At 47.1% G+C, this 56,606-nt stretch carries 61 protein-coding genes (1 of these 61 running past the window's edge); 37 read left to right on the top strand and 24 right to left on the bottom strand.

Translation table 11 applies throughout. The features are described from left to right. The 5 genes from CBI30_RS08775 to smpB all read right to left on the bottom strand — a co-directional run. Positions 1-153: the start of a proteasome-type protease gene (locus tag CBI30_RS08775; protein WP_088527929.1), read on the bottom strand. The gene continues 729 nt to the left of window position 1, outside the view; only the first 153 of its 882 coding nucleotides appear in the window; its start codon is at positions 151-153; the stop codon falls past the left edge of the window. A gap of 61 nt (positions 154-214) precedes the next feature. After that, the gene (locus CBI30_RS08770) at positions 215-1,012 is read right to left on the bottom strand and encodes a transglutaminase family protein (protein WP_088527928.1); all 798 of its coding nucleotides are present in this window, start codon (positions 1,010-1,012) and stop codon (positions 215-217) included. An 8-nt stretch (positions 1,013-1,020) separates the two neighbouring features. Beyond that, entirely contained in the window at positions 1,021-2,001 is a 981-nt protein-coding gene (locus CBI30_RS08765) for an alpha-E domain-containing protein (protein ID WP_088527927.1), read from the bottom strand. Between the two features lie 14 nt (positions 2,002-2,015). Then, positions 2,016-3,428, bottom strand: coding sequence for a circularly permuted type 2 ATP-grasp protein (locus tag CBI30_RS08760; RefSeq protein WP_088527926.1), 1,413 nt, complete (start codon positions 3,426-3,428; stop codon positions 2,016-2,018). Positions 3,429-3,579: 151 nt separating this feature from the next. Continuing rightward, on the bottom strand, positions 3,580-4,032 hold the full coding sequence (gene smpB, locus CBI30_RS08755; protein ID WP_046330447.1) for an SsrA-binding protein SmpB: 453 nt from the start codon (positions 4,030-4,032) through the stop codon (positions 3,580-3,582). A gap of 26 nt (positions 4,033-4,058) precedes the next feature. Between smpB and CBI30_RS08750 the strand changes: the two genes are divergently transcribed. The 13 genes from CBI30_RS08750 to CBI30_RS08690 are packed head-to-tail and all read left to right on the top strand — an operon-like array spanning position 4,059 to position 15,457. Further along, on the top strand, positions 4,059-4,493 hold the full coding sequence (locus CBI30_RS08750) for a type II toxin-antitoxin system RatA family toxin (RefSeq protein ID WP_088527925.1): 435 nt from the start codon (positions 4,059-4,061) through the stop codon (positions 4,491-4,493). 4 nt (positions 4,494-4,497) lie between these two features. Next, the gene (locus tag CBI30_RS08745; protein WP_088527973.1) at positions 4,498-4,842 is read left to right on the top strand and encodes an RnfH family protein; all 345 of its coding nucleotides are present in this window, start codon (positions 4,498-4,500) and stop codon (positions 4,840-4,842) included. 26 nt (positions 4,843-4,868) lie between these two features. Further along, complete coding sequence (gene guaB, locus CBI30_RS08740) at positions 4,869-6,335, top strand: IMP dehydrogenase (RefSeq protein ID WP_088527924.1); 1,467 nt, start codon at positions 4,869-4,871, stop codon at positions 6,333-6,335. Between the two features lie 49 nt (positions 6,336-6,384). Beyond that, on the top strand, positions 6,385-7,992 hold the full coding sequence (gene guaA, locus CBI30_RS08735; protein ID WP_088527923.1) for a glutamine-hydrolyzing GMP synthase: 1,608 nt from the start codon (positions 6,385-6,387) through the stop codon (positions 7,990-7,992). Between the two features lie 43 nt (positions 7,993-8,035). Further along, entirely contained in the window at positions 8,036-8,860 is an 825-nt protein-coding gene (locus tag CBI30_RS08730) for a ferritin-like domain-containing protein (RefSeq protein ID WP_088527922.1), read from the top strand. Beyond that, entirely contained in the window at positions 8,857-10,752 is a 1,896-nt protein-coding gene (locus tag CBI30_RS08725) for a B12-binding domain-containing radical SAM protein (protein WP_088527921.1), read from the top strand. The genes CBI30_RS08730 and CBI30_RS08725 overlap by 4 nt, the downstream gene beginning before the upstream one ends. Before the next feature lie 46 nt (positions 10,753-10,798). Continuing rightward, positions 10,799-11,497 (top strand): hypothetical protein, encoded by a 699-nt coding sequence (locus CBI30_RS08720; RefSeq protein WP_088527920.1) that lies wholly within the window; start codon positions 10,799-10,801, stop codon positions 11,495-11,497. After that, positions 11,473-12,201, top strand: coding sequence for a hypothetical protein (locus CBI30_RS08715; RefSeq protein WP_088527919.1), 729 nt, complete (start codon positions 11,473-11,475; stop codon positions 12,199-12,201). The genes CBI30_RS08720 and CBI30_RS08715 overlap by 25 nt, the downstream gene beginning before the upstream one ends. Positions 12,202-12,229: 28 nt before the next feature. After that, the gene (gene queE, locus CBI30_RS08710) at positions 12,230-12,883 is read left to right on the top strand and encodes a 7-carboxy-7-deazaguanine synthase (protein ID WP_088527918.1); all 654 of its coding nucleotides are present in this window, start codon (positions 12,230-12,232) and stop codon (positions 12,881-12,883) included. Positions 12,884-12,923: 40 nt separating this feature from the next. Beyond that, positions 12,924-13,388, top strand: coding sequence for a 6-carboxytetrahydropterin synthase QueD (gene queD, locus CBI30_RS08705; RefSeq protein ID WP_088527917.1), 465 nt, complete (start codon positions 12,924-12,926; stop codon positions 13,386-13,388). Between the two features lie 8 nt (positions 13,389-13,396). Next, entirely contained in the window at positions 13,397-13,852 is a 456-nt protein-coding gene (gene tadA, locus CBI30_RS08700; RefSeq protein ID WP_088527916.1) for a tRNA adenosine(34) deaminase TadA, read from the top strand. Continuing rightward, positions 13,849-14,793: an LD-carboxypeptidase gene (locus CBI30_RS08695; RefSeq protein ID WP_088527915.1), complete on the top strand. Its 945-nt coding sequence runs from the start codon at positions 13,849-13,851 to the stop codon at positions 14,791-14,793. The genes tadA and CBI30_RS08695 overlap by 4 nt, the downstream gene beginning before the upstream one ends. Further along, positions 14,756-15,457 (top strand): SOUL family heme-binding protein, encoded by a 702-nt coding sequence (locus CBI30_RS08690; RefSeq protein WP_240553550.1) that lies wholly within the window; start codon positions 14,756-14,758, stop codon positions 15,455-15,457. The genes CBI30_RS08695 and CBI30_RS08690 overlap by 38 nt, the downstream gene beginning before the upstream one ends. Before the next feature lie 19 nt (positions 15,458-15,476). Here the strand turns inward: CBI30_RS08690 and CBI30_RS08685 are convergent, their stop codons facing one another. The 5 genes from CBI30_RS08685 to CBI30_RS08665 are packed head-to-tail and all read right to left on the bottom strand — an operon-like array spanning position 15,477 to position 21,027. After that, a complete protein-coding gene (locus CBI30_RS08685; RefSeq protein ID WP_088527914.1) occupies positions 15,477-16,343 on the bottom strand; it encodes a 23S rRNA (adenine(2030)-N(6))-methyltransferase RlmJ in 867 nt (288 codons plus the stop codon). Positions 16,344-16,345: 2 nt separating this feature from the next. Then, a complete protein-coding gene (locus tag CBI30_RS08680; RefSeq protein ID WP_088527913.1) occupies positions 16,346-17,143 on the bottom strand; it encodes a phosphatase PAP2 family protein in 798 nt (265 codons plus the stop codon). 5 nt (positions 17,144-17,148) lie between these two features. After that, positions 17,149-18,408 carry a glycosyltransferase family 9 protein gene (locus CBI30_RS08675; RefSeq protein WP_088527912.1) on the bottom strand — a complete coding sequence of 420 codons (1,260 nt, stop codon included), beginning with the start codon at positions 18,406-18,408 and terminating at the stop codon, positions 17,149-17,151. 18 nt (positions 18,409-18,426) lie between these two features. After that, positions 18,427-19,470, bottom strand: a complete 1,044-nt coding sequence (locus CBI30_RS08670) for a lysylphosphatidylglycerol synthase transmembrane domain-containing protein (RefSeq protein ID WP_088527911.1) — start codon at positions 19,468-19,470, stop codon at positions 18,427-18,429. A gap of 60 nt (positions 19,471-19,530) precedes the next feature. Then, entirely contained in the window at positions 19,531-21,027 is a 1,497-nt protein-coding gene (locus CBI30_RS08665) for a glycosyltransferase family 39 protein (protein WP_088527910.1), read from the bottom strand. 47 nt (positions 21,028-21,074) lie between these two features. Here CBI30_RS08665 and CBI30_RS08660 point away from each other — a divergent pair, with 47 nt between their 5' ends. Next, entirely contained in the window at positions 21,075-21,881 is an 807-nt protein-coding gene (locus CBI30_RS08660; RefSeq protein ID WP_088527909.1) for a DUF3047 domain-containing protein, read from the top strand. A gap of 25 nt (positions 21,882-21,906) precedes the next feature. Here the strand turns inward: CBI30_RS08660 and CBI30_RS08655 are convergent, their stop codons facing one another. Next, positions 21,907-24,195: a heavy metal translocating P-type ATPase gene (locus tag CBI30_RS08655; RefSeq protein WP_088527908.1), complete on the bottom strand. Its 2,289-nt coding sequence runs from the start codon at positions 24,193-24,195 to the stop codon at positions 21,907-21,909. 73 nt (positions 24,196-24,268) lie between these two features. On the opposite strand from CBI30_RS08655, the gene CBI30_RS08650 reads away from it, so the two are divergent. The 12 genes from CBI30_RS08650 to CBI30_RS08595 all read left to right on the top strand — a co-directional run bounded on the left by CBI30_RS08650 (position 24,269) and on the right by CBI30_RS08595 (position 35,251). Next, positions 24,269-24,463: a heavy-metal-associated domain-containing protein gene (locus tag CBI30_RS08650; protein ID WP_088527907.1), complete on the top strand. Its 195-nt coding sequence runs from the start codon at positions 24,269-24,271 to the stop codon at positions 24,461-24,463. A gap of 128 nt (positions 24,464-24,591) precedes the next feature. Beyond that, positions 24,592-25,680, top strand: coding sequence for an iron-sulfur cluster carrier protein ApbC (gene apbC, locus CBI30_RS08645; RefSeq protein ID WP_088527906.1), 1,089 nt, complete (start codon positions 24,592-24,594; stop codon positions 25,678-25,680). A 24-nt stretch (positions 25,681-25,704) separates the two neighbouring features. Next, positions 25,705-26,226: a DUF3305 domain-containing protein gene (locus CBI30_RS08640; protein ID WP_240553549.1), complete on the top strand. Its 522-nt coding sequence runs from the start codon at positions 25,705-25,707 to the stop codon at positions 26,224-26,226. Beyond that, on the top strand, positions 26,226-26,786 hold the full coding sequence (locus CBI30_RS08635) for a DUF3306 domain-containing protein (RefSeq protein ID WP_088527904.1): 561 nt from the start codon (positions 26,226-26,228) through the stop codon (positions 26,784-26,786). Before CBI30_RS08640 ends, CBI30_RS08635 begins: the two co-directional genes overlap by 1 nt. 11 nt (positions 26,787-26,797) lie before the next feature. After that, positions 26,798-28,888, top strand: coding sequence for a 4Fe-4S binding protein (locus CBI30_RS08630; protein WP_088527903.1), 2,091 nt, complete (start codon positions 26,798-26,800; stop codon positions 28,886-28,888). Then, complete coding sequence (locus CBI30_RS08625) at positions 28,885-29,529, top strand: TorD/DmsD family molecular chaperone (protein ID WP_088527902.1); 645 nt, start codon at positions 28,885-28,887, stop codon at positions 29,527-29,529. The genes CBI30_RS08630 and CBI30_RS08625 overlap by 4 nt, the downstream gene beginning before the upstream one ends. 123 nt (positions 29,530-29,652) lie before the next feature. Next, a complete protein-coding gene (locus tag CBI30_RS08620; RefSeq protein ID WP_088527901.1) occupies positions 29,653-29,874 on the top strand; it encodes a formate dehydrogenase in 222 nt (73 codons plus the stop codon). Between the two features lie 62 nt (positions 29,875-29,936). Further along, on the top strand, positions 29,937-32,921 hold the full coding sequence (locus tag CBI30_RS08615) for a formate dehydrogenase subunit alpha (protein WP_088527900.1): 2,985 nt from the start codon (positions 29,937-29,939) through the stop codon (positions 32,919-32,921). 27 nt (positions 32,922-32,948) lie between these two features. Next, the gene (fdh3B, locus tag CBI30_RS08610) at positions 32,949-33,608 is read left to right on the top strand and encodes a formate dehydrogenase FDH3 subunit beta (RefSeq protein ID WP_088527899.1); all 660 of its coding nucleotides are present in this window, start codon (positions 32,949-32,951) and stop codon (positions 33,606-33,608) included. After that, a complete protein-coding gene (locus CBI30_RS08605) occupies positions 33,605-33,841 on the top strand; it encodes a hypothetical protein (protein ID WP_088527898.1) in 237 nt (78 codons plus the stop codon). Before fdh3B ends, CBI30_RS08605 begins: the two co-directional genes overlap by 4 nt. A gap of 47 nt (positions 33,842-33,888) precedes the next feature. Next, positions 33,889-34,944 carry a formate dehydrogenase subunit gamma gene (locus CBI30_RS08600; protein ID WP_088527897.1) on the top strand — a complete coding sequence of 352 codons (1,056 nt, stop codon included), beginning with the start codon at positions 33,889-33,891 and terminating at the stop codon, positions 34,942-34,944. Between the two features lie 10 nt (positions 34,945-34,954). After that, a complete protein-coding gene (locus CBI30_RS08595) occupies positions 34,955-35,251 on the top strand; it encodes a hypothetical protein (RefSeq protein ID WP_088527896.1) in 297 nt (98 codons plus the stop codon). Here CBI30_RS08595 and CBI30_RS08590 read toward each other — a convergent pair whose 3' ends face one another. Together CBI30_RS08590 and CBI30_RS08585 are read right to left on the bottom strand one after the other, a co-directional pair. Then, the gene (locus CBI30_RS08590) at positions 35,252-35,962 is read right to left on the bottom strand and encodes an ATP-binding cassette domain-containing protein (protein WP_088527895.1); all 711 of its coding nucleotides are present in this window, start codon (positions 35,960-35,962) and stop codon (positions 35,252-35,254) included. Continuing rightward, entirely contained in the window at positions 35,955-36,650 is a 696-nt protein-coding gene (locus tag CBI30_RS08585) for an ABC transporter permease (protein ID WP_088527894.1), read from the bottom strand. The genes CBI30_RS08590 and CBI30_RS08585 overlap by 8 nt, the downstream gene beginning before the upstream one ends. 65 nt (positions 36,651-36,715) lie before the next feature. Here CBI30_RS08585 and CBI30_RS08580 point away from each other — a divergent pair, with 65 nt between their 5' ends. From CBI30_RS08580 to cls, 3 genes are read left to right on the top strand one after another with little or no spacing between them, the layout of a single operon-like run. After that, entirely contained in the window at positions 36,716-36,916 is a 201-nt protein-coding gene (locus tag CBI30_RS08580; protein ID WP_088527893.1) for a hypothetical protein, read from the top strand. After that, positions 36,916-37,668: an endonuclease/exonuclease/phosphatase family protein gene (locus tag CBI30_RS08575; protein WP_088527892.1), complete on the top strand. Its 753-nt coding sequence runs from the start codon at positions 36,916-36,918 to the stop codon at positions 37,666-37,668. Before CBI30_RS08580 ends, CBI30_RS08575 begins: the two co-directional genes overlap by 1 nt. Continuing rightward, positions 37,665-39,140: a cardiolipin synthase gene (gene cls, locus CBI30_RS08570; RefSeq protein WP_088527891.1), complete on the top strand. Its 1,476-nt coding sequence runs from the start codon at positions 37,665-37,667 to the stop codon at positions 39,138-39,140. Before CBI30_RS08575 ends, cls begins: the two co-directional genes overlap by 4 nt. Here the strand turns inward: cls and CBI30_RS08565 are convergent. After that, a complete protein-coding gene (locus CBI30_RS08565; protein ID WP_088527890.1) occupies positions 39,137-40,321 on the bottom strand; it encodes a CaiB/BaiF CoA transferase family protein in 1,185 nt (394 codons plus the stop codon). The two genes, cls and CBI30_RS08565, sit on opposite strands and share 4 nt — an antisense overlap. Positions 40,322-40,332: 11 nt before the next feature. After that, positions 40,333-41,502, bottom strand: a complete 1,170-nt coding sequence (locus CBI30_RS08560) for an acyl-CoA dehydrogenase family protein (protein WP_088527889.1) — start codon at positions 41,500-41,502, stop codon at positions 40,333-40,335. Between the two features lie 189 nt (positions 41,503-41,691). Between CBI30_RS08560 and CBI30_RS08555 the strand changes: the two genes are divergently transcribed. Next, a complete protein-coding gene (locus tag CBI30_RS08555; protein WP_088527888.1) occupies positions 41,692-42,195 on the top strand; it encodes a YqaA family protein in 504 nt (167 codons plus the stop codon). An 18-nt stretch (positions 42,196-42,213) separates the two neighbouring features. Here the strand turns inward: CBI30_RS08555 and CBI30_RS08550 are convergent, their stop codons facing one another. From CBI30_RS08550 to CBI30_RS08515, 8 genes are all read right to left on the bottom strand, one after another. After that, entirely contained in the window at positions 42,214-42,918 is a 705-nt protein-coding gene (locus CBI30_RS08550; protein ID WP_088527887.1) for an ABC transporter ATP-binding protein, read from the bottom strand. A 13-nt stretch (positions 42,919-42,931) separates the two neighbouring features. Then, positions 42,932-43,687: an ABC transporter ATP-binding protein gene (locus CBI30_RS08545; RefSeq protein WP_088527886.1), complete on the bottom strand. Its 756-nt coding sequence runs from the start codon at positions 43,685-43,687 to the stop codon at positions 42,932-42,934. Next, positions 43,687-44,646 carry a branched-chain amino acid ABC transporter permease gene (locus CBI30_RS08540; protein ID WP_088527885.1) on the bottom strand — a complete coding sequence of 320 codons (960 nt, stop codon included), beginning with the start codon at positions 44,644-44,646 and terminating at the stop codon, positions 43,687-43,689. The genes CBI30_RS08545 and CBI30_RS08540 overlap by 1 nt, the downstream gene beginning before the upstream one ends. Positions 44,647-44,659: 13 nt before the next feature. Next, positions 44,660-45,544 (bottom strand): branched-chain amino acid ABC transporter permease, encoded by an 885-nt coding sequence (locus CBI30_RS08535; protein ID WP_088527884.1) that lies wholly within the window; start codon positions 45,542-45,544, stop codon positions 44,660-44,662. 88 nt (positions 45,545-45,632) lie between these two features. Next, complete coding sequence (locus CBI30_RS08530) at positions 45,633-46,868, bottom strand: ABC transporter substrate-binding protein (protein ID WP_088527883.1); 1,236 nt, start codon at positions 46,866-46,868, stop codon at positions 45,633-45,635. Between the two features lie 105 nt (positions 46,869-46,973). Then, positions 46,974-48,212 carry an FAD binding domain-containing protein gene (locus CBI30_RS08525; RefSeq protein ID WP_088527882.1) on the bottom strand — a complete coding sequence of 413 codons (1,239 nt, stop codon included), beginning with the start codon at positions 48,210-48,212 and terminating at the stop codon, positions 46,974-46,976. 6 nt (positions 48,213-48,218) lie between these two features. Then, positions 48,219-48,677: a VOC family protein gene (locus CBI30_RS08520; protein WP_088527881.1), complete on the bottom strand. Its 459-nt coding sequence runs from the start codon at positions 48,675-48,677 to the stop codon at positions 48,219-48,221. Between the two features lies 1 nt (position 48,678). Further along, positions 48,679-49,383: a TetR/AcrR family transcriptional regulator gene (locus CBI30_RS08515; RefSeq protein WP_088527880.1), complete on the bottom strand. Its 705-nt coding sequence runs from the start codon at positions 49,381-49,383 to the stop codon at positions 48,679-48,681. 111 nt (positions 49,384-49,494) lie between these two features. Between CBI30_RS08515 and CBI30_RS08510 the strand changes: the two genes are divergently transcribed. From CBI30_RS08510 to CBI30_RS08480, 7 genes are all read left to right on the top strand, one after another. Then, the gene (locus tag CBI30_RS08510) at positions 49,495-49,971 is read left to right on the top strand and encodes an SRPBCC family protein (protein WP_088527879.1); all 477 of its coding nucleotides are present in this window, start codon (positions 49,495-49,497) and stop codon (positions 49,969-49,971) included. Positions 49,972-50,011: 40 nt separating this feature from the next. Further along, the gene (locus CBI30_RS08505; RefSeq protein ID WP_088527878.1) at positions 50,012-50,866 is read left to right on the top strand and encodes an FAD binding domain-containing protein; all 855 of its coding nucleotides are present in this window, start codon (positions 50,012-50,014) and stop codon (positions 50,864-50,866) included. A 42-nt stretch (positions 50,867-50,908) separates the two neighbouring features. Further along, complete coding sequence (locus tag CBI30_RS08500) at positions 50,909-51,418, top strand: (2Fe-2S)-binding protein (protein WP_088527877.1); 510 nt, start codon at positions 50,909-50,911, stop codon at positions 51,416-51,418. A gap of 20 nt (positions 51,419-51,438) precedes the next feature. After that, a complete protein-coding gene (locus tag CBI30_RS08495) occupies positions 51,439-53,835 on the top strand; it encodes a xanthine dehydrogenase family protein molybdopterin-binding subunit (protein WP_088527876.1) in 2,397 nt (798 codons plus the stop codon). A 129-nt stretch (positions 53,836-53,964) separates the two neighbouring features. Then, on the top strand, positions 53,965-54,741 hold the full coding sequence (locus CBI30_RS08490; protein WP_088527875.1) for a 3-hydroxybutyrate dehydrogenase: 777 nt from the start codon (positions 53,965-53,967) through the stop codon (positions 54,739-54,741). A 127-nt stretch (positions 54,742-54,868) separates the two neighbouring features. Beyond that, on the top strand, positions 54,869-55,447 hold the full coding sequence (gene sodB / locus CBI30_RS08485) for a superoxide dismutase [Fe] (RefSeq protein WP_088527874.1): 579 nt from the start codon (positions 54,869-54,871) through the stop codon (positions 55,445-55,447). A 26-nt stretch (positions 55,448-55,473) separates the two neighbouring features. Further along, on the top strand, positions 55,474-56,067 hold the full coding sequence (locus CBI30_RS08480; RefSeq protein ID WP_088527873.1) for a urate hydroxylase PuuD: 594 nt from the start codon (positions 55,474-55,476) through the stop codon (positions 56,065-56,067). Between the two features lie 66 nt (positions 56,068-56,133). On the opposite strand, the gene CBI30_RS08475 is transcribed toward CBI30_RS08480, so the two are convergent. Beyond that, positions 56,134-56,606, bottom strand: a 473-nt coding sequence (locus tag CBI30_RS08475; protein WP_143744377.1) for an IS3 family transposase, incomplete at its 5' end; no start/stop codon positions are given.

The raw sequence follows: 56,606 nt of genomic DNA, 5'->3' as shown, positions 1-56,606 counted from the left end.
GCCGGCACTCATCAAGGTAAAGAGACGATCTTTATCTTTTTGAAATAAAGACATCTTTCTAAAGGTGCCAATTTGATCAACACCCGCATTAGTGCGAGTATCCGATAAAAATACTAAACCATCTTTTAGGCAAAGCCCAACGCAATACGTCATCCTGCAACCCCTTTAATTATTTCTTGGAATTATCTCTTAATTGACTTGTATTAGGATAGGTTTAGTTCAGCAGGGTAATGGAGATACTGGCACTTAATTCCTCGCCACCGCCACCTGAGCGGACGCCTTTAACGGGGGCGGCTGAGTAATAGTCTCTGCCAATGGCCAGGCGAACATGGCGCGCATCAGTAAAGCAGGCGTTAGTAATATCGATGCTAGTCCAGAGTCCTTTATCAATATCTGCGCAGAAATCAATCCAGGCATGACTTGCTAGGTTTGGTGAGTTTTCAGCAAAGAAATATCCGCTGACATATCGCGCTGGGATGCCAGATGCGCGACACAGGCCCAGCATGATGTGCGCGTGATCTTGGCAAACACCAGATTTCATGGCAAAAGATTGGGCTGCTGTTGTGGCGAAATTGGTTTGCCCAGGGAAGTACAAAATTGAGTTTTGCACTGCTGCAGCCAGCCCCATCACCTCATCAATTGAATTTTTCTTTGGCAGGGTGGCAGAGAAGAACTCGAGCATTTCTGCCGTGGGCTCTGTCAAATTAGTTTGTTGAAGGAGGTAGTAAGGCGATACTGCCTTGGGCGCATCAATAAACTCAAATGCATCTTGTGTATGCACTTCACCTTCAGCTTCAATCATCATGGAGGTATAGGAGGCCTCTTGGACAAAAACGCTACACAGATTTCCAAAAGTGTCTTGGGAGCTGCTTGCTTTGATCGGTGTACTCACCTTCCATTTGTCAATTTTTTGACCTGCAACATCAGATGGCGTGAGGCGTAACTCCTGAATGGAGTAGCGTACCGGTGTTTCATAGCGGTATTCTGTGCGGTGACGAATCTTCAGGTGCATGGTGACTTTTAGGCTACTGCTAATGGAATAAGGTAGGCATTACTGAATTCATCAGCAATGTGATTAATACGTTCTAAGAATTCTTCGATAAATTCTTCTAGGCCTTGTGAAAAGACTTCATCAATATCGGAATAATCTAGGCTCGCTTTGAGCTTGCCAAGGAGCCGCTCAATTTCTTTTGATTGCTGATTCTTGACCTCTGAAATTAATGGAATCAGCTCATTAACGCAACATACTAGAGAGCGCGGCATTTGTTTATTAAAAATCAAGAGTTGTGCCACCTGCTTTGGTGTCACTTGATCGGAATAGATCTGACGATAGATTTCAAAGGCGGAGACTGAACGCAGTAGGGCGGCCCAGTGGTAAAAGTCAAAAAAGTCGCCATCAGATCCATCGACTTCATTTTTTTTATCTGTACGCAATACTTTAAGTGCGGCCGGGTCCTCATACTTGGCTTCTAAAATACGGGCAGTGTTATCTGCGCGCTCTAAAAGTGTTCCCACATTCATAAAGTAGAAGGCTTCATTCTTGAGCATGGTGCCATACATCACGCCTCTGAATAGGTGGCAGCGGTGCTTGACCCATTCGAGTAGTCTGCTGGGGTCTGATTGTGTGCGGGCTTCAAGAATGTGCTGCAACTCCAACCAGGTGGTATTTTGGGTTTCCCATGCCTCGGAGGTAATTCTTCCGCGAATGACCCGAGCATTTTCACGGGCAGCAAACAGGCAAGAGACGATGCTGGAGGGATTGCTGGTCTCGTAGATCATGAAATCGAGAACATTCTCGCGTGTCACCACATCATACTTTTCCAAGAATGACTCTTCCAGCTTTGAGATAGTAAGTAGCTTCTTCCAGCTTTGCTCTAAAAAGCCTGCGGGCTGTGGAAGGAGAGATGTCTGGTGATTGACATCCAACATACGTGCGGTGTTTTCTGCTCGCTCTGTATAGCGAGCCATCCAGTAAAGGCAATCAGCGGTACGGCTCAGCATATTTACTTATCCCTTTATTCTTCTAGCACCCAGGTGTCTTTAGTGCCACCACCTTGAGAGGAGTTCACAACCAAAGAGCCTTCTTTGAGGGCAACGCGGGTGAGACCGCCTGGAACCATCTTGATCGTCTTACCTGATAAGACAAAGGGACGTAAATCAATATGACGTGGGGCTACACCGGATTCAACAAATGTTGGGCAGGTAGAAAGCGCGAGTGTTGGCTGGGCAATATATTTTTCTGGATTGGCAATGAGATGCCCTCTAAATTCTTCAATCTCTGCTTTAGTTGATGCAGGGCCAACTAACATACCGTAACCGCCGGCACCATGCGTTAATTTCACAACTAACTTATCTAAATTTACTAAGGTGTAAGCAAGATCATCTGGCTTGCGACATTGGAAGGTGGGTACATTGTTGAGAATTGGTTTTTCTCCTAGATAAAATTCAATCATGTCTGGAACATAAGGGTAGATTGACTTGTCATCAGCAATGCCGGTACCAATAGCATTGGCCAAGGTGACATTACCGGCGCGATGCGCGGAGAGTAGTCCAGCAACACCTAAGGTGGAGTCGGAGCGGAATGCGAGAGGGTCTAGGAAGTCATCATCTACGCGGCGATAAATAACATCAACGCGTTCAGGCCCTTGAGTGGTGCGCATAAACACTTGCTCGTTTTTCACGAATAAATCTTTACCCTCCACCAATTCCACGCCCATTTGTTGGGCTAGGTAGCTATGTTCAAAATACGCAGAGTTATACATGCCCGGAGTCAACACGACCACATTGGGCTTTTTGACATCATCTGGTTTTACTGACTTCAGACACTCTAGTAGAAAATCGGGGTAGTGCTCAACAGGAGCAACGCGATACTTTTGAAACAGGTCCGGGAAGAGGCGCATCATCATCTTGCGGTCTTCCACCATATAAGAGACGCCTGATGGAACGCGCAAGTTATCTTCTAAGACGTAGAACTCGCCCTCTCCAGCGCGCACAATATCAATGCCAGCGATCTGCGCATAAATATCGCGCGGTACATTGACATTGCGCATCTCGGGTCGATACTGCGCATTGTTATAGATTTGTTCAGCAGGGATGATTCCTGCTTTGATGATTTCTTCATCGTGATACACGTCGTAAATAAAGCGGTTGAGTGCTTTCACCCGTTGACGTAAGCCAGCCTCGAGTTGCTCCCATTCTTTTGCAGTAAAAATACGGGGTACTTGATCGAAGGGGATCGTTCTCTCGGATCCTAGATCATCTCCATTGACGGCAAAGGTAATTCCGACTCGTCGGAAGATAAGGTCAGCTTCTGCGCGCTTGAGGCCCATGAGGGTGTCACTCTGTTGCTTAAGCCAGTTATGAAAAACTTGGTAATGGGGGCGCGCTTTTCCGCTGGCGTCGAGCATTTCGTCAAAAGGCAATTTCATAGTTACAAACTAATGCCTTTGATTGGCTGAGAAATCTAGAGATGAGGCAGCTTGGTGCCTTAATGCACTTAATTGGTGCAAAAATCCTCGGCTTTTACTGCTATAGGGCTATTCGCCCTTGATCCCAGCGTACACCGATTGTTTTTCCCAATTAGGCGTTTAGGTCGCCCCGGGCAATTCGACCTTTTTGGACTTCCCACTCACGCTCTTTGGTTGCTGCGCGCTTGTCGTGCTGTTTCTTACCCCGAGCCAGACCAATCTCACATTTCACATTCCCCTTAGAAAAATGCAAATTTAGTGGAACCAGGGTGTAGCCCTTTTGCTCAACTTTGCCAATGAGTTTTTTAATCTCAATCGCGTTGAGTAGGAGTTTGCGAGTACGGGTGCTGTCAGGAACGATATGGGTAGAGGCTGAAAGTAGGGGGGTGATATGGCAGCCGATCAGGAATAGCTCCGCCTGACGGATGACGACATACGCTTCTTTGACGTGCACTCGACCGGCGCGGATGGCTTTTACTTCCCAGCCTTCCAGCACCAGCCCTGCCTCGAACCGTTCCTCGATAAAATAATCGAAGAAGGCTTTTTTGTTATCGACGATACTCATATTTATTTAGCTTCTCAAGATCGATTATGGCAGACGTCTACAAGACCGTTTTAATTGGCCAATCAGCCGACCGCATGTATGGCTTAGTAACTGATGTTGCCCGCTACCCAGAGTTCCTACCCTGGTGTGGCGGAGTGGAAATTTTTGAGCAAACTGAGACTGTTTTGGATGCCAAAATCAATATTCACTTTAAGGGTATTAATCAGCACTTTCATACCCGAAACATCAATCATCGCCCTGAAACCATTGATATGGTCTTTGTGGATGGGCCCTTTAAGCATTTTTCAGGGCAGTGGAACTTTGTCCCCCTCAAGGAAGATGCGTGTAAGGTCGAATTTAAGCTTCATTGGGAGTTCAAAAGCGTCATTCTAGATAAGCTCATTGGTCCAGTTTTTGGCCACATTGCCGGTACTTTTGTAGATTGCTTTGTGAGGCGAGCTGAAGATCTCTATGGGCGGTAAGTCCATGACCACATTGAATCTCCTGATATGTGATGCTAGGCAAGGCGATCCAAAACTAAGCCCCTTCACATTAGAATTAGCTCCACATGAGCGCCCTACGGTGGGTTTAGTTCTTCAAAAGACTGGAATCGCAACAGCTTCTGATGATCCAGTCCTAGATAGAAAAGGCTGTTTTGGCGTCTTTGGCAAGCGCAAAGACTGGGATAGCCCAATCTACGAGGGCGACCGTCTAGAGCTGTACTCGCCACTCCTGGTGGACCCCAAGGCTGTGCGTCGAAAGAAGGCCAATCAGAACCAGGATGCCAAATTCCAGGCGGCCGCAGCTAAAAGAAAGGCTAGGAGGCTATAATCGTCTTTTGTGACTAGGGGTTTTGCATGCGACTCATTCAAAAAGCACTCACTTTTGACGATGTGCTCCTCGTACCGGCTTATTCTTCGGTACTCCCTCGAGATGCCAGCTTGGCAAGTAAATTAACTCGAGATATTTCACTCAATACGCCATTGGTGTCTGCAGCTATGGACACCGTTACCGAGGGTCGCCTGGCAATTGCCATGGCCAGCGAAGGCGGCATTGGCATTATTCATAAAAATCTCAAACCTGCAGAGCAGGCTAGAGAAGTTGCCAAGGTTAAGCGTTACGAGTCTGGTGTCCTGCGTGATCCCATCACGATTGGACCGGATGTCACGCTACGCCAAGTTATTCAACTTTCTCGTGAGCACGGTTTCTCTGGATTTCCGGTGCTCATTGGCAAAGAAGTCGTGGGCATCATCACAAACCGTGACTTGCGTTTCGAAGAAGACTTGGATGCGCCAGCAAAAACCAAAATGACCCCACGTGAGCGTTTAATTACGGTTAAAGAGGGCTGCTCTTTAGAAGAAGCGAAGCGCTTAATGAGTCAACATCGCTTGGAACGTGTTCTGGTGGTAAATGATAAGTTTGAGTTGCGCGGCCTCATTACCGTTAAAGATATTTTGAAAGCCACTGAGCATCCGAATGCTTGCAAAGATATCGAAGGCAAGTTGCGTGTTGGTGCTGCGGTTGGCGTAGGCCCTGACAACGATGAGCGTATTGAGCTCTTGGTTCGCGCAGGCGTTGATGTCATCGTGGTTGATACCGCTCACGGCCATAGCCAGGGCGTATTGGATCGCGTGAAGTGGATTAAGAAAAACTATCCTCAAATCCAAGTAATTGGCGGAAATATTGCTACTGGTGATGCTGCTAGAGCATTGGCTGATCATGGAGCGGATGGCGTTAAGGTGGGTATTGGCCCAGGCTCTATTTGTACAACCCGAATTGTTGCTGGTGTTGGCGTTCCACAGATTAGTGCAATTGTGAATGTAGCTGCTGCACTTAAAGGGACTGGTATTCCTTTAATTGCTGATGGTGGTGTGCGTTACTCTGGCGATGTTGCCAAAGCCTTAGCTGCTGGTGCAAGCTCTGTCATGATGGGCGGTCTATTTGCTGGTACTGAAGAAGCTCCGGGCGAAGTATTTTTATATCAAGGTCGCTCTTACAAGAGCTATCGTGGCATGGGATCTTTGGGCGCGATGGCCGATGGTTCCGCAGATCGTTATTTCCAGAGTGATATCAGCGCAGCGAATGCTGACAAGCTGGTTCCTGAAGGTATTGAGGGTCAGGTTCCTTACAAAGGTAGCGTGCTCGCCATCTTGCATCAACTGACTGGTGGTATTCGTTCATCAATGGGTTATCTAGGCTGTAAGACGATTGATGAGCTTCATGAGAAAGCGAATTTTGTGGAAATCACTTCAGCGGGTGTGCGCGAGTCGCATGTTCATGATGTGAAGATCACTAAGGAAGCGCCGAATTACCATATTGATTAATAAGTAAACAAAAGCTGAAATTAAGGCTGAATTTAAGACTGGTTCTTTCGTGCACGACAAAATACTGATTCTCGACTTTGGTTCACAGGTTACCCAACTGATTGCCCGGCGCGTGCGTGATGCACGTGTCTATTCTGAAATCCATCCTTACGATTGCGATCCAGAATTCATCCGCAAATTTATACAAGAGCAGGGTGGCAAGGGAATTATTCTTTCCGGTGGACCAAGCTCGGTTACGGAAGAGGGAAGTCCTCGTGCGCCGCAAATCGTTTTTGAACTCGGTGTTCCCGTACTCGGTATTTGCTACGGCATGCAAACCATGGCTACCCAACTCGGTGGTGCGGTTGCTTCTGCTGAGTCTTTAGGTAAAGCCCGTGAGTTTGGTTATTCCGAAGTACGTGCTCATGGCCACACCAGCCTACTCAAAGGTATTCAAGACTTCTCCACTAGTGAAGGCCATGGCATTCTAAAGGTCTGGATGAGTCATGGCGATTCAGTAACTACTCTACCGCCAGCTTTCAAACTCATGGCTTCAACAGAGTCTTGCCCAATTGCTGGCATGGCTGATGAAGAGCGCCATTTTTATGCATTCCAGTTCCACCCTGAAGTAACACATACCTTGCAAGGCGAAGCAGTATTAAGCCGCTTTGTGCACGAGATCTGCGGCTGCAAACCAGACTGGGTGATGGGCGACTACATTAGCGAAGCCGTTGAAAGCATTCGCAAGCAAGTAGGTGATGAAGAGGTCATCCTCGGTTTATCAGGCGGTGTGGACTCTAGTGTCGCTGCGGCATTAATTCATCGCGCGATTGGTGATCAGCTCACCTGTGTATTTGTAGACCACGGCTTACTTCGTTTAAACGAAGGCGATATGGTCATGGAAATGTTTGCACGCAATCTCGGCGTTAAAGTGATTCGTGTGGATGCAAAAGAGAAGTTTATGTCTGAGCTTGCAGGCGTCGCCGATCCCGAAGCCAAGCGCAAAATTATTGGTAAAGAATTCGTTGAGATTTTCCAAAGCGAGTCCGGCAAGATTGAAAATGCGAAGTGGCTTGCTCAAGGCACTATTTATCCAGACGTGATTGAATCTGCTGGTAAGGGTAAAAAAGGTGCGCATATGATTAAGAGTCACCATAACGTTGGTGGCTTGCCTGAAGATATGCATCTCAAACTACTTGAGCCATTGCGTGAATTATTTAAAGATGAAGTGCGTGAGCTTGGTGTTGCCTTAGGGTTACCGCGTGAGATGGTATATCGCCACCCATTCCCAGGACCCGGCCTTGGTGTTCGTATCTTAGGTGAGGTCAAGGAGGAGTTTGCAAGCTTATTGCAGCGTGCTGATGCGATCTTTATAGAAGAGTTACGCAATACGATTGATGAAGTCAGTCAGAAATCTTGGTATGACCTGACTAGTCAAGCCTTTGCTGTGTTCTTGCCAGTGAAGGCTGTTGGTGTGATGGGTGACGGTAGAACCTATGAATACGTTGTGGCCTTGAGGGCGGTTCAAACGCAAGACTTTATGACGGCGCATTGGGCCCATTTGCCACATGAATTGCTTGGTAAAGTGTCTAATCGAATCATTAATGAAGTGCGTGGTATCAATCGCGTTGTATACGATATCAGCGGAAAACCTCCGGCAACCATTGAGTGGGAATAGGTAGCTTTAGTCTGCCGCTTCCCATTTCCTATCCCCCATCTCCATGCTTGAGTTACGAGAAACTGCCCTCGCAATACTGGCAAATACCGATGTGCAATCTAAAGTTAGCGAGCTGCTCAGTCTGTTTGATGAGTATCAAGATCAACACGTTGCTTTAAATATTTCGACTAGCTTTGATAGTCAATGTTTCAGTCTTCCTGGGCGACCTTCTAAGCCAGATTTAGTGGCGCCGAAGTGGGTCCCCAAAAGAAGAATGGATACCGTTGAAGGTAGATCCATTCTCTGGCACTCACTTGCGCATATTGAATTTAATGCCATGAATCTAGCCTTGGATGCAATCTGGCGTTTTCCGGATATGCCTAAGGAATACTATGAGGATTGGTTAAAGGTTGCCAAAGAAGAGGCATACCATTTCAGCTTGGTCAATCAGCATATGCAGTCCTTTGGATTTAGCTATGGTGACTTTCCAGCGCACAATAGTTTGTGGGAAATGGTTGAGAGAACTACAGATTCAGTCATTGCCAGGATGGCCTTGGTCCCCAGAACAATGGAGGCAAGGGGTCTTGATGCAGTTCCGGGGATTCGGGATCGCTTTAAGCAAATCAAAGATGCCAAAGCTGTGGAAATTCTAGAGATTATTCTTAATGATGAAATTGGCCATGTGCTGATTGGTAATCGTTGGTTTAATTTCTTGTGTGCTGGTGAAAATTTATCTCCGATCACTGCGTATAGAGAGTTGGCCAGAAAATATCATGCGCCTACATTGAGGGGCCCCTTTAATTTCGAAGCTCGCAAGCAAGCGGGATTTACTTCTGAAGAATTGAGCTTGCTCGAATCGCTCAGCGAGAAACGGCCACAGATAGCATGAAGATTCTGAGTTTAATTCCGCCGATGACGCAACTCAATACGCCGTATCCATCAACGGCTTATCTCACGGGGTTTTTACGTTCACAAGGCGTTGATGCAGTTCAAGAAGACTTAGCTTTGGCCTTAGTACTTGGATTCTTTACTCCGGAAGGCTTAGCAGAGATTAAAGAGGCAGCTCTAATGCTGCCCGAAGAAAAGCGCAGTGCTAGCGTCAACTTCTTCCTTGATTATTTTTCTGATTACCAAAATACCATCGCATTGGCGATAGCATTTTTGCAGGGGCGCGATAGCACTCTGGCCCATCGCATCAACAGCCGTACCTTGTTGCCAGAAGGTCCTCGTTTTGCATCTTTAGATGTTTACGATGAAGAAGAGGGTGGGGATTCATTGGCGTGGGCATTCGGTGCACTCGGTTCTCAGGATAGGGCACGTCATTTAGCAACTCTCTATCTCAATGATCTATCCGATGTGCTCCGTGATGCAGTAGACGAGCGTTTCGAGTTTGTCCGCTATGCGGAATCGCTGGCAGGCAGTCAGCCTACCTTTACGCCTTTGGCAGATGCCTTAGCAGCAAGCCCCACATTGATGGATTTGCATTTACAGGCTCTAACAAAGTCTTCAATTGAGAAACATCAACCAACATTGGTGTTGTTATCTGTACCATTCCCTGGTGCTATGTATGCCGCCCTGAGAATTGCGCAAACTATTAAATCATCTTACCCACAAATCAAGATTGGTTTGGGCGGTGGATATGTCAATACCGAATTGCGTGAGCTCACAGATCTACGTATCTTTGATTTTGTGGACTACATCACACTAGACTCTGGGGAGCGACCCTTGCTTGCGCTCATCGAGCATTTGAATGGAAAGCGCTCAGCTGAAAGATTAGTGCGTGTATTTATCCGCAATACTAACAATGAAGTCCGCTATATTAATTGGCAAGAACCTGATGTTCCATTTGAGGACGTAGGTACTGCCACCTGGGATGGCCTTCCACTTAATTCATACTTGTCTTTGCTGGATATGTTGAACCCCATGCATCGCCTCTGGAGTGATGGTCGCTGGAACAAGCTCACTGTTGCCCACGGTTGTTATTGGAAAAAATGTAGTTTCTGTGACGTTAGTCTGGATTACATCTCACGGTATGAAACCGCTTCAGCTAGCCTATTGGTTGATCGTATCGAAACGATTGTTGCAGAGACCGGCCAGACTGGATTTCATTTTGTGGATGAGGCTGCACCACCCAAGGTCTTGAAAGCCCTTGCCCAGGAGTTGATACGTCGCAAGGTAATTATTTCTTGGTGGGGCAATATTCGTTTTGAAAAGACTTTCACCCCAGAGTTATCCGAGTTGTTAGCGCAAAGCGGCTGCATAGCCATGTCGGGTGGCTTAGAGGTGGCCTCGGACAGGCTACTAGATCTCATGAAAAAAGGGGTGTCTGTAGAGCAGGTAGCTCAAGTGACCAAAGGCTTCTCTGATGCGGGAATCTTGGTGCATGCTTATCTGATGTACGGTTTCCCAACACAAACCGTCCAAGAGACGGTTGATGCCTTGGAATATGTCCGCCAGTTTTTCGAAGCCGGCTGCATTCAGAGTGGCTTCTTTCATCGTTTTACTTGTACTGTACATTCACCGGTCGGCCAAGATCCGCAGGCCTATGGTATTTCATTAGTGCCATTGCCGGAGATTAGTTTTGCCAAGAACGATGTGGCGTTTATAGACCCGAGTGGGGTGGATCATGATCTTCTTGGGGTAGGTTTGAAGAAGGCTATTTATAACTTTATGCACGGAGTTGGCTTTGAGCAAGATGTCGATACTTGGTTTGAGATATCTGACATTCCAAAGACGACGGTTGCCCGAAATAAAATAGCCAAATTCTTAAGGCTTCTATAAACTTGGCGTTACCTATTTACTGAATTTAATTACCCTGGGTGGCAATATGAATTTATCTCGTCGCACCTTCATCGCATCGGCTGCTTTAGCCCCTGTTGCCTGTGGGAGTCTTTCTTATGAGCACGGTATTCCGGTTGCTCAACCAAAACCGCTGCCTGTAGTACGCCCCCCTCAAGTGGGGCAAGAGTGGACCTATATAAAGAAAGATGTCTTTGACGGCAAAACTCTGGGTGTGATTAATGAGCGTGTTGCAAGTATTGGCTCAACTATTGTGATTGACCGAATGACAACTGATGGCGCTAGATTGCCCAGCGAGATTCAGACTGCGTGGGGTATGGTTGCTACGGATACCCAGTGGTCACGTTTACTCAATTTCAACCCATCTTTACCGCTCTGGCCAGAGCAACTTTCCACCACTTGGGCAAAGCAGTTCAATACCAAGTACAGCATTGCGGGTTACTCTGAGTCACGAATGAATTGGCAGGAATATATGAGCGTACAAGGCTGGGAAAAAATTACCGTTCCCGCCGGAGAATTTGTGGCATTACGTTTTCAGACGCTCATTAATTATGAAAGTGATGATCCTAACAAAGTGGATTGCATTCGAAAAGAAACGGTTTGGTTCGCGCCGCAGATTGGTCGCTGGGTTGCGCGTGAGGCATCTGGTTCATATCAAATTCAAGGTCAACTGGGGCCCGTAATTCTAGAAGGCAGTTATCAATGGCAACTCAGCTCTTACAAGTAAACGCAGTTCGCAGACTTCTTGTATTGTTGTCGCCGGCATTGCTGGCAGCCTGTATTTCTGCGCAGCCTTACCCAAACTCAATTCCATTGCCGCAGCCAGTAAATCCTCCTAAGGTGAGGGTGCCACAAGTCGGTCAGCAGTGGGTCTACAACGTTCGCAATGTCTTTAACCAAGAGTTGGTGGATATTGTCACCGAGAAAGTGGTTTTTGTTGGGCCCCAGATTCGGATTCAGCGTAGTGGACTCAAAGCAGGGCCACTCCCTGACGAAATTCAAGAACCTTGGGGTTACATCCTTCAGGATCCTCATTGGATGCCCGCTCAAAAATTTCAGCAGGCTTTACCATTGTGGCCCGAGCAACTGGTTCCAGGATGGTCTAGCTTTTACCGGACACGCTACCAAGTTCTTGGCTACCCCGATAGTAGTTATTACTGGGGTTTAAATGTGACGGCACTCCAATGGGAGGGGGTTTCTGTTCCGGCTGGTGAGTTTGCGACTCTCAAGTATCAGAATGAAGCACCGTATTTTGAGAGCAATGACGTCTTCAGGGTTGCCAGCTATCGTCAGGAGGATGTGTGGCTTTCCCCGGAAATTGGCCGCTGGACTATCCGCAGGGGGTATGGGCGCTACATCTTGGGTGGTATGTATTGGCGAGAGGCCTTATGGGAGGATTACCTAGAGTGGGAGCTTGTGTCTTGGAAGTAAGTAAAGAGCTTAAAATCAATACTTAGCTATGTATACCGTAAAAGAACTCTTTCCGACCCTTCAGGGTGAGGGCGCCCACACAGGTCGCGCAGCTGTCTTTTGTCGTTTTGCTGGCTGTAATTTGTGGAGCGGTCGCGAAGAAGACCGGTCTACCGCAGTTTGTCAATTTTGTGATACTGACTTTGTTGGAAGTAATGGTGCTGGTGGCGGCAAATTTGAAACTGCTGTTTTGCTTGCTGACACTATTGAAGAGGTCTGGAATAGCACTTCAGCTGGGCCACAGCAGCGATATGTTGTTTTTACTGGTGGTGAACCACTGCTTCAACTCGACACCGCCTTAATTGATGCATTGCATGCCAAAGGCTTTACCGTTGCGATTGAGACTAATGGCACGATCAAAGTTCCTAAGGGAGTGGATTGGGTATGCATTAGCCCTAAAGCAGGTTCGGATCTGCTGGTGCTGCAAGCTGATGAAATTAAAGTAGTGATTCCGCAAATAGGCCACAGCCCTATAGAAACCCTGTTGGCCCGATTTGAGAAGATGGATTACCGTAATCGATTTTTGCAGGCCATGGATGGCCCCAATCTTCAGGAAAATATGGCATTGGCAGTGCGCCTATGTCAAAAAAGACCGTTGTGGCGTTTGAGTGTTCAGACCCATAAAATGATCGGTATTCGATAGCAGCTGCATCAAGTAATTTTTAAGTACTCAGAAAAGTAAAATGACCACCAAGCAAGAAGCCATTTCCATTACCCGTCGACTCGAGTTTGACTCAGGACACCGCATTCCGAATCATGATGGACAGTGTCGGCATTTGCATGGTCATCGTTATGCGATTGAGGTTACCTTGACCGGCGTGATTGCTGACCATCCTGGCAAAGCCGATGATGGCATGGTCTTGGACTTTGGAGATATCAAGCGCCTCACTAATCAATATGTGGTGGAGCCTTGGGATCATGCATTCTTAGTGGCTAAGGAAGATGCGGGATTAGTTGAGTATCTAAATACTATTCCCGATCACAAGACGGTGGTGATGGAGCATGTTCCTACAGTTGAGAACTTAGCCAGCGCCGCATTTAACTTGCTACAACCCGTATTTGAAAAAGCGTTTGAGGGTCGACTCAAGCTTTCATCTATTCGACTTTATGAAACCCCCAATTGCTGGGCTGACGTTTCTCATTCATAAGAAACACTATGCAAGCTGAGCTTGATCGTCAATTTATGCAGCAAGCTTTAGTTCAAGCAAAGCTCGCTGCAATTGCTGGTGAAGTGCCTGTGGGTGCCGTGCTAGTTAGAGAGGGTAAGGTCATCTCCACTGGCTTCAATAAACCCATTATGAATAGCGATCCTAGTGCTCATGCCGAGATGATGGCAATCAGGGCGGCTGCGCAAGATGAATCCAATTACCGCCTACCGGGCACCACCCTTTATGTCACTCTAGAGCCTTGTACCATGTGTGCTGGAGCAATGTTGCATGCTCGGGTAGAGCGCGTTGTATTTGGCGCTACTGACCCTAAAACCGGTGCAGCAGGAAGCGTGCTCAATGTATTCTCTGAAAAGCAGATTAACCACCAGACTCAGGTTGAGGGTGGCATCATGGGCGATGAATGCAGCCAGGTACTGCGTGATTTTTTTAAGGAGCGGCGTTGAAGCAAATTCATTTGATTGCTCCTTCTGGGGCTAGCTTAGATCCTCTTAGTCCATTAGCTGGTATTGAGTGGCTTAAGCAGCAGGGTCTTGAAGTTTTAAATACCGATTGTGTCAAGCGGGTCGAGCAGCGATTCGCAGGCTCGGATGCAGATCGTTTAACAGAAATCAATCAACTCGCCAATTTACTTCCTGAGATTGCTGTTGTAGCAATGCGAGGTGGTTACGGCTTGCATCGCCTGCTTCCAAATATTGAGTGGGATGCTATTGCCAAGGCGATTCAGAATGGACTGCAAATTTGTGGTCACAGTGATTTCACAGCCTTTCAGTTGGGAATATTGGCAAAGACTGGTGCGATTACCCTGGCTGGACCCATGCTCAATTTTGACTTTGCATGTCAGGGCGAGCAGGGTAAAGGCGTTACTCCGAATGCATTTATGTGGGATCACTTTCAAGAAGCAATCAAGGAGCGAAAATTAGATTGCACCATCAGTGCGCCACAGCCGTATTTAAGAAAATTATCTACTGGTCAATGTTCAGGAATACTTTGGGGCGGAAATCTGACAGTGCTGTCAGGTCTAGTTGGCACCCCGTATTTTCCTAATAGTCAGCAAACCCAAGGCGGCATTCTGTTTATCGAGGATGTGAATGAACATCCCTACCGCATCGAACGCATGTTGATGCAATTGTTGGATGCGGGCATCTTGAGTAATCAAGGCGCCATTCTTTTGGGTGGATTCTCGGCATATCGTCTTTACGAGAATGATCGTGGATATGCCTTGGAAAGTGCTATCGAGGCTATTAGCAAGCGTCTCCCCGAGAATATTCCAGTATTAACAGGCCTACCGTTTGGACATCAAGTTGAAAAACTCACTCTACCGGTAGGTGCGCAAGCGCACATTCAATATGATGCGGAAGGTTTTACTATCCACTCTCAGTGGTAATAACTTAATTATTAAGGACTCCCCCTTGCGAGTATTTGTATTTTTAATCAGCATATTGATTGCGAGCGCTGCAATGGCAACAGAAGAGCCCAAGTACGTTCTCTTAGAAAAATCTGAACCCTTTGAATTGCGTGCTTATGCACCGCGTATCGTTGCTGAAGTAAAGGTAGATGGTGATCTAGATGCAGCCTCTAACCAGGGCTTTCGCCTCATTGCCGCTTACATCTTTGGAAAAAATCAGGTGAGCGAAAAAATTGCCATGACTGCTCCGGTCGGAATTGAGTCAGGCGATCAAAGCAAGAGCGCAAAGATTGCAATGACTGCTCCAGTAACCATTGAGGGCCCGAAGTCACAGGACAAGAGCAATCAAAATCAATGGACGGTATCGTTTGTAATGCCAGCAGAGTACACGCTAAATACCTTGCCTAAGCCATTGGATTCTCAGGTGAAGATCAGGGAGGTGCCATCAGAAAGGCGTGCGGTAATTACTTTTTCTGGTTTTTACAATGAGGATAAAGTGCAAGAAAAAACTCAGGCGCTCCAAGACTGGATCAAAGCCAGGAATATGAAGTCGATTGGTGAGCCTCAGTTTGCACGCTACAACCCGCCCTGGACCCTACCCTTCATGCGGCGTAATGAGGTCATGATTCAGGTGCTGGAATAGACGTCTTAATTCTTAAGTATTAAGCCTCAAAACTCTTTAATACAAATCCAGTGCCACTATCTTGTCCTAGGGCTTTAATAAGGATAGGCAGACTTTCAGCCAGCTGCTTTTCTAATGTCCATGGTGGGTTGATGATGAACATCCCGCTGGCTTGAAGGCGACGCTCCTTAGGAGCGTTTTCCACTCGTAGTTCAGTATGAAGCCAAGAGCGTTTATGGGCTGTAGCAATCTTTTTCATACGATCGGGTAGCGCGGCAGACTCTCTTCTCGATAGGGTTGGATACCAAATGGCATAACACCCTGTTGCGAAGCGGTGCAGGGCTTCTTCCATAGCGGTTTCAAGGTAACGGTAGTCTTGTTTATCTTCGTAAGAAGGATCAATCAAGACTAGCCCGCGTCTACTGGGCGGCGGCACTAATCCCTTGAGTCTGGCAAAACTATCTTCTGCATAAATATCAATTTGTTTCGCCTGTTTGAGCTCGCTGATGTTGTGACGCAGGATATCAATTTCTTTGGGGTGTAGCTCAAAGAGCTTTAGGCGATCTTGGGGTCTTAATAAACGCGCCAGGATAAATGGGGAGCCGGGATAAATTGTGATTTCATCTTCGGTATTTTCAGCGCGAATACACTCAAGATAGTTAGCGATTCCTGGACACAAAGAATTGGTCTTGGCAAATTTCGCCAAGCGATAAATACCTTCGTTAGCTTCTTTGCTGACAGTTGCAAACCCGTCAATCAGACTGTAGATGCCAGCACCCGCATGGGTATCAACGATCGTGAGTGCGCCGGGCTTTTCTTGAAGATATTCCACCAAATGAATCAAAATCAGATGCTTCAGAATATCCGCATGACTACCTGCATGAAAAGCATGGCGATAACTAAACATCTTTAAATAGCCTTTGGTTTTTGAGCTTTAATAAATAAAGCCAGGGTGATGCTGATCAATGCCGCACAGGCGTATTGCAAAGATTGGTTTAATTCAGAGTCTAAAGTCTGAGTTAGCATGACATAGATGCCCCCCAGTCCAGCAAGAGCTAGCAAGCGGGGACCAGTTTTAGTAGGTGATAGTTGAGCTTCTGGAATGAGGCCGGCTAAAAGAGCACCAAGCATGCCCGACCATATTCCAATGGCGGAGCCCGCAAAAACATCGGTAAGCCAGTGAGCGCCAAGCGCACTGCGTGAGAGTCCAGCAAAACCAGCCAGAACGAATACCCACCAAAGGGATGATCTTTTGTTTTTATCGCTGGCAAAGTAAATTCCAGAAGCAACTGCAAAAGCAGTCAGCGTGTGACCAGAGGGCATTGCTCGGTGCAGGAGCGGGCCCCCGACGATATAGAAGTCTTCCAGGGCAAGAATACTGGCTGGCCTCGGCATCTCAAGAAGAGGTTTAATGATGAGGCTCACTATTCCGCCCAATGATGAGGCAAAGAGTCCGGCGATAAGCAGTCGAGGCGACAGTACTAGCAAAGGGAAGCATATGGCAAAGATGCCCCAGCCATTGCCAAGGAAGGTGAGCCAAGCCCACAAAGTATCGGGAAGCATCTGGGTATAACGATTGACGAATAAAAACGTGGGTGTTTGTAAATCACCAAAGTAAATGGCGATTGTTAGGCCAAGTGGAATTAGCGGGATGCACCAGACCCAGAGCGATGCAATAGCTACAGCTGATTTGTGCCGCTCAGTCATGCGAATTAGTGCGCCCGCGCTTGATCAGCTTCATTTAATTGATGCACCATCTTCTCTAAAACTTGAGGGACGGTAATAGCTTGCATGCAAACATTGTCATGGCAAGGTGTTTTGCGGTGATTGGCTGCACTGACGCAGGGGGAGCAAGCCAAATTGGCTGTAATCGAAATCGACTTACCAACAGAGCCATAGAGGGCTGGAGTTTCTGGTCCAAATAGAACCACCGTTCTTAATGGCGTTACTGCGGAGAAGTGGCCTGGACCCGAATCATTGGTCACCATTACATCTGAGAGCGTATAGAGCGGCGGCAGTTCTGCAAAGCTCACTTGGCCAGCAAAGTTCAGGGCATTCTTGACATTAGCTATCGCGCGTACTTTTTCAACGTATTCAAATTCGGCGGGGGAGCCAGTGATCAGAATTAGATCATGGGGGTAGCGCTGGCTGAGCCCTTGGATCAACTCCGAAAAGCGCTGCTGCGCCCAACGTCTTTGCGGTAATAAATCACTTGCATTGGGGTTGACCAAAATCAGACGTTGTTTGCCCTGAGTAAATTCAATGCCAGCAGCTGAACTGAGTTTTTCGATGCGCTCGCGAACCTTGCTCAAAACTGAAGGGTCGATGATTGCTTGCTCTAAGCGCACTTCGGAATCCGTAATATGGATTTTACTAAAAGGAACTTCAATTTCTTTGGCGAATGCCGCATGAATCAAAGAAAGAAAGTTTTTGGTGATATGAATATGGGGGTTGTAATGAACCTTGCGAGTCAACATAAAGCCACGCCACAATCCTTCGCCATGAAAGATGTGATAACCAACGCGACGCCGTGCGCCGCATAGACCAGTCAACAGGGCAGTAAAGCGTGAGAACAACTCCAAATCAATCACGGTATCAATGCGGTGCTTACGTGCCACGATTAAGAACTTGATGGTATCTTTAATTAAGCCACCCAGACTAGAAGAGTCGATCGTAAAAATATTCTCTGGCTTAACCGTATTTAGCAAAGTTAAGCTGGCACGATTGCTCTTAAAGATCAGAAAAAATAGTTCAGCGCCGCGGGCTTGTGCATTGCGCATGGCTGGATCAACCAAAATAGCGCTACCCATTTCGGATAACTCAATAAAGAGTAACTTGCGTGGCGTGTCTGAGCCTCGATTAAAGGCATTCTTGATTCCATCAATCAGAGCAACGATCGGGCTTGCTACTGCGCAGAGTGGCACACCGACCCAGTGGTCAATGGCGCGCATGGTGTTGACGCTAATACTCATAGTGGGACTTTAAAAGAATTATTTCCGTTTTAATAAAAAGTAAGCACCAGGTAATACGGATAACACGGTAATGGCGCCGTAGCTGATAGATGCCAGCACTGTCATAGATGGGTTGACGCCCCATAGTGCCAGCACAGAGGAGAGCGTAGCCTCACGCAAGCCCCAGCCAGAGATGCTGATGGGTAACATCAATAGCAGGCTCAGTGCAGGCAAGCCAATCATCAGGGCTTCAATGGGTGCATCTACTCCATAAGCCTTCAGACAAAATAAGAGCGTCATAATCGTTAGAGAATGAATGCCAATCGCGACTGCGGCTTGAGCTACATTCATTGGCCAAGAAAAAGCCAGCTTGATACCGGGCAGGGCATGATTCATTTGGAGGCGGTCAAGTAACTTTTGCAAAAGATTGCAGCTAGGGCCCCAGGCCAAAATGACTGCAATGAGTAAGCCTGAAAAAATCATGATGCCCGTGACGGCATAACCTAGATCTTGTCCCCAGGCAGCCAAGGTGGCGCCACCGAGTATGAGACCGATTCCACCTAATAGATTGTTGCCAGCTAAACCGAGTAAGCGATCCACTAAGACCATCGAAAAACTCAGGCGTAGTTTTGGGGTTGCATGTCCTAAGTCAACAGAGTGATGAAGCTGTTCATCCAACTCTTTTTCTTCGGTCAATTTGCCGCTGCTATTTAAATGGGTTGCGGTAATGGCGCGATAACTATCGCCGCCAAGCGTGCTGGGCAATCCTTGGTTGATGAGTCCGCCCGCAAAATAGAGTGCTACAAAGTCTATGAGACTTCCCTGAAAGCCCACTTTGCGCATGAGAAATCCCCAGCGCAAGCCACCGCAAATAAAGGCGCATAGCATTGTGAAGCCAGCAGCCAAAAACCACCAAGGCTGCATTTGAATTTGAGAATTTAAGAGTGCGTGCCAATCAATTCCGCTGGTGGCTTTCCAGAGCAGGGCGACGGATAGCAAAATGCGAATAGTGGGCCAAGCCCGCTTGAGGATAGCTTTCCACCCAGGTGTGGCTTTTGGGGTGGCTTGGGGTTGTGAACTCATAGGCGTAAGGATAATGCCTTGAGCGCAGAGGGGTATTAAAAAGGTCCTGAATTCAGGGAATTAACGGGCTGCACCAGCATCTTGCCAGTTATGGCAGAGGCTGTAGTCAAATTTGGATAAAACCTGCCCAAATCGGATGATCTCTAGGCTATCTAGGGGCTCGCACCGCTCAAAAGCTAAATTACCCCCGATTGGTGGATTAAATGCCATTCCCGACCAGTTAATGAGTAAGACACTTGCACCAGCGGCTAATGGCCCAAACCAGAGATCAAATTGATCCTGTCGTTGGTCTAGAACATAGACGGGCAGGGGTTTGGCATACCAAGCCGCCCGACTACCCAGCGTCCAATTTTGCACAGCAATACCGCTTGCTTTTGTTGCCTCAGAGAGCTGAGCCGCCTTTTGTCCAGCCAATTTCCAGCCATAGAGATCCGCAATCGGGTTGGACTTGATGGCCGTGGAATTGATGCCGCCGACCAAAACAAAACCAAAGCCTAGCAAGCAAACGAGCAGTTGCCCAATCACTAGAACGCGAATGGCTGAGCGATGTTGCATGGCCCATGCTTTAGCTAGACCAATCCCAGCGAAAGGTGCAAGGCAGAACCAAGCGGGAGAAGTCCAGTGTGGCAGGCTACCACCGCCAGAGAGGGCGGCAAAGATGATGAAGGGGATAATAAAGAAGCTCAGTAAGGCAATGAGAATAAGCTTCTGCGCGCGTAGGCAACTCTTGAAAAATGAAAATGCCCCCAAGACTAATAGCGGTCCAAAGCACGCAAGCTGAATTCCAATAAAAGCAGCCACTCTGCGCCATGCCCAAGTAGCACCACTGCCATGGGCAATTTGATACTTGAATGAGATCCAGTCATTGATCCAGTTCCAGTAGAGCACTGGGCTAATGACAATTAAAGCGATCGCTACGGCCATCCAGAAGCCCGCTTTTGTGATCCAGGCTTTCTTGGGGGAAGCTAAAAAAACCAAGAGCAAGGCAAAGGCAGTAAATGCTGCGGTGTACTTACTAAGACCTGCTAAGCCCAGTAGTAGGCCCGTGATCACCCAGTCAGCCAGAGAAAATTGATCTTTGCGAGTCCAACGCAAAGCCATCAACATGAGTCCAAGACTTAAAGGGGTAAGCAAAGTATCGGGCAAGAGACCAATTGCCAAAACATGAGGGAGCGGCGCCGCAATAATGGCTAAAACAGCCATGAAGCCGCATAAGTTAGCTGAAGGTAGTGCGGTAGTTAAATATCCAGCATTACGCCCTTGCATTAGGCGGTGGATTTCAATAGTTACTTGATAGACCAAAAAAGCAGAAAGCGCCCAGAGTAATTCTGGAATTAAACGAATGATGCCTTCGGATGATGTGAGGGAAACCAGAGGCCATTGAATCCAACCCACCAACGGTGGGTGATCAAAATAACTCCAAGCAAGGTGTTTTGCATATAAAGCGTAATGGGCTTCATCGACAGAGAATTCAACCGAAAACCCGAGAGCAAAGTGCACTAGTGCGGCAATGCAGATGCAGATGGCGGCCCAGCTTGAGGGTGATTGATGGCGCATGCAATGATTTTAGACTTACTCCCTACATTCTTTGGGACAATAGGGGTATGTCCATAAGAAGTTTCTCCCGAGCCCTACTGCTTTTGACTGCTGCATCCATCTTTTTGGCGGGTTGCGCCGGCTTTACTGGTAACTCTGTTGAGAATGAGGCTGGCCAGGCTTTTAATGCAGATCAATTACCTGCCCAGGAGGATTTGCCAAAATTCTCCGCCGAGAAGGCTCGAGATGGCATGCCGGAGGGATGGCACTTTTATCGTATAGCGCCCTTTAAGAAAAATACGGTTTATCGCCTTGAGAAGTATCAAGGACGAACTGTGCTTGCCGCCAACTCCAAAACCTCAGCTTCAGGTCTTGCAGTAAAACTTCGCCCGCGCTCAGCACAAAACTTATGGCTACAGTGGGAGTGGAAGGCTGTAGGGGCAATGCCTCAAGCCGACAATGCCGATAGTTATCTCGACGATGCGCCATTACGGCTTCTCGTAGCCTTTGATGGCAACAAATCAAAACTCTCCCTTAAAGAAAAGCTGACCTTTGAGATGGCTAATTTAATTAGCGGCCAAGAGATGCCGTATGCCACGGTGATGTATATCTGGTCTGGTAAAAATGCGTCCAACACTGTTTTAAATAATGCGCACACCTCTCGAGTGAAAATGATTGTGGTGGATTCTGGTTGGGATAACTTGGGTGAGTGGCGCAAGCATGAACGTGATCTTGCGGCAGACTACAAGCTAGCCTATGGAGAAGCACCAGGCAATGTAATTGGTATCGCACTGCTGACCGATACGGATAACACCAAATCAGAAGTGCGCGCCCTCTACGGCGATATCGAGCTATTACGTAAGAACGTAAAGTAAGGCGCCGATTTTATCTCTCTCTTTTCTAGCGATGACTAGGATGCCAGCGCTTTAAGAGTAGGGCATTGCTCAATACGCAGAAGCTAGAGAGTGCCATGGCGCTACCTGCTAGCATCGGTGTTAAATAGCCTAGCGCCGCCATCGGTATGCCGATGGTATTAAATGCAAATGCCCAAAATAAATTTTGACGAATCTTGTTCCAAGTTTTCTTGGAAATATCAATTGCATCAGCCACTAAAGTGGGATCACCGCGCATGAGGGTAATACCGGCGGCCTGCATGGCAACATCAGTTCCGGTGGACATTGCCATACCCACATCTGCCATCGCCAATGCAGGTGCATCGTTTACACCATCACCAACCATTGCTACAAAATGTTTTCTACCTTCCGGTGCGGTTTGCAGTTTTTGAATTATTTCTGCTTTATTGCCCGGCAGGATTTGCGCAAAGACTTCATCTATTCCGATTTTTTTACCTACGCGCGTAGCAGCGGCTAAATTATCGCCAGACAACATCACTGTCCGAATATCTAATACATTTAATGTGTGGATCGCCTCATGAGCATTTGGCTTGAGCTCATCTCCAAAAGCAATGATGGCAATTGGAGTGGGGACCGCAGTTATTTCCGAGCCTGCATTCATGAGTACAGAAACCGTTTGACCTTGATTGAAGTAGCTCTCTGCTTTTTCTAAGATGATGGGGTAGTGAGTAGAGTCGTCAAGAGATGCCACGCTTTGGAGGCGCAAGGTTTGTCCTGCAAAAACACCGGCGCTGGGAATACCTTCAATGCCAATCCCTGGTAGCGCCTTACTGGCCGATGCCGCAATCGGTAAAATATTCTTTTCTTTAGCTGAGTCGATGAGCGCTTTAGCCAAGGGATGTTCACTTCCCAATTGCAAGCCTGCAGCAGTAGCGAGTATTTGACCCCCATCTACTGATGACAAATTAAAAGGCAGCAGGGCCAGCATGCGTGGTTTGCCAACGGTCAATGTGCCAGTCTTATCAAAAGCAACAATGTCGAGTTTGTGTGCCAGTTCCAATACCTGGGGATCCTTAATCAAAATGCCAAAGCGTGCAGCGACACCGGTACCAGCCATGATTGCCGCTGGAGTGGCTAAGCCTAATGCACAAGGACAGGCAATCACTAAAACAGAGACGGCGCGCAAGATCGCAATGGAGGTTGAGTCAAAATAAAGCCAATTACCAATGCCAGTAAAAATTGCTAGCAGAATGACGGTGGGCACAAAGATGGCGCTGACTTGGTCAACTAGTTTTTGAATGGGGGCTTTTTGGGTTTGTGCATCTTCAACCAAATGGATGATTTTTGAGAGAACACTCTCAATACCAACTGCCTCTGCCACGATCACTAACGCACCCTCGCCATTCAAAGCGCCTCCGATGACTTTGGAGCCATGTGTTTTTTTAATGGGCTCACTTTCACCGGTGAGTAGGGATTCATCGATATGACTAGCGCCCAAAATAATGACGCCATCCACTGGAATGCGTTCACCAGGGAGCGCCACCACTCTATCGCCGGGAAGCACTTGGTCTAAAGGTAGGTCGCGGTACTGCTCTGGACTCACGCCAGCATTACCTTGGAGTTCAAGACCTGCATTCAATACCTTGGCGTGCTCTGGCCAGAGTTGTTGCAGGGCGCGAATGGCTTCGCTGGTTTGTTGTTTGGCACGAGCCTCTAGCCATTTGCCTAATAAGACCATGCAGATAATGACAGCCGAGCCTTCAAAGTAAAGTTCATGTGTGTGGGTAGAGGCGAGCAAGAGGTACAAGCTGAGACCGAAGGCAGCGCTGGTTCCTAGTGCTACCAATAAATCCATATTGCCAGCGCCAGCCTTGAGAGATTTGTAACCTGCTTTATAAAAACGCCATCCAAATACAAATTGCACTGGAGTAGCTAAAGCTAGCTGCCACCATCCTGATAAAGACCAGTGAATGCCTAATGGCATGAAGAACATGGGTAAAAACAGCGGGGCAGAAAGTAGAAAACTAAGAATGACGCGACCTAAGCCGTCCGCAGCCCAGAATGACTTGGCGATGCTCTGGTCAAGCTTACCCCGTGCAGAGCTTTCTTTAGCTTCATAACCCGTCTTCTGAACCAGTTTGATGATGTCTGCGAGACTTATAGAGCCCGCCTTAATACGAATTTTGGCCTGCTCGGTTGCCAAATTGACGCTGGCAGCCTCAACCTCGGGAATCTTACCTAAGGCCTTCTCCACGCGACCAACGCAAGATGCGCAGGTCATTCCGCCAATATCTAGGGTGAAAAACTCGGAATTGGTCAGTTCTTTAGGTGTCATGTGGAAGATAATCTACCGTAAGGTAAAAAAAGGCCATTAACAATAGTATTTTGATAGTTTAAAAGGAGTTCTTATGTTTACTCTCAAGGTCTCAGGAATGACTTGTGGCGGCTGTATTAACGCAGTGACTCGTGCAATTCAGGCGCAAGACCCTCAAGCCAAGGTGCAGGCAGATTTGCCGACTCAGGTAGTTAGCCTTGAAACAAGTCTATCCCCAGGGCTGGCTGCAGAGCTGATCACCGATGCAGGCTTTCCAGTTTCTCAATAACCCTAAATTTGGCTTTAGCAATTTTTTGCATGTGCGGTTAATCTACCCTCTAATCCATTTTTCGCAATAACACTGAATAATAGAAATTGAACGCCCCGTAAAAGGGTTGTTCTTCATAGGAGAAAGTTGTGTCGCTTACTGTAGAGGCTGTGCAAGCAGCATTAAAGGGTTTAATTGACCCAAATACCCAAATTGATTTTGTATCGGCAAAGAGCGTCAAAAATTTACGGGTAGATGGTGGAGAGATTAGTCTGGACATCGTGCTTGGTTACCCCGCTAAAAGCCAGTTTGACATTATTCGTAAATTAGTGATTAACATGCTTCGTGAATTGCCTGATGTTAAAAATGTTAGCGTGAATGTCAGTAGTCAAATTGTTGCGCATGCAGTGCAACGAGGCGTCAAATTATTGCCAGGCGTAAAAAATATTATTGCAGTAGCTAGCGGTAAGGGTGGTGTCGGAAAATCCACCACTGCCGTCAACCTTGCATTGGCTTTATCTGCAGAAGGCGCTCAAGTTGGCATATTGGATGCGGATATCTATGGCCCAAGTCAACCTATGATGCTCGGTATTACTGGCAGACCAGAATCAATTGAAGAAAATACCATGGAGCCTATGGTGGGTCATGGTCTCCAAGCGAGCTCAATTGGTTTCTTGATTGATGATGATGCGCCGATGGTGTGGCGCGGCCCAATGGTTACCTCTGCATTAGAGCAGCTGCTACGTCAGACCCGTTGGCGCGATCTAGATTATTTAATTGTGGATATGCCACCAGGTACTGGCGATATTCAGTTAACACTTGCGCAAAAGGTACCAGTCACGGGCGCGGTCATCGTGACAACGCCGCAAGACATTGCGCTATTAGATGCCCGCAAGGGTTTAAAGATGTTTGAGAAGGTCGGCGTGCCGATTGTTGGCATTATCGAAAATATGAGCACTTATGTTTGTCCAAGCTGCGGTCATGAAGAGCATGTGTTTGGCTCGGGCGGTGGCCAGAAGATGTGTAAAGAGTATGGCGTGGATTTCTTAGGCGACTTACCGTTGAATTTATCGATTCGTGAGCAGGCAGATGCAGGTCGCCCTACTGTAGTGGCTGATCCAGATGGCGCTATTAGCACTCTTTATAAAACGATTGCCAGAAGGGTCGCTATTAAGGTGGCTACTCTCTCAAAAGATATGAGCAGTAAATTTCCTAACATCGTGGTTCAGAATACCTAAGGCCTTATGCGTTTTGCAGTACTCATGCGCAAGCAGTTTATTGATAACCCCTGGATTTCATTTCGGTGGGCGCCGCAGGAGGTGTTGCCTGATTTTGGTCAATTTAGCAGCACCTCGATCTCAGACAATAAGATCTCTGGGCAGTTTCTAGGGCGCGATGATCAGGGTGAGTCCTGGTTATTTACGGGGTATGAGCTGAATCTCTTTCCGGATGAGGCTGAAGGTTATTACCTCAACTTGTCAGCAACTCTGCCTGCGTGGTTTGTGATGTGGCGTCTAGAGGAGGATGTGGAGCGCTACATTGATGGGCAGTCTATCGAGTTGGCCAAATCAGATCCCTCGTTTGCCATACCTCACCGCATCTGCGTTAGCTATAACGAAGCGGGGCGCTTATTAGATGGCGGTGAATCGGTTGATAGTGTTCCATTGACTCCGGAGCATGCCTCTTGGCTTCAGGAGTTTGTCAACGAACACTATCGCCCTGAACCCAAAAAACGTCATCGCCCCGCATCATTTAAGGGCGCTGATCGCTCAGCGGAGGATTGATGGCTGGTGGATTTCTCAATCGCTGGTCTCGACGTAAGTCGGGGGAGCACCTCGAGCCTGAAAAAAAATCAGCCGATGATGCTAAGCAAGCATTAGTGGCTAGCCCTGATGCGACTGAGCAAGTTGTGGAGATTCAAGATGCTCCGCTACCTGCGACATTGGATGATGTGGAGAAGATTGATCGCTTTGCGCCTGACTTCTCCGCGTTTATGAAGCCTGGTGTTGATCCAGCGGTACAGCAAGCAGCTATGAAGAAGATGTTTTCGGATCCGCACTTTAATGTCATGGATGGTTTAGACATTTATATTGATGACTATTCCAAGCCAGATCCCATCCCCTTGGAGATGCTCAAGCGCATGGTTCAGTCCGATATGCTGAATATCTTCCGCAAAGATAGCAGTGAGGAGCTTGAATCTACGATCGTTGCTGCCACCGATCTTCCGGGGTCAAAAGAGTCAGCTTTGCCGGCGCTAGACCAGACTGATTTAACATCCACACAAACACCTGTTCAGGAGGTGGGGGATAAAGACTCCTTACCTGTGGATAAGAAAACCAGTTAAGAAGAGTATTTATGAGCCAAAAATTAATTTGTAATTGCAATGGAACCATGCCTTTGGATGCCAAGGCTTTAGGCCTCACCGTGCATACCTCCTTATGCAGGCAGGAGATTGGTACGGTCATCAAGGCATTTGACGGTAATGATTCTCTCGTCATTGCCTGCACCCAAGAGGGTGCCTTATTTAGCGAATTAGCAGAGCAATCCGAGAAGCCTTTAGTGGCGCCATTACGCTTTGTCAATATTCGCGAGGTGGCAGGCTGGACTCAAGAGGCTAAAACATCTGGACCGAAGATCGCGGCCTTACTCGCTTTAGCAGACATGCCTGAAGCAGAACCAGTTCCAGTTGTGAATTACGAAAGTCAGGGGCGCTTGTTAATTGTTGGGCCTGGAGATCAAGCTTTGCCTTGGGCTGAAAAACTGAGTGATTCTCTTGACGTGTCAGTTCTATGTACCGAGCCTGGCGCATTACCGATCGCCAGAAATTTTCCGATCTACACAGGCGAAGTAAGTAAGCTGGAGGGCTACCTTGGCCATTTTACAGTTGACTGGAATTTACAGAATCCGATTGATCCAGAGATGTGTACTCGCTGTGGCGCCTGCGTTGAAGTTTGCCCAGAAGGTGCGATTGATGATGCATTTCAGATTGATTTAAATAAATGCAAATCCCACCGTGATTGCATCACGGCCTGTGCCGGTATAGGCGCCATCAATTTTGATCGAGTTGATCGTCAGCGCAGTTCTGAGTTCGACTTAATTATGGATCTGCGTACCAATCCTCAAATGCGCATGAGTCAACCTCCGCAAGGCTACTTTGCTCCTGGTAGGGATCCCCTTGAGCAAGCTTTGGTGGCGAATCAGTTACTAGGTTTAGTGGGTGAGTTTGAAAAGCCAAAATACTTTGCTTATAACGAGAAGGTCTGCGCCCACGGTCGTAACGGTAAAGTAGGTTGCAATGCCTGTATCGATGTGTGCTCTACAGGCGCCATATCCTCTTTGTTCAAGAATGGCCAGGGCACAGTAGAGGTGAACCCCAATCTTTGCATGGGTTGTGGTGCTTGTTCGACAGTTTGCCCATCGGGTGCAATGCGTTACAACTACCCTAGTGTTTCGCATCAAGGTAAAGAAATTAAAACACTAGCCAATGTGTTTATTGCTGAGAGCGCTAAAGCCAAGCAGTCTTCCATGCCGGCTTTGTTGTTGCACACGCTCAAGGCGGGAGCTCAGCTTCTGGATTCACTTGGGCGCTCGGCCCACCTTAGGCCAAAACAGTTTGAGGGATTACCATCCTTTGTATTGCCATATGGGATTGAGCACATTGCCTCTACCGGCTTAGATTTATGGCTGGGTGCGCTCAGTTACGGCTTTGGTGAAGTCATTTTGCTGCTGACGGGTGATGAGGATCCTGCCTACCGTGCTGCGCTAGAAACTCAAATTGATTTAGGGAATGCGATTTTGGCGGCCTACGGATTTGATGCCAGACTCTCGCTAGTGCAACTCGAGTCCGCAGGCGATCTACAGCCGGCGTCGATTGTGATGGGTAAGCTTCGCCAGCGCGGTGCTTTGCCAGCCATTTGCTCTCCTGCCAGTTTTGGCTTGGGTAATCAGAAGCGTGAAACCATTGAGATGGTGTTGGAGTATTTGCAAAAGCAAGCTAAGACGGTTCTACCGGCGGGTGGAGTTGCTTTGCCGAAGTCATCTTTCTTAGGTGGCCTCTCTATGAATAAGGATGCTTGCACACTCTGTATGTCTTGTGTGGGTAGTTGTCCTGAAGGGGCTTTGCTCGATAACCTGGATGAGCCCAAACTTTCCTTTATTGAAAAGCAGTGTGTTCAATGTGGCATTTGCGTTCAAACCTGCCCAGAGCAAGCCTTGGCATTAACCCCTCGCTTGCAGACGATTGAGGAACGCAAGCAAAAAGTAGAGCTCAATGAGACTAAGCCCTTTCATTGCATTAGCTGTGGCAAGGTGTTCGGAACTGCAAAGATGGTAGATTTGATGTTAGTTAAGTTGGGTGCTCATGGCGCCTTTGCTGGAGCGGCACTAGACAGACTCAAGATGTGTAGTGATTGTCGCGTTGTAGATATGGTGAAAAAAGAACTATGAGTGAGCAGATAAAAGAGGGTGCCACTACCGAAGTGGGTGATGTGGGTTTGCCAGAGGATTTAGCGAGGGCAGATCTATATGGCTTGATTGCCAGACTCTTTCACAAAGCGCCTGACCAAGAACTACTAAATCAAATTGCCACTTCTATTCCAGATGGCCAAGAAGCTAAGGCTGAGGATGCTCCGCTGGCCAAGGTCTGGCATAGCGTGGTTGAGGTTGCTAAATCCAATTCTGCCAAAGCTTGGCACGATGAGTTTGATCTCAATTTCATTAGCGTAGGTCGACCCAACGTAGTTCTCAATGGCTCCTTTTATATGGCCGGCCATTTAAATGAGAAGCCCTTAGTGGATATTCGTCGTGCCCTAGAGACATTTGGCCTAGAGTCTGCCGAAGAAGTTACGGAGACCGAGGATCATCTTTCGGCACTCTGTGAAGTGATGCGTTACCTCATAGCAGGTGATGATGTAGAGATCTCAAACCTTACAAATCAAAGGGTCTTTTTTAATGCGCACATCCGCCCTTGGTATGACGAATTGTGCGATGCAATAGAGGGCATTCCAGAGATGCATCTCTATCATCCAGTTGCCGCCTTGACTAGAGAATTCCTTGCGATCGAGGGACAAAGTTTCGACATGATTTGATGTTGCATCGCATCAAAAATTATTAGTGTTTGTCCTTAGCAAATCTTTTTGAAGCAAATATGTCAAAAATGCAATTACCAATTACACTTGACCTATATCAATTGCACCAAATAGGAGTTTGCGATGAACACTAAATCCACAACTGTAGTAGCCGCAGAAAATAAACCTTCCCGTAGGAAGTTTTTTATTGGAGCAGGAGCCGCTGTTGGTGCGGTAGCCGTTGCTTCGCAAACCCCACTTGGTAAAGCTGTGATTCAAGAAATCGGTAGCACCGTTCAAGGTAAAGATGACGGCTATCAGTTATCCGCGCACATTCGTAAGTACTACGAAACCACCATGCTTTAAATCAAGTCGTTGATTTAGTCGTTTCCAAATAATTAATAAAAAATATTTCTCAGGGACAACATATGAGTCTGACTCGTAAATCGAATACCCCACAAAGCAGTCGTTCTACGCCTGCATCACGTCTCATCGGTAGCCTGTCACGCGGACTCCAATCTGCAGTGCCAACGATGGATCGTCGTACATTCCTCAAGCGATCTGGAGTTGGAGTAGGGGCGGGTATTGCTGCTAGCCAACTAAGCCTCGTGCAAAAAGCGGTAGCTGAGCCAAGCAAAGCAATGCTAGACGGTAAGGGCAAGATTGAGGTTAAGAGAACGATTTGTACCCACTGCTCCGTAGGTTGTGCAACTGACGCTACTGTTGAGAATGGTGTTTGGGTTCGTCAAGACCCAGTATTTGATTCTCCAATCAATATGGGCTCTTATTGCGCAAAAGGTGCCGCCTTACGCGAGCACGGCCACGGTGACTTCCGCTTGCGTTACCCAATGAAATTGGTTGACGGTAAGTATCAAAGAATTTCTTGGGATCAGGCCTTAACTGAAATTTCTGCCCAGATGAAAGATCTGCGTAGTAAGTACAGCCCAGATTCTTTATTCTTTATTGGCTCTTCAAAGCACAATAACGAGCAGGCTTATTTATTGCGTAAGTGGGTTTCTTTCTTTGGAACCAACAACACAGACCATCAAGCTCGTATCTGTCACTCCACTACTGTTGCAGGTGTTGCAAACACCTGGGGCTATGGCGCGATGACCAATAGCTACAACGACATGATGAATTCCAAGGCAGCTTTGTACATTGGTTCAAATGCGGCTGAAGCGCATCCCGTATCGATGTTAAGTTTGTTGCATGCTAAAGAAAATGGCTGCAAGGTCATTGTTGTTGACCCACGCTATACCCGCACTGCTGCGAAGTCTGATCAATATGTGCGCATTCGTTCTGGCACAGATATTCCTTTCTTGTTTGGTGTTCTGTATCACATCTTTAATAACGGCTGGGAAGATAAGAAGTACATCAATGACCGCGTTTACGGTATGGACGAGATCCGCAAAGAGGTAATGGAAAAGTGGACTCCAAAGAATGTAGAAGAGGCTTGTGGCGTTCCAGAAGCGCAGATGTACAAGGTAGCCGAAACAATGGCTAAGAATCGTCCGAGCACTTTAGTTTGGTGTATGGGTCAAACACAGCACACCATTGGTAATGCTATGGTGCGTGCATCTTGCATCGTGCAACTCGCCTTAGGAAACGTGGGTAAGTCTGGTGGCGGTACAAATATTTTCCGCGGTCACGATAACGTTCAGGGTGCAACGGACGTTGGCCCTAATCCAGATTCATTGCCTGGCTACTACGGTCTTGCCGCTGGTTCATGGAAGCACTTTGCGACCGTGTGGGGTGTTGATTACGAGTGGATCAAAGGTCGTTATGCTCCAGACATGATGGAGAAATCTGGTACTACGGTTTCCCGTTGGGTTGACGCAGTGCTAGAAAAGAATGACATGATTGATCAGCAAACCAATGTAAAAGGTTTGTTCTTCTGGGGTCATGCTCCTAACTCACAAACTCGCGGCTTAGATATGAAGCGCGCGATGAATAAATTGGATTTATTGGTTGTGGTTGATCCATACCCAAGCGCCACAGCGGCGATGGCAGCAATGCCAGCTGCTGAAGGCGATGTAGTAAACAAAAATCGTAATGTCTACCTCTTGCCAGCAACAACTCAGTTTGAAACATGTGGTTCTGCCACTGCCTCAAACCGTTCATTGCAGTGGCGCGAGAAAGTCATCGATCCATTGTTTGAGTCGGTTCCTGACCATGTGCTCATGCAGGCATTTGCGGATCGCCTTGGTTTTGGTGAAGAGCTGTCAAAGAACTACAAGATGCTCAACTCCAAGTTTGCTGGTAAGCAGTGGAGAGAGCCAGAAATCGAATCCATTTTGCGAGAGATTAATCGCTCTGTATGGACGATTGGTTACACCGGTCAAACTCCTGAGCGCTTGAAGGCGCACATGAGAATGGTTGGTGTATTTGATCCTAAGACTTTGAAGTCACGTGGTGGTGTTGATAAGGTAACTGGTTACGACACGGCGGGCGACTACTATGGTTTGCCTTGGCCTTGCTACGGCACGGCCGCTATCAAGCATCCAGGCTCGCCAAATCTTTATGACACCAGCAAGAGCGTCATGGAGGGTGGTGGTAACTTCCGCGCCAATTTCGGTGTCGAAAAAGACGGCAAGAATTTGTTGGCTGAAGATGGGTCTTACTCCAAAGGTTCCGCGATTACCACTGGCTATCCAGAATTTGATCATGTACTCGTTAAGAAACTCGGTTGGTGGAATCAGTTGACTGAGGAAGAGCAAAAGCTTGCCGAAGGCAAGAACTGGAAGACCGATTTATCAGGCGGTATTCAGCGCGTCGTCATGAAAAACGGTTGCCATCCATTTGGTAATGCAAAAGCACGTGCGGTAGTGTGGAACTTCCCGGATGCTATTCCAATTCACCGTGAGGCTCTCTATAGTACTAACGAGCCAATGATGCGCAAGTATCCAACTGCGGCCGATAAGAAGAATTTCTGGCGCTTGCCAACTCTCTACAAAACAGTTCAGGATCAGAACTTGAGGGAGAAGCTCTACGAAAAGTTCCCAATCATTTTGACTTCTGGTCGACTGGTTGAGTACGAAGGTGGAGGAGATGAGACTCGTTCCAACCCATGGCTGGCAGAGTTGCAACAAGAAAACTTTGTGGAGATCAATCCTAAAGCTGCGGAAGCTCGTGGCATTAAGAATTGGGATTACGTTTGGGTTAAATCACCTACGGGAGCCAGAATCAAGGTTCGTGCAATGGTGACTGAGCGTGTTGATCAAGGCACTGCATTCGTACCATTCCACTTTGCGGGATGGTGGCAGGGTGCGGACTTGCGCAAATATTACCCAGAGGGTGCAGCCCCCGTGGTCCTCGGGGAAGCTGTCAACACGGCGACTACCTATGGCTACGACATGGTAACGATGATGCAAGAAAGCAAAACCACAATGTGCCAAATCGAAAAATTTGCCTAAGATAAAAGATAAAGTCAGGAGAACACCATGGCAAGAATGAAATTTATTTGTGATACAGAGCGATGCATTGAGTGCAACGGCTGTGTTACTGCTTGTAAAAACGAAAACGAAGTTCCTTGGGGCATTACCCGTCGCCGTGTTGTTACGGTGAACGACGGCATCATTGGTCAAGAGAAATCTATTTCAGTCGCTTGTATGCACTGCTCAGATGCGCCTTGTATGGCCGTTTGCCCAGTGGATTGCTTCTACCGCACTGATGAAGGTGTAGTTTTGCATGACAAAGATATCTGTATCGGTTGTGGCTACTGCTCTTTTGCTTGCCCATTTGGCGCTCCTCAATTCTTGAGTACGGGTGCTTTTGGTGTCCGTAGCAAGATGGATAAATGCACATTCTGTAGTGGTGGTCCAGAAGCCAATGGCAGCGTTGCCGAATTTGAAAAGTATGGTCGTAACCGCTTGGCAGAAGGTAAGTTGCCATTGTGCGCAGAAATGTGTTCAACCAAAGCATTGATTGGTGGCGATAGTGAGGTGATCTCTGCTATCTACGCTAAGCGCGTATCGGTCAGAGAGTCTAATGGCAGATACCCAAGTACCGATATTTTCGGCTGGTCAACTGCGTATGGTCCAACGGGATCACCCGCGCCAACACCGACACCTGCTGCCAAAATCCCAGGAGCAAAGTCATGAAATCTACTTTCAAAATTCTCGGAGCATGTCTAGTAGCGGGCATCATGTTGACGGCTTGTTCCGAGCCTCCTGAAATTGCAGCCAAAGCGGCCAAGCGTCCTGACGTTGCACCTTACATGGGCGCTGATAATGGCTTCATGACAAAGGGCTGGACTCCAGGTGATCAAGCAAGTTGGGCCGAAGCGATTAACAAGCGCAATCAGAGGCAATCTGAATATTCACGCGTCAAGTGATCAGTTAAACAACAATAAATAAAACGAAAACGTTTAAGGATATTTGTATGAATCGATCATTCTCTAGTGTTAGTCGCTCTTGGGTTCTAGCTTTGGGCGTATCGCTCAGTTTGCTTAGTGGCGTCTCTTTAGCAGAGCGCGCGCCAATGCAGCCCCTGCCATCCCCGAGTGGCATTGATTTCCCAAAGAATCTCAATGCCATTCCTAATGGCACGCAAGCGCAATCTCAGCCAGCAAATACTGCGCCAAAAGAAGGTGCAATTTGGGATACGGCCAATAGCGACCCTTACAACTATGTCAGCATCCCCGATAAAGAGGCGAGTGTATTGATTCAGCGATCTGGTCAGCAATGGCGCTTGATTCGCAATGGCGTTATTACGGTTTACGGCGCTTGGTTGCTGGCACTGGCATTCTTTGGTGTTGTGGCGATGTACACGTTAAAGGGCTCTATTAAATTAAGTGCACCTATGGCGGGCGTGAAGGTTAAGCGCTTCAGCGGCTTTGATCGCTTTACTCATTGGACCATGGCGTTTAGTTTTATTGCGCTTGCATTTACTGGCTTGTTGATTTTGTACGGAAAGTACTTTGCAATGCCTTTAATGGGTGGCGCAGCGTACGGCTCATTCCTGATGGTATGCAAAAATATTCATAACTTCACTGGCCCATTGTTTACATTGAGCATTGTGATTTTCTTCCTCCTATTTGTTCGTAAGAATATTTTTGGAGAAGGGGATATGGCTTGGTTGATGTCTTTCGGTGGGATGTTCTCTGGTAAGCATGTGCCAGCTGGATTCTTTAACTTTGGTGAGAAATTCTGGTTCTGGTTCGGCATGGTGTTCCTCGGTTTGATTATTTCAGCCTCTGGATTTGTGCTCGATATGATTGTTCCTTTCATGGATATTCAATATCTACGTGGCACGATGCAGTTGGCAAATATCATTCATAGCTCAGCTGCGATCTTGATGACGGCGATGGCGATGGGTCACATCTATATTGGTACGATCGGCATGCAAGGCTCTATCGATGGCATGAAGACTGGCTATGTTGATGCAACTTGGGCTAAAGAACACCATGAAATTTGGTACAACAAGATTAATAAATAAGGACAAAGCCATGAAAAAAATCATCGCTTTCACACTCTGCTCATTTGCAACTACTGTTGCTTTCGCTGCATTGCCACCGCTGACACCTGAAGCTCAAGAAGCTGCGACTATGGCAAAAGCAAAGAGCGCTTATGGTGATAAGGTTGGCGCTTATAAGTTGTGCCTAGCTCAAAATAAAGTGGCTGATCAATTTAGGGTGTCAGGTACTCCAGCTCCAGCAGCTTGTGTGGCTCCACCGCCATTTGTTGCTCCAGTAGCTGCTGCTGCAGCAGTTCCAGCTCCAGCGGTAACGCCAGCAGCGAAGTAATTAGTCTGCCAGCAACTCTTGATGTAAGTAGCGTTGTGCTGCTTGTGTCTGGGGGTCGGAAAAGAAAGGACCTACGGGTCCTTTTTCTTTGATCTCCCCATGGTCAATAAAGACGATGTACTCAGCCAGTCTTTGTACTTGTGCAAGTTGGTGGGAGGTAAAGATGACGTCTGAACCTTGAACTTTAAATTGACGAATGATTTCTTCAACTTGTTCGGTCGTGTTGGGATCTAGGTTAGCGGTGGGCTCATCTAGCAATACTAAGTTTGGATTTTGCAAAATAGCGCGCCCTAAGCAAAGCTTTTGTCTTTCACCTGCTGAGAGTTTGTGTGCAGGGCTATTGGCAAGATGACGTAAGCCAATTTGTTCTATGACTGCATCAATTTCTGTGGAGCTAATCGATGCATCCGCATCTCTCACCATAGCAATGTTGACTCGTGCCGATGCTTTAATCATTGGCGTATGGTGTAGTACTAATGCAGATTTGATGGGGCCAGTGGAGTAGGCGATGCTGCCGGAGTCTGGCTTAATTAAACCGTCCAGCAATTTCAAGAGAGTAGTTTTTCCAGCACCGTTCGGACCTATGCAGGCGCAGATCCGATCGGCAGGAATCACTGCATGGGGAATGTTGAGGATGATTCGGCCATCGCTTTTTACAATGACCTCTTTGAGTTCAATGAACCGTTTAAATTCTACAGATGAGTTAACCATAGCGACGCTCTGCAATCTGACGAACAGCGAAGGTAAATAGATTGGCTAACAGCACGATTCCTAAAAGGATGATGCCTAGGGCAAGAGCCAGGGGTAGATCACCCTTGCTAGTTTCCAAGGCAATTGCAGTGGTCATAGTACGCGTGGAATGATCAATGTTGCCGCCTACGATCATGACTGCGCCCACTTCGGATATCGCTCTGGCTAGTCCAGCCAATACCGCAATCGTGAGGGAAAAGCGGCAGTCCCAAATGAGCCATTTGAGGGCGGAGAGTCTAGGCAAGCGCAAGGCCTTGAATGAATCCCGATGAATTCTCCAGGAATCTTCCAGGATTTGGCGGCTTAGAGCGGCAATTAAGGGTGTTGTCAGGAGGGTCTGAGCGACGATCATTCCCTTGGGAGTGAAAAGCCAACCCCACACCCCTAAAGGCCCTGTGCGTGAGAGTAGCAAGTAGACTACTACGCCAACGATCACGGTTGGTACGCCCATGAGCGTATTGAGGATGACTGTAATCGTCTTTTTGCCATGAAATTCTTCGGTAGCCAGTAGCGCTCCAAGGGGGAGGCCAATGAGGGTCCCTAAGAGTAGTGCTGTTAGGCTAACCTGAAGTGAGACTAGGACAATACCCACTACCCCAGCATCTAAATGTGCGAGAAGTCTAAAGGCATCCTGAAAGGTCGTAAACATGGGCTTGATTCTAGCAAGGGGATGGCAAAATAGGATAAATGCAAACAATTTCCCTATTTTGACCTATGGCTGAAGTCATTTGCCTCTGTAATGAGGTCCTCGATATCGATCTTCGTGAATATCTCGATAACCATTTGATTGAATCTATTGATGAGTTGCGCGAGCAAGCATCTATTTGCAATAAATGTATGCAATGCCAAGATACAGTTGAGTCTGAGATCTATCTTGCTCGTGTTCGTCGACAACGTGCTGCAGGGCAGTTTTAATGACGCAAACTAAAGTAGGGCGCTTTAGTGTGATGACCATGAATGTGCATAAGGGCGTTTCGCCTTTGCATAGAAGATCAACCATTTACGAGTTACGCCAGAAAATGCGTAGTCACCACCCAGATTTACTGTTCTTGCAAGAGCTTCAGCAAGAACATCGTGGACGGATTAGGCGATTTGGCCAATGGCCACTGACAGAACTCACTCATTTCTTATCTGAAGATTTTTGGCATGATTGGCATTACGGAAAAAATGTTGAATATCCGGATGGACATCATGGCAATGCAATTCTATCTAAAAGACCACTACATAAAGGTCAAAATTACGACATCTCGGCCTATCGGTTTGAAAGGCGCGGCTTGCTCCACAGCATCACTCAGTTAGAGGGTGTGGCAACACCAATTCATTGCTTTTGCGTCCATCTAGCTTTGTTCGAAAGAGGGCGGGAGCGTCAATTAGATGAGATCATTCGTTATATTGATTCACTTGCGGAGGGCGGCCCAACGATTGTTGCGGGCGACTTTAACGATTGGCGCAATCGTGTGAGCGCGCCGATGCTCGCCGCTGGCTTTCATGAAGTCTTTGAAGTGCTTACTGGCGCCCCTGCAAAAACCTTTCCTAGTGTGAGGCCGATGCTTCCGATGGATCGTATCTATGTGCGGGGCTTAAAAATCCATTCTGCAGAAATTCTGTATGAATGGTTGAAATTATCGGATCACTTAGGTATTACTGCGGAACTGGAAATCGTATGAGTGTATTAAATTATCTTTTGGGCTCTATTTTTGGATTCTCTTTAATTTGGGTTCCAATTGCTCATGCAATCATCGTCTTGCTTTTTGGATTTCGCATGATTTCAGTGAGGCGGCCAGTCGCAGTTGCGATTGCCTGGTTTTTGATTGTGGTGATGTTCCCGCTGGTTGGCGTTAGCTTATATATCTTGATTGGTGAGCGCCCCGTTGGTCGCAGACTGACTCGAAAAATTATCCGCATGGACAAAGAGTACGCAGCCATCACTGAAGATATGCGCAAGCGCTATTCGGCAGATAAGCAGCAGCTGCCAGTAGAGGGTAGGGCACTTAGTTTATTGGCAGAATCCAAGAACGGCTCCCCGGTGATCGCAGGTAACCAAATTGCATTGTTCACGAATTCGCTGGAGATCTTGCAGGATTTCATTGATGAGATTAACCAAGCCAAAAATACGCTACATTTAGAGTTCTATATTTGGGCCTTGGGTGGTGATGCCGATCGCGTTGGCGAGGCTTTGATTGCAGCCGCTAAACGAGGGGTAGCTTGTCGAGTTTTACTCGACTCCTTAGGCAGTAAGGATTGGTTTAAATCGAGTTGGCCCAATCGTTTTAGAGGCGCTGGAATTGAGGTTACCGAGGCATTACCTATTCAAATTGGCCGCTTTCAGTTTCGTCGTGCAGATTTGCGGCTACATCGTAAAATATTTGTGATTGATAACTCGATTGTATGGACTGGCAGTATGAATTTGGTTGATCCACGCACCTTTAAGCAAGATTCAGGCGTGGGTGAGTGGGTTGATGCCATGGTCAGAATTGAGGGTCCGGTTGCCTCTCAGTTTGAGCTGACATTCTCGTTTGACTGGAGTGTCGATAACCCTAAGATTACGCATTTCAATGCTGTGGCGCCAGCTCCAACTCCAGTCGAGGGGCAGGTATTGGCACAAGAGTTTTCTTCTGGCCCAGTGTATCGAGACGACATTCTGTATCAAGTGCTGCTCTCTGCGATCATGGATGCGCGCGAGGAGCTCACCATCACTACGCCTTATTTTGGTCCGGATGATGGTTTGATTCAGGCGCTGATGGCAGCAGCAGGTCGTGGCGTGAAGGTGACCTTAATTGTCCCCAAGTTAAATGATTCAACTTTAGTAGCTTGGAGTAGCCGTAGTTTTTATACCGACCTCATGAGCGCAGGTGTCAATATCGCCGAATTTCATGGAGGTCTTTTGCATACGAAGAGCTTATTGATAGATGGCCGTGTGGCAATTTTTGGTTCGGTGAACTTTGATCAACGTAGCTTACGTCTCAATTTCGAGATTAGTTTGATTGTGTACAACTTGGAGTTTTGCTCCAAACTTCAGGCTTTGATTGAGTCTTACCTTGCCCAATCCGATATGGTAGATCCAGTAGCTTGGGCTAAGCGGCCGCATTGGCGCGTACTTCTTGAGAACGCGGCGCACTTAGCATCACCCTTACTTTAAATTGCACCTTCGGCTCTTAGCACCTCAATTTCAGCGGAAGATATTCCCAATTCCGAGAGAATGGCATTGGTATGTTCTCCTACCGCAGGAACGGGATCCATACGATAGTCGTAACTGTCATTTAGTCCTGGCGGCAACAACGCGGTAATAGCGCCATTCGGTGTGCCCACCTCTGTGAAGCGATTACGCGCTTTCAGTTGCTCATGCTTCCAAAGGCCTTCCATGTCATTCAGATGAGCATTAGCTATTTGGGCTTTTTCTAATCGTGCAATTAATTGCTCGGACGTCATTTGACTAAAGCAAGCGTCAATGATTTTCAGAAGTTCGGTGCGTTTTTCATTGCGCTTAAAGTTTCGATCAAAGCGATCATCCTGTGCCAGAGCGGGGTTTTCTAAAACCAACGCGCAAAACTGCGCCCATTCCCGTTCGTTTTGTAGTCCCAGCATCACTGTTTTGCCGTCACCAGCCATGAATGGACCGTAGGGATAAATGGTGGCATGTGAAGCGCCACTTCTGGATGGCGGGTTGGCACCCTTGTACGCGTAATACATTGGAAAGCTCATCCATTCGCTTAAGGCTTCGAGCATGGAGATGTCGATGACAGTGCCCTTACCAGTCTTTCCTCTTTGCAATAGCGCAGCCAAAATATTGGTATAGGCATACATCCCTGCGGCAATATCGGCTATGGAGTTGCCGGCCTTGCTTGGCGTCTCTGGTGTGCCGGTAATGGATAGGAAGCCTGCTTCGCTCTGAATCAACAGGTCATAAGCTTTTTTGTCGCGATAGGGGCCATCGTTACCGTAGCCAGAGATAGAGCAAAGAATGAGTCCAGGATTATCCTTTTGCAATACTTCAGCAGTCAGCCCCATGCGAGCTGCTGCACCTGGAGCAAGATTTTGTATGAAGACATCAGCGGTTTTTAACAAGCCCCTCAATATTGCTAATGCAGATTCTTGCTTGAGGTCGAGAGTGAGACTTTCTTTTGATCGATTCACCCAAACGAAGTGGGAGGAAAGTCCTTCTACTTGGGTGTCATAGCCTCGGGCAAAATCTCCATCCCCTGGGCGTTCGATCTTGATAATGCGCGCCCCCAAGTCGGCCAATTGACGCGTGCAGAAGGGTGCAGCAATCACATGCTCTAGTGCAACAACAGTAATGCCATCCAATGGACGAATGCTCATGATGAGGCCTATCAGAAGGAGCGTGGGAGGCCGAGGACATGCTCAGCTATATAGGAATAAATTAAGTTAGTCGAAATTGGCGCCACTTGATAGAGGCGTGTTTCACGGAACTTGCGTTCGACATCATATTCATTGGCAAAACCGAAACCGCCATGCGTCTGAAGACAAACGTTGGCTGCCTCCCAAGAGGCTTTGGCAGCAAGGTACTTCGCCATATTGGCTTCAGCACCGCAAGGCTGTTTGGCATCGAAGAGCTCGCATGCCTTAAAGCGCATGAGGTTAGCCGCTTCAGTTTCGATATAAGAGTCTGCAATTGGAAATTGGATGCCTTGGTTTTTGCCAATCGGACGATCAAATACCACGCGTTCATTTGCATAACGTCGTGCCTTATCGACAAACCAATAAGCATCACCAATACATTCCGCGGCAATGAGGGTGCGCTCTGCATTGAGGCCATCTAGGATGTATTTAAATCCTTGACCTTCTTCACCGATCAAATTTTCAGCAGGGATCTCTAAGTTATCGAAAAAGACTTCATTAGTTTCATGATTCACCATATTGGCGATTGGCTGGATATCCATGCCTTTGCCAATGGCATCTTTTAGGTTAACGATAAAAATCGACATACCTTCTGATTTTTTCTTTACCTCTGTTAGCGGTGTGGTGCGTGCCAGCAGAATCATCAAATCAGAGTGCTGAATACGAGAGATCCAAACCTTCTGACCATTCACAATATATTTGTCACCCTTTTTGAGGGCGGTGGTTTTAAGTTTGGTGGTGTCGGTACCAGTGCTTGGTTCAGTTACTGCCATCGACTGTAGGCGTAATTCGCCAGTAGCAATTTTAGGGAGGTAGAGTTTTTTCTGGGCGTCAGAACCATGGCGCAGCAAAGTGCCCATGTTGTACATCTGACCATGGCAAGAGCCCGCATTGCCGCCAGCAAAGTTAATTTCTTCCATGATCACAGAGGCCTCGGCAAGACCTAAACCAGAGCCACCATATTCCTCCGGAATTAAGGCAGCTAACCAGCCAGCTTGTGCCATGGCATCCACAAAGGCTTCTGGATAAGCGCGCTCGTGATCAACTTTTTGCCAATAGGCGGAATCAAAACTTCCGCAGAGGTCACGCAAGGCTTCGCGCATATCTTGATATTGGTCAGGCTTTGGGATGGGGTGATTCATGTGTATATCAGCGCTTAAAAGGAGTTAATAAAGATGGGAATACCTACAGTTTAAGCAAGATTTCAGAATTGCTGGGCGACCGGTAATGGGCGGTGGTTCTGACCCGCATTCTTGGGCTGGATATCTGTTGGGGCATACTAAGAAGATGTATAAGTCATTTACTGTTAGTCTGCCCGGAGTCCTTGCTTAATGGAGCAAATACTCAGTCAATTCTTTGACTTTTTTGGGATGCCATCGATTGGTTTGCCAGCTGTATTTATCAGCGCCTTTATCTCTGCAACTTTGCTGCCGATGGGTTCGGAGCCTATGCTGTTTGGCTACATCTCCTTAAATCCCGACTTATATTGGACGGCCATTATGGTTGCAACCATCGGTAATACTTTGGGAGGCATGCTGGATTGGTGGCTAGGATTAATGAGTCGCAATAGCTTTGAATCTCTCAAGGGGCCTACCAATAGCAGGATGCAGCGTTGGCTTGAAGAGCGTGGCCCAAAGATGCTACTTCTTTCTTGGCTGCCTGGGTTCGGTGATCCTCTGTGTCTAGCAGCGGGGTGGCTAAGGTTGCCTTGGCTGCCGTGCTTAGGATATATGACAGTAGGCAAGCTACTGCGCTACCTCACCATGACTTGGCTCTTAACTCTGGTACCAAACAGTTTTTGGCACCAGCTAGGACACTGGCTTCATATCATCTAAGTCAAGCCTTAAAAGGCATTAGACAGCACAATACTTCTGTTGAATCTCATCGTTGTTTAAGAGATTTTGAGCGGTATCGTGAAAGACAATTTCGCCTTGATCAAGAATATAGGCACGGTCCGAAATTTTTAGTGCTTGCTGTACGTTTTGTTCAACCAGTAGGATGGTTAGACCCTGTTGCTTGAGATTGGAAAATAATTCAAACATTTCCTCTACTAGGACCGGCATGATGCCTTCTGATGGCTCATCTAGCAGAATGACCTTAGGCTTGGCAATCATGGCTCTAGCAATAGCTAGCATCTGCTGCTCACCTCCAGACATGGATGTGCCATCCTGATGCAATCTTTCTTTGAGGCGCGGAAAGGTTTCGGCGATTTCATCGACCATAGCACTCATGTCGCCATGATTTTTCTTGGAAATCACGCCCAGCTCTAGATTTTCTTTGACAGTGAGGCCCGGAACAATGCGGCGATCCTCTGGGACGTATGCCAAGCCAAGGTGATAGCGCTCATGGGCGGCGAGATCTAGGAAAGAAGTGCCATCGATTGAGGCTTTCCCTTCTCTTTTTGGGAGCAAGCCCATTAAGGAGCGCAGGGTAGTAGTTTTACCGGCACCATTTCGGCCCATTAAGGTAACAATTTCACCTTTGTTTACCTCTAGTGAGATGCCTTGAAGAACGTGGCTACGGTCATACCAGGCATTTAAATTTTCTACGCGCAGCATATATAAACCTTCATTAACCTTGGCCTAGGTACACACGACGTACCTCAGCATTATTTTGAATATCTTCTGGAGTGCCTTCAGCCAAAAACTCGCCATGATGAAGAACAATGATTCGCTTACATAAGCCCATGATGAGTTTCATTTTGTGCTCAACCAAAATAACAGTTCTTTCATTGGCAAGTGTGCGAATGAGATCCATCATCACGAGCGTCTCTTCAGGAGACATTCCAGCAGTTGGCTCATCAAGCAATAGGAGGCTAGGGTTGCAGGCTAGAGCCATGGCAATTTCGAGGGCGCGTTGTTGCCCGTGCGCCAGATCACCTGTTTTCTTATTGCGCAGATGTTCTAGGTTGACGCGACGTAAGAGTTGATCCGCAAGTTCGATAGGCTCTGGGTAGCTTTTCGCATTACGCAGAAAGTTATACCGAGCAGTTTCCATTTGCGCCGCTACACGAACATTCTCATGAACGGTCAACTGCTTAAACACATTGGTAATTTGGAAGCTCTTGGAGATGCCAATACGTGCAAATTCATGCTGTTGCATGCCGGTAATATCTTTACCGTTAAATAAGATTTGACCGCTTGTTGGGGGGAAGGCTCCACTGAGTATGTTAAAGAAAGTGCTCTTGCCTGCGCCATTAGGGCCAATGATGGCCGTGAGGCTTCCTGGCATAAACGTAGTGGAGACATTCTGCAAGGCTTTGAATTTCCCAAAACTCTTGCTGACATTTCGAGCCTCAAGGATGGGGGTTTGATTTGGGCTACTCATTATTTTGTATCCTGATTCATGTTTAGCTTGCTCAAGATAGTTCCCCAGATTCCTTTCGGGAAGAACAATACAAAGAACATAAAGACTAGTCCAATAACGGCCATCCAATGTCTAGTAAAGGTAGTTACCACATCTTCCAAGTACAGCATGACAGCGGCGCCGAAAAATGGACCAAAGAAAGTGCCCATACCACCCAAAATACTCATCATTACCGCCTGTCCTGATTGCAGGTAGTGCAGGGAGTCAATCGGCACAATGGAGAGATGCAAGGCGCGTAATGAGCCGGCTAATCCACAGATTGCAGCCGACAATACGAATACTAGGAGCTTTGTACGTGTTACATCAAATCCGCAGGCGGCTGCACGTTTTTCATTCTCACGAATAGCTTCCATCACCGCACCTAATGGAGAGTTGAGAATGCGCGAGATCAGCCAAATTGCAATGACCACAAAGAAGAGAATGATGTAGTACTTGACAAGTGGATTTAGAAAATCCACTGGAATACCCAGAATATTGAAAGAGTCAACTCGCACGCCACGCAAACCATTCTCTCCGCCCGTCAAACTTTCCGCCTTATAAAAGCCATAGAAAACAATTTGACCTAAGGCGAGGGTGACCATCGAGAAGTAGATGCCTCTGGTACGAATAGCCAAGAAACCCATGATGAGCCCACCAATGGCTGCCCCAATTACGCCTACCAGAATTGCAGTACCCCACGGCAGGGAATAATGAACGATGCTAATCCCGGTGAGGTAGCTACCGATTCCTAAAAAGGCTGCATGTCCGAAGGACAACAAACCCATATAACCAAATAGGAGGTTGAATCCCATGGCAAATAAGCCAAAGATCAGGATATTGATTGCAAGCGCCTCATACGGCATGATGAACGGGAAGACCATCAAGAAAAGGCTGCTTGCCAACACGCGATGACGTGCAATGAGATGGAAAAATGATTTCATAAATATTGGGGGATTAACCCATTGCCCCCGCTTTACCAAATAAACCTTGAGGTCGAATTAAGAGGACTACCGCCATCAAAACAAAAATAGATAGTTCGGAAAGATCTGGAAAAAAGAGGGAGGTGAGGCTATAGACCACGCCAACCAATAGACCCGCAACAACCGCCCCCACAGGTGATCCCATGCCACCAACCACTGTCACAACAAAGGACTCCGCCAAGATGGGAATACCCATCTCTGGGTTAACGGAGCGTGTGGGTGAGGCCAGTATTCCGGAGAGGCCGGCAATCGCACAACCAAGACCAAATACCATTAGCCATACCTTAGCAATGTCTACACCAAGTACTTTGACGATCTCCTGGTCAGCAGCACCAGCTTTAATGATGAGGCCATAACGCGTCTTTTGGATAAAGAACCAGACCGCAAAAATAATCACGGCTGTAGCTGCAATCAAGAAGAGACGGTACTTAGGGAAGAAGCCAAATCCAACATCAAGAGTACCTTTAAGTTCATCGGGAGTGATGGATGGGAGGCCTTCAATACCAAATGTCACGCGCATTGCCTCAATCAATACATAAGACAATCCAAAAGTGAGGAGTAGCGGGTAGTCAATGCCGCGACCATAAAGAGGTCGCACTAGGAATCGCTCAGTGAGCAATCCAAGGGCGCCGGTAGCGATTGGGGTAAGGATTAAGCTAAACCAAAAGTTGCCTGTTACGCCCAGAAAGTAGACGCCCATGAATGCGCCAACCATGAAGAAGGCGCCATGTGCGAAGTTCACTACGTTGAGCATGCCAAAAATAAGGCATAAGCCTAGGGCTAGAAGTGCATAGATGCTGCCCAAGGCAATCCCTGTCAGCAACTGCATGCATAGAAGTTCAAATGTAAGACCGGTCATATATGTACTCAGAAAAACTCCCCTTCAACCATCGGCATCAGGGGAGGGACCCAGGGCAAATCAGAGAATCTGCCTTGAAATTTCAGATTTAAGCCTTGTGGCCTAGCTCTGCGCAACTACGCATATTCTTCTCGGTAGTCGGTTCAATCGTCAGGATATTAAAGACGTCATATTTGTCTTTCATGTTCTTTGACTTGGATTCAACGATGATGACCGTTTGAACTGCCTGGTGATCACATTTGCGGTAGTACTCAGGACCCTTGTACCAGTCGTACTTAAGATTCTCCATTGCAGTAATAACTTTCAAAGTCTCAGTAGATTTTGCAATCTTGATAGAGGCCAGCACACTCTTTACGCCGGCGTAGCCTAGTGCACCGTAATCGGATGGTACTGAGCCGTTGTACATTTTTCGGAATGCATCATTAAATATTTTTGCTGTTGGGATGCGATCCTCAAGACCCCAGTAGTAGGATGTACCGCCGATAATGCCTTCAAAGGCTTCTGATCCACCAGCAAGACGGGATGTGTAGAGCAGGACTGGTGTCACAATCTTCATGCTAGATTTCAAGCCAAAGTCGGTACATTGCTTAGCGGCATTCACTAGGTCGCGGCCAAAATTGCAGAGAACCAAGATATCTGGGTTCAAGGCTTTGATGCGCGGTAAAAATGCCGAGTAATCAGAGGCGCCTAGTGGATGACGAATATCTGCCAATGTGGTGGCACCCATTTCTTTGCCGGCACGTTCAAATGCTCGCACCATCTCGTGACCATAAGCATAGTCTGCCGTTAAAAATACAATCTTTTTACCAAAACGGGGGATGGAGTAGCGTGCAACTGCACCAGCAGTCATGGTTGGATTAAGTGCTTCGTGGAATGTGTAAACACTCCAATCCTTCGCTTCATTAATCGCATCCGACTGGCTAATTGAATTAAAGAGAACCTTACGCTCTTTACAAACAGCATTAATAGAGAGTTGAGTTGCGGCAGAGAGTGAGCCCACAACAAAATTCACCTTATCTTTTTCAATCAACTCAAGCGTACGTGTTGCAGCTTCACCGGGATTAAGTTTGTCATCACGAACCAGGAGTTCAGCTTTGCGACCATTAAAACCACCGGCATCATTAAATTCTTTAATAGCTAACTCAGCAGCCTTAACTTGATCCTGCGCTTCGGCAGAGAAAGGGCCCGTTAATGGTGTTGGAAAGCCAATCTTGATGGTTTCAGATTGGGCACTTGCCATATTCATCCAAAGTGGAGCGCTTGCTGCAGTCGCCCCGCCGATCAACATCGTTCTTCTTGTTTGATTCATTACTTTTTGTTTCATGGTTATCTCCTCCATTTAAAACAGTTTATTAATAAGAATACTTTTTTATTTCATAAATCTTATCTCAATGTTTCTTGTAATACTCAACTCTACATCTCAATTTTATTAAAGTGACTCTGGAACTGCTTTTCCTTCTACTAACAAAGTGCTGATATCAATGGCTGTTTCGGCCATTACCGTATCTGCATTTCTGCGGAGGCTATTACTATCTCTTGTACCTTTGCTACCTTGCGCTTGCATGTAACGCCCCAAATATTGTGCTCTTGCAACAACCTGCTGCCCAAGTGTAAGTCGCTCATTGCTATAGGCGTCAAGCGCAGCTGGAGTCGCGCCAAATTGAGCGATATGGCGTGCAATCACTATTGCCTCATCTCCCGCTTTGGTAACACCCATGCCGACGTGGGGCCGACCAACAAAAGCGGCATCACCCATTAGTGCAATTCTGCCAAAGACAATTTGGTCTGAACGAACGTCGTAAATAGCTTGCAAGAACGGAGAGGCTGTCTTCTCTAGAATTTCTGCATATTGAGGCGCCAGAATGTCACGGGCAACTTTACGCATTTCAGCAATATGTTTCCATGACACCTTCAGCGGAGGGATGCCAGTTGGATAGTAATGACCATCGGCATCAGTAAGAAGTTTTACTAGTTCGCCATCTTCGGATGCGGGTCGATACCAAACAAAGTTGTAACGTCGTTTACCTGGCCTAGTGTCATTGCCAGATCCCGCAACTGGATAGCCCAGCATCTGCTCGCCGTTTGGCAGGCAGAATCCAAAATAATTGAAGAGGGTATCTAGGGTGTAATTGGATAAATGACTTTCATCACAAACGCCTCGCCATGCAATATATCCCGCATATTCAGGTTGAATCTCTGGTGCCACTTGCGCGCGAACCGCTGAGCGTATGCCATCCGAAGCAATCAGTAGCTCCGCCTCATAAGAGCTGCCATCTTCGCAAGTCACCTGAACACTGCTGGCATCCTGACTCACGGTCTTTACATTCTTACCCTGCAAGTAGCGCTCGCTTGGAAAATTCTCTTTCAGTAGGTGATAAAGGCGACTCCATGAGGTCAATATTTGTGATAGCGGCATTTCACCTAAACTCTCGCCATCAGCACCCAGGGTAACGCGCTTAGATACAGCGACACCCAGGCTGTCATCAACGGCAATGCCAGCTTCCCGCAAAGCATCTGCTAGCGCGTCATGAGTCACGATCCCAGCGCCTCGTCCATCTAACGAGCCAATGGCCTTTTCCAGCAAGGTGACATCATGACCTTGGCGTAGCAATATATTTGCCGCAAATAAGCCTCCAAGGGATCCGCCAATAACAAGAATTTTGGCCATCTTTATTTATGCACCCTTGGCATCAAGTACTGCTTTTTCGGCAGCAGGGTAATTCAATTCAATGACGATGCCATTAGGGTCATCCAAAAAGAGTTGATGTAGTTTGAGGACGGGAACCGTGCGCTGTCTGCAGGGCACGCCCAACTTATCCAGCAGAGCAAGCTTGGCTTCTAGACCCGTGGCGAAGAAGGCGATGTGATCCACTGCCCCCGAGCCATAGAGCGAACTAGGATCACGTTCGCCAAGATACTGCTTTAGACCGTTGGGATCGTTCTTATCAATTGCAATCAAATGCAACACTGCATTAGCCCAGTCGTTTTCATCGCCGCTGTATAGCCAGACCCCAGGGAATGGAAATTCAGGGCGAGGCCCAACCGCGAGGCCCAATACTTCACTATAGAACTTGGTAGTTTGCTCAATCTCTAAACTACGGATTGAGAAGTGGTTTAGGCTTAAGTTCGTCATGTTATTTTTTACCAGTAGTAAACAAAATTTTTGCTGAATGGAGGTAGGAGCTAATACGATCTTGAATAATCTCTTGCTCTGTATTGGGGTTGCCGGCGTCATAAATAGCTTGACCATAGATCCAGCGGCGCATCCCGATATAAAAGATGCCGCCATGTAAGCCCATCAAAAATTCCAACTCCCGCTGGGAGGGTTTGCTGCGTAAGCTGCGACCACAGTGTTTGCGGGTTTCACGAATGAGACGAGGTAATAAACGATCACGTAGTAATTCAAAGAATCGGTCACTAATGGAATGATCACTTAGCCCTGAGAAAATCAGAATACGAACGAAGTCATAAGTAAGGACGGTATTCGAGTAGTCGATATAAAACGCATTTAGCTTTTCTTCGGGGGATAGGGTTTTATCGTCTAGCAATAGCTCCCACTCAGGCTTCCAGCGTGACTCAAACACGTCTTCATAGACCGCCTTAATTAAAGCGTCTTTGGTGGGGAAGTAGTGATAAAGCAGGGTATGCGTAACACCAAGGCCTTTTGTTAAGTTTCTGAGTTGCCCATCAATCCCATGCTTTGCAAAGTACTGAATTGCGCGATCTAGTATTTGGCGCTTGCGTTCCGTCGTACTCATTCTGCGGCGAGCAGGCGCAGGAGCTTCAGCTACTTCTACAGTGGCACTGTTTTTGGAGATGCGGTCTTGTGTAAAACTCATTGTTGTCAGGGTTTATCCGAATTTGGCCTTATTGACCAAAAGTTAAATAATGGTACATTGTTGAACAATTGGTAGATAACACTCTATTCGTACAAACCCCAAGGAGATGCAATGGAACTAAATGGCGAGCAGCTGATTGCCGCTCCAATCCCTGACGTGTGGAGGGGGTTGAATGATATTGATGTTCTAGCGAAGTCCATCCCAGGATGTGAAGAAATCAGCCGTATCTCTCCGGAAGAGGTTCATGCCAAGGTCATGTTCAAGATTGGCCCTGTTAGAGCGAGATTTGCTGGAAAACTCCTTTTGAGCGATGTCATTCCAGATCAATCCTGTTCGATGGCATTTGAGGGCTCAGGTGGTGCGGCAGGGTTCGCTAAGGGGCGTTCTCGCGTTGAATTGAAGGCTGCTGAAGGTGGAACTTTGATTTCTTATACGACAGAAGCCTCCATAGGGGGAAAGCTAGGACAAATTGGTGGGCGCTTAATTAGCGCTTCTGCCAAAAAAATTGCAGATGATTTTTTTCAACGATTTGCAAAAGAATTGGGTGGTGAAGTGGCGCCACTGGAGTCAGACGCACAGGCCGAGTAAAGCTCGGCCCTATAAATATAAAAGTAGTGGAGGAGACGCAATGAAAGCAGCAGCATTTGATTATGCAAAACCAAAGGCTCTAAGTGAGGCCTTAGCTTTGCTGGCTGAGGCTGGTGAGGATGCACGCTTGATCGCAGGTGGTCAGACGCTATTAGCTACGCTGAATCTACGCCTTTCTGAGCCTAGCATTCTGATTGATATCACTAATTTGGATGAGCTTAAAGGCATTTCAGTCATTGGCGATCAATTACGTATCGGTGCTTTGGTAACTCACACCGAAATTGAAGATTCCAAGTTGATTGCGCAGCATGCACCACTTCTGAAGGCTGCAGTACCCCATATTGCCCATCGCGCGATTCGTAATTTAGGAACCTGGGGTGGATCTTTAGCTTATGGTGATCCGGCTGCTGAATGGCCGGCATGCAGTCTGGCTCTCAATGCAACCATGTTGATTGCGGGTCCAGATGGAGAACGCCGAATTTCAGCGCAAGATTTTTTTATTGATCTGTATACGACTTCTTTGGAGCCCAATGAAATTCTAGTGGCTACAGAAATTTCAGTTGCTAATACCAATCAAGTATTTTATTTCCATGAGCTAGCACGTCGTCATGGTGATTACGCCGTTGCTGGTGCTGCATTAGTGGCGCAAAAGCAAGGGACCGTTCTTAGTGAATGCGCATTTACTTTCTTTTCAGTTGGTGCCACGCCAGTCATGGCTCTCAAGGCGCAAGCATTGGTAAATGGTAAGCCACTTACTGAAGAATTAATTGCCAGTGCCGTTGCTGTTGCAAGAGGCGAAATTGAGGCCATTGCTGATATTACGAATAGCGTAGAAACAAAACAACATTTAATCGGTGTTTTGTTGGAGCGTGGCTTGAAGCATCTAATTGCTTAAGAAATCAAGACATAAAAAGATAAACCGAGTTCGGAGATTGAAATGAGCTTAAAGAAAAAAATTACGATGACCGTTAATGGATCAGTGGTGAACGCTGAGATTGAGCCGCGTCGCCATTTGGTCGATTTTTTACGAGAAGATCTTCATCTAAAGGGTCCACATTTAGGTTGCGAGCAGGGTGCTTGTGGCGCCTGCACCGTTAAGGTTGATGGGCAAATTATTCGTGGCTGTTTGTATTTGGCTGTGCAGGCTGATGGATGTGTGGTGGAGACAGTTGAGGGCTTAACTAAAAGCGGCGCATTAGCAGACCTGCAGGAATCCTTTATGCGGCATAACGCCATGCAATGTGGTTTCTGTTCTTCCGGGATGTTACTTGCTGCTTCAGAATTAGTTGAAAAGCAGCCTAAGGCTACTCGCGAAGAAGTGCGCGAATGGATCTCTGGAAATTATTGTCGCTGCACTGGCTATCACTCTATAGTGGATGCCATCATGGCTGTACTTGAAGCTCGCGCCAAAGGTGAAAAAATTAAACCTGTTGTTGCTCACGCTTAAGAGGACTGAGAAAACTGATTATGAATAAGCCAACAGATCTCAAGGGATTGGTCCTTGATCCAGTAACCAATGATCAACGCTATATTGGTAATAGCGAGCCCCGACACAAAGCACGTCGACTGCTAGAAGGTCAGGGCACTTATGTCGACGATATCCAATTGCCCAGAATGGGGCATGTGGTGTACTGGCGTTCACCAGTAGCCCATATGAAGATTGGAAAAATTCATATTGAACAAGCAAGCAAGATGCCAGGTGTTCTGGCTATCGTTGATGGTGTAAAGATGGCTGAGCTTTGCAAGCCATGGGTTGCCACGCTTGACCACTTGGCCGGTATGAAATCGGCTCCTCAATATGCTTTGGCCATTGATCGCGCCTGTTGGCAGGGTGAGCCGGTAGTTGCAGTAGTTGCTGAAACCCGGGCTCAAGCAGAGGATGCTTTGCAGTTAGTCGATGTTGAGTGGGAAGAGTTGCCTGCAGTAGTTTCTATGGAAACAGCGCTGGACGCAGAAACACCAGTGATCCATCCAGAGCTTGGCGACAATCTTTGCTTTACTCGTACTTTAGATGTGGGCCAGGTAGATGAAGTGTTTGCAACGGCAGATATTGTTGCCGAAGCGACCTTTGGATTTGGTCGACATACAGGCGTTACTTTGGAGCCTCGCTGTCAAATTGCTGATTACAATCCAGGGGATCGTCGTCTGACGGTTTATCACTCGCAACAAGCGCCCCACATGATGCAGGATTTGTATTGCCGTCAATTTGGCTTATCTGAATCAGATGTGCATGTTATTTGTAAAGATGTGGGTGGTTCTTTCGGCATTAAGGTGCACGCGTATCCGGATGACTTTGCAACTGTTGGCCTGGCAATCATGTTGGAGCGCCCAGTAAAATTTGTTGCAGATCGTCTTGAGTCCTTCACAAGTGATATTCATGCACGTGAGCATAGGATTAAAGGGCGTATTGCAGCTAATAAAGAGGGTGATATCTTGGCGTTTGAGATCGACGATCTCACGGCCATTGGTCCATACTCTATGTTCCCCAGAACTAGTGCGATCGAGGGAAATCAAGTGGTGAATTTGGTTGGTGGGCCTTACAAGCACCAACATTACAGAGCCAAACTGAATGTTGTATTTCAGAATAAAACACCCACCTGTCAATATCGTGGCGTAGGCCATCCGATTGCTTGTGCGGTGACCGAGGGCCTAGTAGATCTAGCTGCACAAAAGTTGCAGATGGATCCCCTGGAGTTTCGTAAGCGCAATGTCATTCCCGATGATGCCTATCCTTGCTCTGGAATTTCTGGAATTAAGTTGGAGGTGTTATCGCATGAACAATGCCTACGAACTATTGAAAAGATGATGGATTACTCGGCCTTGCGTAAAGAACAGGCTGAGTTGCGAAAAAAAGGGATTTATCGTGGCATTGGCTTTGCTACCTTAATTGAGTTGACTAATCCAAGTCCTGCATTTTATGGGGTGGGTGGAGCACGTATTGCTTCTCAGGATGGCGCTTCTGCGAGACTGGATCCAAGCGGCGTTGTATCGATATTGATTGGCGTTGGTGAGCAAGGTCAAGGCACTGAAGGGATCTATGCGCAAATTGCCGCCGATGCTGTTGGTCTTTCTATTAAAGATGTGCGCATCATTACTGGCGACACAGATGTGACCCCTTACGGCGGAGGCACATGGGCTTCACGTGGTGCGGGAGTAGGTGGTGAGGCCGTTCTACTGGCTTGTCAGGCATTGCAAGAAAATATCCTAAAGCTTGCGGGTGCAATTTTGAATAGACCGGCGCAAGAGCTGTCAGTTCGCCGTGGTCACGTTTTAGATAAGGCGAGTGGCGAGCAGCTCTTGCCATTTAGTGAGATTGGTCGAATTGGTTATTTCCGCACGGATACCTTGCCCGTGGGATTCTCCGCGGATTTGATGGTCACTCGCCATTACACCCAAAAAGAATACCCATTTATCTTTACCAATGGTGTCCAGGCTTCTTACGTTGAAGTGGATCCGGATACTGGTTTCGTGAAACTCTTAAAGCATTGGGCGGTTGAGGATTGCGGTCGCGTATTAAATCCGATGTTGGTGGATGAGCAGGTTCGTGGCGCGATTGTTCAAGGTATTGGTGGTGTCCTTTTCGAAGAGTGCCTCTATGACGATAGTGGTTTGCTACGTAATGGCAGCATGGCCGACTATTTGGTGCCGATGGCCTATGAGATGCCGGATATTGAAGTCGCTCACGTAGAGACTCCAACCCAGTCATCTAAATTGGGGGCAAAAGGTGCCGGTGAGGCTGGTACTGCTGGAGCTCCTGGGGCTGTTCAGAACGCAATTAATGATGCTCTGGCACCATTTAATACAGCGGTCTTTGACCAGCCTATCACTTGCGAAAAGATTCTGAAGGCGCTTGGAAAGGTCTAATCCAAGGCCTACCTTAATAAGTGTATCCCTGATATCCCTGGGGATTCCGCATCCTGTAACATCAAGTTTTGACCATACCTAAATCCCTTGGCGGGGATTTAGGCTTAACTTGATATAGCGAATAAGAACATGCCCCATTTAAAAGGTAAAACTGCCCTCGTCACTGGTTCGACAAGCGGCATTGGTTTAGCAATAGCGATTGGGTTGGCAAAGCAGGGTGCCAATATTATGGCGAATGGCTTTGGTGAGATAGATGCCGCTATTGCCGCAATTAAAGCCTGCGGCGTTGAAGTTGAGTATCACGGTGCTGATATGAGCAAGCCTGCTGAAATCCAGGATTTGATTGAGCAAACTGAAAAGCGCTTTGGCACACTCGATATATTGGTCAACAATGCTGGTATTCAATACACGGCAAATGTTGAAGACTTTCCAGCGGATAAGTGGGAGTCCATCATTGCAATCAATTTGAGTTCTGCTTTTTACACCTCGCACCATGCGCTCCCTGGCATGAAAAAACGCAACTGGGGACGCATTATCAATATTGCTTCTGTTCATGGATTAGTTGGATCCACTCAAAAGTCTGCTTATGTTGCAGCCAAACATGGCATCGTTGGTTTAACCAAGGTAACTGCTCTAGAGAATGCAAAAACGGGCGTTACTTGTAATGCGATTTGCCCAGGCTGGGTTTTGACACCGCTAGTTCAAAAGCAGGTAGATGCGCGCGCAGAGCGTGAGGGGATTTCAAATGAGGCGGCTAAGAATGCCTTAGTTTCTGAAAAGCAGCCTTCTGGTGAGTTTGTAGCACCAGAGCAGTTAGCCGCCTTAGCAGTTTTCTTGTGCGGCCCTGATGCATCTGAAGTACGCGGAGTGGCTTGGAATATGGATGGTGGCTGGACAGCCCAGTAATCTCAAGGGGGTAATCTAGCCTCACCCCCAATTTTTCACGCCCAAACAAAAACTCGAGAATCGTCTATAGTTAGGGCGAATATGGCTGCTGCAGCCTCCTATTGATATGTTTTACAAGGAAAAAATGATGGAACACACATTACCGCAGTTACCTTACGCATTAGATGCGCTTTCACCATTCATCTCAAAAGAAACCCTCGAGTTTCACTATGGAAAACATCACCACACTTATGTCACTAATTTAAATAATTTAATTAAAGCTACTGAGTTTGAAAATGCTTCCCTAGAAGAAATTATTAAACAGTCATCTGGCGGTGTTTTCAATAATGCAGCCCAAGTATGGAACCATACTTTTTACTGGAATAGCATGAAGCCAAATGGCGGTGGGACTCCTACTGGTGCATTGGCTGATGCTATTAATGCAAAGTGGGGCTCTTTTGACCAATTTAAGGAAGAATTTACAAAGTGTGCAGTTGGTACATTTGGATCTGGTTGGGCATGGCTCGTGAAGAAAGCTGATGGCACTTTAGATTTGGTATCGACAAGCAACGCAGCAACCCCACTAACTACTGATGCAAAACCACTAATGACTTGTGATGTTTGGGAGCACGCTTACTACATTGATACTCGTAATGCACGTCCAAAGTACCTAGAGAATTTTTGGAATGTTGTGAATTGGGATTTTGCAAGCAAGAACTTTGCCTAATATCCACCTTCATTAAGAAAGTTTTTATGTCATCTATCTTTACCTCATTGGGACGCACAGTTTTAGCTGGGTTTGTGCTCCTCGTTTTAATTATCTTGGCTTTGGGTGCCAACCTAAGCTCAATTGAATTGCCTTTCTTATTCCGCTGGATTCACGTCATGGTTGGCGTTATGTGGATCGGTTTGCTTTGGTATTTCAATTTTGTGCAGATTCCTTCCATGTCAAAAATCCCTGATGAACAAAAGCCAGCTATTGGAAAAGTAATTGCTCCAACAGCATTATTTTGGTTCCGTTGGGCGGCCTTATTTACCGTTGTTAGCGGTCTAATTCTGGCTGTGTTGAATGGTTATGCGCATCAAGCATTTACATTGCAAGCCCCTTTCCGCGCAATCGGTTTGGGCATGTGGATTGCCTTGGTAATGGCTTTCAACGTTTGGTTCATTATTTGGCCAAATCAAAAACGTGCCCTCGGCATCGTTGCTGTTGAGCCAGATGTTAAGGTCAAGTCTGCACGTATCGCGATGCTGACTTCACGATTTAACACCATGCTTTCAGTGCCAATGTTGTTCTTGATGGTTGCTCAGTCACACAACACAACCTGGTTTGTGATCGTTTCATAATCACGCCACTGTAGATCATTGAAAAGGCCCGCATTTGAACTGACCCACAAAAGTTGGACAGTTTAATCAGGTTAGCACGAGGGATTGAGTTCGGTATTGAACCGGGCTCAATCCCTTTAGTTTTTCCTTGATTCGATCATGGTTGTAGTAGTGGATGTAGTCCTTAAGCTCCGTTTTAAATGATTGAACATCTGAGAACTTCTTTTGGTAGAAGAACTCGGTTTTCATAATCCCAAACCAGTTTTCCATGACTGCGTTATCCAGACAGTTTCCTTTTCTAGACATGCTTTGGCTAAGACCTTGTACCTTCAAAGCCTGTTGATAAATCCCCATTTGGTATTGCCAGCCTTGGTCTGAGTGCAATACCGGTTGAGGCTGGCTGCATCCTCTAAGACGTTTAAATGCCACTTTTAGCATCTCCATCACCATGCTCACTTGTGGTCTATCGGTAATCGTATAAGAGATGATCTCTTGGTTATACAGATCCAATATTGGCGAGAGGTAAACCTTCTCGCCTTTAATATTGAACTCAGTGACAT

The sequence above is a fragment of the Polynucleobacter aenigmaticus genome (assembly GCF_002206635.1).
In the GTDB taxonomy this organism is placed as follows: domain Bacteria; phylum Pseudomonadota; class Gammaproteobacteria; order Burkholderiales; family Burkholderiaceae; genus Polynucleobacter; species Polynucleobacter aenigmaticus.
Note: the sequence above shows the minus strand (reverse complement) of the source record. Positions and strands in the feature narration are given on the sequence as shown.

Coding starts and splice junctions, on each gene's coding strand:
- sodB (WP_088527874.1), top strand. CDS start 54,869: ATGGAACACACATTACCGCAGTTACCTTACGCATTAGATGCGCTTTCA.
- queE (WP_088527918.1), top strand. CDS start 12,230: ATGTATACCGTAAAAGAACTCTTTCCGACCCTTCAGGGTGAGGGCGCC.
- CBI30_RS08585 (WP_088527894.1), bottom strand. CDS start 36,650: ATGTTTACGACCTTTCAGGATGCCTTTAGACTTCTCGCACATTTAGAT.
- CBI30_RS08660 (WP_088527909.1), top strand. CDS start 21,075: ATGTCCATAAGAAGTTTCTCCCGAGCCCTACTGCTTTTGACTGCTGCA.
- CBI30_RS08750 (WP_088527925.1), top strand. CDS start 4,059: ATGGCAGACGTCTACAAGACCGTTTTAATTGGCCAATCAGCCGACCGC.
- CBI30_RS08510 (WP_088527879.1), top strand. CDS start 49,495: ATGGAACTAAATGGCGAGCAGCTGATTGCCGCTCCAATCCCTGACGTG.
- smpB (WP_046330447.1), bottom strand. CDS start 4,032: ATGAGTATCGTCGATAACAAAAAAGCCTTCTTCGATTATTTTATCGAG.
- CBI30_RS08495 (WP_088527876.1), top strand. CDS start 51,439: ATGAATAAGCCAACAGATCTCAAGGGATTGGTCCTTGATCCAGTAACC.
- guaB (WP_088527924.1), top strand. CDS start 4,869: ATGCGACTCATTCAAAAAGCACTCACTTTTGACGATGTGCTCCTCGTA.
- CBI30_RS08500 (WP_088527877.1), top strand. CDS start 50,909: ATGAGCTTAAAGAAAAAAATTACGATGACCGTTAATGGATCAGTGGTG.
- CBI30_RS08505 (WP_088527878.1), top strand. CDS start 50,012: ATGAAAGCAGCAGCATTTGATTATGCAAAACCAAAGGCTCTAAGTGAG.
- CBI30_RS08565 (WP_088527890.1), bottom strand. CDS start 40,321: ATGAGCATTCGTCCATTGGATGGCATTACTGTTGTTGCACTAGAGCAT.
- CBI30_RS08650 (WP_088527907.1), top strand. CDS start 24,269: ATGTTTACTCTCAAGGTCTCAGGAATGACTTGTGGCGGCTGTATTAAC.
- CBI30_RS08590 (WP_088527895.1), bottom strand. CDS start 35,962: ATGGTTAACTCATCTGTAGAATTTAAACGGTTCATTGAACTCAAAGAG.
- CBI30_RS08545 (WP_088527886.1), bottom strand. CDS start 43,687: ATGAGTAGCCCAAATCAAACCCCCATCCTTGAGGCTCGAAATGTCAGC.
- CBI30_RS08720 (WP_088527920.1), top strand. CDS start 10,799: ATGAATTTATCTCGTCGCACCTTCATCGCATCGGCTGCTTTAGCCCCT.
- CBI30_RS08550 (WP_088527887.1), bottom strand. CDS start 42,918: ATGCTGCGCGTAGAAAATTTAAATGCCTGGTATGACCGTAGCCACGTT.
- CBI30_RS08725 (WP_088527921.1), top strand. CDS start 8,857: ATGAAGATTCTGAGTTTAATTCCGCCGATGACGCAACTCAATACGCCG.
- CBI30_RS08620 (WP_088527901.1), top strand. CDS start 29,653: ATGAACACTAAATCCACAACTGTAGTAGCCGCAGAAAATAAACCTTCC.
- CBI30_RS08490 (WP_088527875.1), top strand. CDS start 53,965: ATGCCCCATTTAAAAGGTAAAACTGCCCTCGTCACTGGTTCGACAAGC.
- CBI30_RS08765 (WP_088527927.1), bottom strand. CDS start 2,001: ATGCTGAGCCGTACCGCTGATTGCCTTTACTGGATGGCTCGCTATACA.
- CBI30_RS08615 (WP_088527900.1), top strand. CDS start 29,937: ATGAGTCTGACTCGTAAATCGAATACCCCACAAAGCAGTCGTTCTACG.
- CBI30_RS08665 (WP_088527910.1), bottom strand. CDS start 21,027: ATGCGCCATCAATCACCCTCAAGCTGGGCCGCCATCTGCATCTGCATT.
- CBI30_RS08515 (WP_088527880.1), bottom strand. CDS start 49,383: ATGAGTTTTACACAAGACCGCATCTCCAAAAACAGTGCCACTGTAGAA.
- CBI30_RS08715 (WP_088527919.1), top strand. CDS start 11,473: ATGGCAACTCAGCTCTTACAAGTAAACGCAGTTCGCAGACTTCTTGTA.
- queD (WP_088527917.1), top strand. CDS start 12,924: ATGACCACCAAGCAAGAAGCCATTTCCATTACCCGTCGACTCGAGTTT.
- CBI30_RS08730 (WP_088527922.1), top strand. CDS start 8,036: ATGCTTGAGTTACGAGAAACTGCCCTCGCAATACTGGCAAATACCGAT.
- cls (WP_088527891.1), top strand. CDS start 37,665: ATGAGTGTATTAAATTATCTTTTGGGCTCTATTTTTGGATTCTCTTTA.
- CBI30_RS08675 (WP_088527912.1), bottom strand. CDS start 18,408: ATGAGTATTAGCGTCAACACCATGCGCGCCATTGACCACTGGGTCGGT.
- CBI30_RS08575 (WP_088527892.1), top strand. CDS start 36,916: ATGACGCAAACTAAAGTAGGGCGCTTTAGTGTGATGACCATGAATGTG.
- CBI30_RS08525 (WP_088527882.1), bottom strand. CDS start 48,212: ATGGCCAAAATTCTTGTTATTGGCGGATCCCTTGGAGGCTTATTTGCG.
- CBI30_RS08555 (WP_088527888.1), top strand. CDS start 41,692: ATGGAGCAAATACTCAGTCAATTCTTTGACTTTTTTGGGATGCCATCG.
- CBI30_RS08685 (WP_088527914.1), bottom strand. CDS start 16,343: ATGTTTAGTTATCGCCATGCTTTTCATGCAGGTAGTCATGCGGATATT.
- CBI30_RS08560 (WP_088527889.1), bottom strand. CDS start 41,502: ATGAATCACCCCATCCCAAAGCCTGACCAATATCAAGATATGCGCGAA.
- CBI30_RS08630 (WP_088527903.1), top strand. CDS start 26,798: ATGAGCCAAAAATTAATTTGTAATTGCAATGGAACCATGCCTTTGGAT.
- CBI30_RS08595 (WP_088527896.1), top strand. CDS start 34,955: ATGAAAAAAATCATCGCTTTCACACTCTGCTCATTTGCAACTACTGTT.
- CBI30_RS08670 (WP_088527911.1), bottom strand. CDS start 19,470: ATGAGTTCACAACCCCAAGCCACCCCAAAAGCCACACCTGGGTGGAAA.
- CBI30_RS08635 (WP_088527904.1), top strand. CDS start 26,226: ATGGCTGGTGGATTTCTCAATCGCTGGTCTCGACGTAAGTCGGGGGAG.
- CBI30_RS08480 (WP_088527873.1), top strand. CDS start 55,474: ATGTCATCTATCTTTACCTCATTGGGACGCACAGTTTTAGCTGGGTTT.
- fdh3B (WP_088527899.1), top strand. CDS start 32,949: ATGGCAAGAATGAAATTTATTTGTGATACAGAGCGATGCATTGAGTGC.
- CBI30_RS08605 (WP_088527898.1), top strand. CDS start 33,605: ATGAAATCTACTTTCAAAATTCTCGGAGCATGTCTAGTAGCGGGCATC.
- CBI30_RS08530 (WP_088527883.1), bottom strand. CDS start 46,868: ATGAAACAAAAAGTAATGAATCAAACAAGAAGAACGATGTTGATCGGC.
- CBI30_RS08770 (WP_088527928.1), bottom strand. CDS start 1,012: ATGCACCTGAAGATTCGTCACCGCACAGAATACCGCTATGAAACACCG.
- CBI30_RS08600 (WP_088527897.1), top strand. CDS start 33,889: ATGAATCGATCATTCTCTAGTGTTAGTCGCTCTTGGGTTCTAGCTTTG.
- CBI30_RS08625 (WP_088527902.1), top strand. CDS start 28,885: ATGAGTGAGCAGATAAAAGAGGGTGCCACTACCGAAGTGGGTGATGTG.
- tadA (WP_088527916.1), top strand. CDS start 13,397: ATGCAAGCTGAGCTTGATCGTCAATTTATGCAGCAAGCTTTAGTTCAA.
- CBI30_RS08745 (WP_088527973.1), top strand. CDS start 4,498: ATGACCACATTGAATCTCCTGATATGTGATGCTAGGCAAGGCGATCCA.
- CBI30_RS08535 (WP_088527884.1), bottom strand. CDS start 45,544: ATGACCGGTCTTACATTTGAACTTCTATGCATGCAGTTGCTGACAGGG.
- CBI30_RS08680 (WP_088527913.1), bottom strand. CDS start 17,143: ATGACTGAGCGGCACAAATCAGCTGTAGCTATTGCATCGCTCTGGGTC.
- CBI30_RS08540 (WP_088527885.1), bottom strand. CDS start 44,646: ATGAAATCATTTTTCCATCTCATTGCACGTCATCGCGTGTTGGCAAGC.
- CBI30_RS08690 (WP_240553550.1), top strand. CDS start 14,756: ATGATGCGGAAGGTTTTACTATCCACTCTCAGTGGTAATAACTTAATT.
- CBI30_RS08640 (WP_240553549.1), top strand. CDS start 25,705: ATGCGCAAGCAGTTTATTGATAACCCCTGGATTTCATTTCGGTGGGCG.
- CBI30_RS08520 (WP_088527881.1), bottom strand. CDS start 48,677: ATGACGAACTTAAGCCTAAACCACTTCTCAATCCGTAGTTTAGAGATT.
- CBI30_RS08760 (WP_088527926.1), bottom strand. CDS start 3,428: ATGAAATTGCCTTTTGACGAAATGCTCGACGCCAGCGGAAAAGCGCGC.
- CBI30_RS08655 (WP_088527908.1), bottom strand. CDS start 24,195: ATGACACCTAAAGAACTGACCAATTCCGAGTTTTTCACCCTAGATATT.
- CBI30_RS08580 (WP_088527893.1), top strand. CDS start 36,716: ATGGCTGAAGTCATTTGCCTCTGTAATGAGGTCCTCGATATCGATCTT.